This window comes from Streptomyces sp. NPDC127190, from assembly GCF_042672505.1.
In the GTDB taxonomy this organism is placed as follows: domain Bacteria; phylum Actinomycetota; class Actinomycetes; order Streptomycetales; family Streptomycetaceae; genus Streptomyces.
Map to the genome: position 1 here is coordinate 1 of NZ_JBHXVE010000042.1, position 51,964 is coordinate 51,964.

Annotated in this window: 42 protein-coding genes; 23 read left to right on the forward strand and 19 right to left on the reverse strand. The window is 72.8% G+C overall.

The genetic code is table 11. From position 1 onward, the window contains the following. A partial coding sequence (locus ACFVIU_RS36835) for a CaiB/BaiF CoA transferase family protein (RefSeq protein ID WP_385847993.1) occupies positions 1-1,129 on the reverse strand: 1,129 nt, incomplete at its 3' end. A 215-nt stretch (positions 1,130-1,344) separates the two neighbouring features. Between ACFVIU_RS36835 and ACFVIU_RS36840 the strand changes: the two genes are divergently transcribed. Further along, positions 1,345-2,544, forward strand: a complete 1,200-nt coding sequence (locus tag ACFVIU_RS36840) for a saccharopine dehydrogenase family protein (RefSeq protein WP_385847995.1) — start codon at positions 1,345-1,347, stop codon at positions 2,542-2,544. Between the two features lie 13 nt (positions 2,545-2,557). Here ACFVIU_RS36840 and ACFVIU_RS36845 read toward each other — a convergent pair whose 3' ends face one another. Together ACFVIU_RS36845 and ACFVIU_RS36850 are read right to left on the reverse strand one after the other, a co-directional pair. Next, on the reverse strand, positions 2,558-3,265 hold the full coding sequence (locus tag ACFVIU_RS36845; RefSeq protein ID WP_385847997.1) for an endonuclease V: 708 nt from the start codon (positions 3,263-3,265) through the stop codon (positions 2,558-2,560). 58 nt (positions 3,266-3,323) lie between these two features. Further along, positions 3,324-3,665: a plasmid stabilization protein gene (locus tag ACFVIU_RS36850; RefSeq protein ID WP_385847998.1), complete on the reverse strand. Its 342-nt coding sequence runs from the start codon at positions 3,663-3,665 to the stop codon at positions 3,324-3,326. Between the two features lie 196 nt (positions 3,666-3,861). On the opposite strand from ACFVIU_RS36850, the gene ACFVIU_RS36855 reads away from it, so the two are divergent. The 4 genes from ACFVIU_RS36855 (at position 3,862) to ACFVIU_RS36870 (ending at position 8,313) form a co-directional block, all read left to right on the forward strand. Beyond that, positions 3,862-4,278 (forward strand): SsgA family sporulation/cell division regulator, encoded by a 417-nt coding sequence (locus ACFVIU_RS36855; RefSeq protein ID WP_385848000.1) that lies wholly within the window; start codon positions 3,862-3,864, stop codon positions 4,276-4,278. Positions 4,279-4,582: 304 nt separating this feature from the next. Next, positions 4,583-6,211 (forward strand): ABC-F family ATP-binding cassette domain-containing protein, encoded by a 1,629-nt coding sequence (locus tag ACFVIU_RS36860; protein WP_385848001.1) that lies wholly within the window; start codon positions 4,583-4,585, stop codon positions 6,209-6,211. A gap of 122 nt (positions 6,212-6,333) precedes the next feature. Continuing rightward, positions 6,334-7,110 (forward strand): dimethylargininase, encoded by a 777-nt coding sequence (ddaH, locus tag ACFVIU_RS36865; protein ID WP_385848003.1) that lies wholly within the window; start codon positions 6,334-6,336, stop codon positions 7,108-7,110. 228 nt (positions 7,111-7,338) lie between these two features. Further along, complete coding sequence (locus ACFVIU_RS36870) at positions 7,339-8,313, forward strand: acyl-ACP desaturase (RefSeq protein WP_385848005.1); 975 nt, start codon at positions 7,339-7,341, stop codon at positions 8,311-8,313. 290 nt (positions 8,314-8,603) lie between these two features. Here ACFVIU_RS36870 and ACFVIU_RS36875 read toward each other — a convergent pair whose 3' ends face one another. Further along, positions 8,604-8,849 carry a WhiB family transcriptional regulator gene (locus ACFVIU_RS36875; RefSeq protein WP_385848006.1) on the reverse strand — a complete coding sequence of 82 codons (246 nt, stop codon included), beginning with the start codon at positions 8,847-8,849 and terminating at the stop codon, positions 8,604-8,606. A gap of 243 nt (positions 8,850-9,092) precedes the next feature. On the opposite strand from ACFVIU_RS36875, the gene ACFVIU_RS36880 reads away from it, so the two are divergent. Continuing rightward, complete coding sequence (locus ACFVIU_RS36880) at positions 9,093-9,884, forward strand: VOC family protein (protein ID WP_385848008.1); 792 nt, start codon at positions 9,093-9,095, stop codon at positions 9,882-9,884. A 22-nt stretch (positions 9,885-9,906) separates the two neighbouring features. On the opposite strand, the gene ACFVIU_RS36885 is transcribed toward ACFVIU_RS36880, so the two are convergent. Both ACFVIU_RS36885 and ligD read right to left on the reverse strand, forming a co-directional pair. Next, positions 9,907-10,971 (reverse strand): LacI family DNA-binding transcriptional regulator, encoded by a 1,065-nt coding sequence (locus ACFVIU_RS36885; protein ID WP_385848009.1) that lies wholly within the window; start codon positions 10,969-10,971, stop codon positions 9,907-9,909. Between the two features lie 85 nt (positions 10,972-11,056). Beyond that, positions 11,057-12,076 (reverse strand): non-homologous end-joining DNA ligase, encoded by a 1,020-nt coding sequence (ligD, locus tag ACFVIU_RS36890; protein ID WP_385848011.1) that lies wholly within the window; start codon positions 12,074-12,076, stop codon positions 11,057-11,059. A gap of 74 nt (positions 12,077-12,150) precedes the next feature. Between ligD and ACFVIU_RS36895 the strand changes: the two genes are divergently transcribed. Next, positions 12,151-13,224, forward strand: coding sequence for an ATP-dependent DNA ligase (locus tag ACFVIU_RS36895; protein WP_385848012.1), 1,074 nt, complete (start codon positions 12,151-12,153; stop codon positions 13,222-13,224). Between the two features lie 58 nt (positions 13,225-13,282). Here the strand turns inward: ACFVIU_RS36895 and ACFVIU_RS36900 are convergent, their stop codons facing one another. Further along, positions 13,283-14,473: a zinc-dependent alcohol dehydrogenase gene (locus ACFVIU_RS36900; protein WP_385848013.1), complete on the reverse strand. Its 1,191-nt coding sequence runs from the start codon at positions 14,471-14,473 to the stop codon at positions 13,283-13,285. A 284-nt stretch (positions 14,474-14,757) separates the two neighbouring features. Between ACFVIU_RS36900 and ACFVIU_RS36905 the strand changes: the two genes are divergently transcribed. Beyond that, positions 14,758-15,729: a DUF3048 domain-containing protein gene (locus tag ACFVIU_RS36905; protein ID WP_385848014.1), complete on the forward strand. Its 972-nt coding sequence runs from the start codon at positions 14,758-14,760 to the stop codon at positions 15,727-15,729. 46 nt (positions 15,730-15,775) lie between these two features. Here ACFVIU_RS36905 and ACFVIU_RS36910 read toward each other — a convergent pair whose 3' ends face one another. Then, the gene (locus ACFVIU_RS36910; RefSeq protein WP_385848016.1) at positions 15,776-18,466 is read right to left on the reverse strand and encodes an ATP-binding protein; all 2,691 of its coding nucleotides are present in this window, start codon (positions 18,464-18,466) and stop codon (positions 15,776-15,778) included. A 331-nt stretch (positions 18,467-18,797) separates the two neighbouring features. Between ACFVIU_RS36910 and ACFVIU_RS36915 the strand changes: the two genes are divergently transcribed. Then, entirely contained in the window at positions 18,798-19,868 is a 1,071-nt protein-coding gene (locus ACFVIU_RS36915) for a DUF2510 domain-containing protein (protein WP_385848018.1), read from the forward strand. 156 nt (positions 19,869-20,024) lie between these two features. Here ACFVIU_RS36915 and ACFVIU_RS36920 read toward each other — a convergent pair whose 3' ends face one another. Continuing rightward, on the reverse strand, positions 20,025-20,639 hold the full coding sequence (locus ACFVIU_RS36920; protein ID WP_385848019.1) for a TetR/AcrR family transcriptional regulator C-terminal ligand-binding domain-containing protein: 615 nt from the start codon (positions 20,637-20,639) through the stop codon (positions 20,025-20,027). Positions 20,640-20,896: 257 nt separating this feature from the next. On the opposite strand from ACFVIU_RS36920, the gene ACFVIU_RS36925 reads away from it, so the two are divergent. Then, positions 20,897-21,748 carry a phosphatase PAP2 family protein gene (locus ACFVIU_RS36925; protein ID WP_385848021.1) on the forward strand — a complete coding sequence of 284 codons (852 nt, stop codon included), beginning with the start codon at positions 20,897-20,899 and terminating at the stop codon, positions 21,746-21,748. Next, the gene (locus ACFVIU_RS36930; protein ID WP_385848022.1) at positions 21,745-22,728 is read left to right on the forward strand and encodes a hypothetical protein; all 984 of its coding nucleotides are present in this window, start codon (positions 21,745-21,747) and stop codon (positions 22,726-22,728) included. Before ACFVIU_RS36925 ends, ACFVIU_RS36930 begins: the two co-directional genes overlap by 4 nt. 112 nt (positions 22,729-22,840) lie before the next feature. On the opposite strand, the gene ACFVIU_RS36935 is transcribed toward ACFVIU_RS36930, so the two are convergent. The 3 genes from ACFVIU_RS36935 to ACFVIU_RS36945 all read right to left on the reverse strand — a co-directional run bounded on the left by ACFVIU_RS36935 (position 22,841) and on the right by ACFVIU_RS36945 (position 26,660). Then, entirely contained in the window at positions 22,841-23,674 is an 834-nt protein-coding gene (locus tag ACFVIU_RS36935) for a phospholipid scramblase-related protein (protein ID WP_385848024.1), read from the reverse strand. 66 nt (positions 23,675-23,740) lie between these two features. Continuing rightward, the gene (locus ACFVIU_RS36940; protein ID WP_385848025.1) at positions 23,741-25,789 is read right to left on the reverse strand and encodes a phosphocholine-specific phospholipase C; all 2,049 of its coding nucleotides are present in this window, start codon (positions 25,787-25,789) and stop codon (positions 23,741-23,743) included. Between the two features lie 190 nt (positions 25,790-25,979). Then, positions 25,980-26,660, reverse strand: coding sequence for a hypothetical protein (locus tag ACFVIU_RS36945; RefSeq protein WP_385848027.1), 681 nt, complete (start codon positions 26,658-26,660; stop codon positions 25,980-25,982). A gap of 240 nt (positions 26,661-26,900) precedes the next feature. Here ACFVIU_RS36945 and ACFVIU_RS36950 point away from each other — a divergent pair, with 240 nt between their 5' ends. Both ACFVIU_RS36950 and ACFVIU_RS36955 read left to right on the forward strand, forming a co-directional pair. Then, positions 26,901-27,557, forward strand: coding sequence for a helix-turn-helix domain-containing protein (locus ACFVIU_RS36950; protein ID WP_385848029.1), 657 nt, complete (start codon positions 26,901-26,903; stop codon positions 27,555-27,557). A gap of 197 nt (positions 27,558-27,754) precedes the next feature. Beyond that, entirely contained in the window at positions 27,755-27,982 is a 228-nt protein-coding gene (locus ACFVIU_RS36955) for a hypothetical protein (RefSeq protein ID WP_385848030.1), read from the forward strand. Positions 27,983-27,997: 15 nt separating this feature from the next. On the opposite strand, the gene ACFVIU_RS36960 is transcribed toward ACFVIU_RS36955, so the two are convergent. Next, on the reverse strand, positions 27,998-28,678 hold the full coding sequence (locus ACFVIU_RS36960; protein ID WP_385848032.1) for a 4'-phosphopantetheinyl transferase: 681 nt from the start codon (positions 28,676-28,678) through the stop codon (positions 27,998-28,000). Further along, the gene (locus tag ACFVIU_RS36965) at positions 28,626-29,531 is read right to left on the reverse strand and encodes a metallophosphoesterase family protein (protein WP_385848033.1); all 906 of its coding nucleotides are present in this window, start codon (positions 29,529-29,531) and stop codon (positions 28,626-28,628) included. The genes ACFVIU_RS36960 and ACFVIU_RS36965 overlap by 53 nt, the downstream gene beginning before the upstream one ends. A gap of 410 nt (positions 29,532-29,941) precedes the next feature. On the opposite strand from ACFVIU_RS36965, the gene ACFVIU_RS36970 reads away from it, so the two are divergent. Then, a complete protein-coding gene (locus tag ACFVIU_RS36970) occupies positions 29,942-31,072 on the forward strand; it encodes an ATP-grasp domain-containing protein (protein WP_385848034.1) in 1,131 nt (376 codons plus the stop codon). A 40-nt stretch (positions 31,073-31,112) separates the two neighbouring features. Here the strand turns inward: ACFVIU_RS36970 and ACFVIU_RS36975 are convergent, their stop codons facing one another. From ACFVIU_RS36975 to ACFVIU_RS36985, 3 genes are all read right to left on the reverse strand, one after another. Then, positions 31,113-34,157 (reverse strand): alpha-mannosidase, encoded by a 3,045-nt coding sequence (locus tag ACFVIU_RS36975; protein ID WP_385848035.1) that lies wholly within the window; start codon positions 34,155-34,157, stop codon positions 31,113-31,115. Between the two features lie 163 nt (positions 34,158-34,320). Continuing rightward, a complete protein-coding gene (locus ACFVIU_RS36980) occupies positions 34,321-35,658 on the reverse strand; it encodes a 6-phospho-beta-glucosidase (protein WP_385848037.1) in 1,338 nt (445 codons plus the stop codon). A gap of 92 nt (positions 35,659-35,750) precedes the next feature. After that, positions 35,751-36,185: a VOC family protein gene (locus tag ACFVIU_RS36985; protein ID WP_385848039.1), complete on the reverse strand. Its 435-nt coding sequence runs from the start codon at positions 36,183-36,185 to the stop codon at positions 35,751-35,753. Positions 36,186-36,435: 250 nt separating this feature from the next. On the opposite strand from ACFVIU_RS36985, the gene ACFVIU_RS36990 reads away from it, so the two are divergent. Beyond that, positions 36,436-37,833: a glycoside hydrolase family 16 protein gene (locus ACFVIU_RS36990; RefSeq protein ID WP_385848040.1), complete on the forward strand. Its 1,398-nt coding sequence runs from the start codon at positions 36,436-36,438 to the stop codon at positions 37,831-37,833. A gap of 78 nt (positions 37,834-37,911) precedes the next feature. Here the strand turns inward: ACFVIU_RS36990 and ACFVIU_RS36995 are convergent, their stop codons facing one another. Continuing rightward, positions 37,912-38,835: a helix-turn-helix domain-containing protein gene (locus ACFVIU_RS36995; protein ID WP_385848041.1), complete on the reverse strand. Its 924-nt coding sequence runs from the start codon at positions 38,833-38,835 to the stop codon at positions 37,912-37,914. A gap of 146 nt (positions 38,836-38,981) precedes the next feature. Between ACFVIU_RS36995 and tkt the strand changes: the two genes are divergently transcribed. From tkt to ACFVIU_RS37030, 7 genes are read left to right on the forward strand one after another with little or no spacing between them, the layout of a single operon-like run. Beyond that, positions 38,982-41,057, forward strand: coding sequence for a transketolase (tkt, locus tag ACFVIU_RS37000; protein WP_385848043.1), 2,076 nt, complete (start codon positions 38,982-38,984; stop codon positions 41,055-41,057). A 44-nt stretch (positions 41,058-41,101) separates the two neighbouring features. Continuing rightward, a complete protein-coding gene (tal, locus tag ACFVIU_RS37005; protein ID WP_385848044.1) occupies positions 41,102-42,238 on the forward strand; it encodes a transaldolase in 1,137 nt (378 codons plus the stop codon). Next, complete coding sequence (gene zwf / locus ACFVIU_RS37010; protein ID WP_385848045.1) at positions 42,235-43,824, forward strand: glucose-6-phosphate dehydrogenase; 1,590 nt, start codon at positions 42,235-42,237, stop codon at positions 43,822-43,824. Before tal ends, zwf begins: the two co-directional genes overlap by 4 nt. Continuing rightward, complete coding sequence (gene opcA / locus ACFVIU_RS37015; protein ID WP_385848046.1) at positions 43,821-44,747, forward strand: glucose-6-phosphate dehydrogenase assembly protein OpcA; 927 nt, start codon at positions 43,821-43,823, stop codon at positions 44,745-44,747. The genes zwf and opcA overlap by 4 nt, the downstream gene beginning before the upstream one ends. Position 44,748: 1 nt before the next feature. After that, a complete protein-coding gene (pgi, locus tag ACFVIU_RS37020; protein ID WP_385848048.1) occupies positions 44,749-46,407 on the forward strand; it encodes a glucose-6-phosphate isomerase in 1,659 nt (552 codons plus the stop codon). 2 nt (positions 46,408-46,409) lie between these two features. Continuing rightward, positions 46,410-47,288 carry a phosphogluconate dehydrogenase (NAD(+)-dependent, decarboxylating) gene (gnd, locus tag ACFVIU_RS37025; protein WP_385848049.1) on the forward strand — a complete coding sequence of 293 codons (879 nt, stop codon included), beginning with the start codon at positions 46,410-46,412 and terminating at the stop codon, positions 47,286-47,288. Position 47,289: 1 nt separating this feature from the next. Beyond that, positions 47,290-47,883: a histidine phosphatase family protein gene (locus ACFVIU_RS37030; protein ID WP_385848050.1), complete on the forward strand. Its 594-nt coding sequence runs from the start codon at positions 47,290-47,292 to the stop codon at positions 47,881-47,883. 30 nt (positions 47,884-47,913) lie between these two features. Here ACFVIU_RS37030 and ACFVIU_RS37035 read toward each other — a convergent pair whose 3' ends face one another. Next, complete coding sequence (locus tag ACFVIU_RS37035) at positions 47,914-49,677, reverse strand: ArnT family glycosyltransferase (protein WP_385848052.1); 1,764 nt, start codon at positions 49,675-49,677, stop codon at positions 47,914-47,916. A 1,496-nt stretch (positions 49,678-51,173) separates the two neighbouring features. Between ACFVIU_RS37035 and ACFVIU_RS37040 the strand changes: the two genes are divergently transcribed. Further along, positions 51,174-51,821 carry a TetR/AcrR family transcriptional regulator gene (locus ACFVIU_RS37040; protein ID WP_385848051.1) on the forward strand — a complete coding sequence of 216 codons (648 nt, stop codon included), beginning with the start codon at positions 51,174-51,176 and terminating at the stop codon, positions 51,819-51,821. Positions 51,822-51,964: the final 143 nt, after the last annotated feature.

The following is a 51,964-nucleotide window of genomic DNA, read 5'->3' on the forward strand; positions in this document are numbered from 1 at the left end:
CCGCGCGGGGGGGGCCGGGGGGGCGCGCGGCGGGGGCCGGCGGGGGGGGGGCGGGGCGTGGGGGGGCGGGGCGGGGGGGGGGGGGGGGGGGGGGGGGCGGGGGGGGGGGGGGGGGGGGGGGGGTGATGCCGGAGTGGCTGACGAAGGTGCCGCGCGCGGCCAGGTGCGGGTGGTGCGGGGCCTCGCGCAGGGACAGCACCGGGGCCACACAGGCGTCGGACCCCTCGAAGAGGGCCGTCCACTCGTCCCGGGTGCGGGCCTTGAAGCGGGCGGCGATCTTTTCGCGCAGCTCGCCCCAGCGGGTCCAGTCCGTGCGCGCGCCGTCCTCCTCGGCCAGGCCGAGCAGGCGCAGGAACTCGTCGTAGAACTGCTCCTCCAGGGCGCCGACCGCGATGTACCGGCCGTCGGCGGTCTCGTAGGTGCCGTAGTAGGGGCAGCCGCCGTCGAGGAGGTTGGCGGCGCGCCGGTCCTGCCAGCCGCCGGCCGCCAGCATGCCGTGGATCATCGCGGACAGGTGGGCCGCGCCGTCCACGATGGCGGCGTCGACCACCTGTCCGGTGCCGGTCGCGCGCGCGTGGTGCAGCGCGGCGAGCACGCCGACCACCAGGTAGAGCGAACCGCCCGCGTAGTCGCCGAGCAGGTTGGCGGGGACGGGCGGGGGCTCGTCCGGCCGGCCGATCATGCCGAGGGCGCCCGTGACGGCGATGTAGGCCACGTCGTGGCCGGCGCGGGGGGCGAGGGGGCCGTCCTGGCCCCAGCCGGTCATGCGGCCGTAGACCAGACGGGGGTTGCGGGCGTGGCAGTGCTCGGGGCCGACGCCGAGCCGCTCGGCGACGCCCGGGCGGTAGCCCTCGATCAGGATGTCGGCCCGCTCGGCGAGATCGAGGACGCGCGCGGGTCCGTCCGCCGCCTTGAGGTCGACGACGACCGAGCGCTTGTTGCGGTTGGTGAGGTCGCGGGCCGGGTCGATGCCGATGCCGGGGCCGCCCGGGCGGTCCACCCTGACCACGTCGGCGCCGAGGTCGCCCAGGAGCATGGCGGCGAACGGGCCCGGCCCGATGCCGGCCAGCTCCACCACGCGCACGCCGGTGAGCGGGCCGTCCTGCCCCGGCTTCACTGCCGTCGTCATCGAGCCCCCAAGCGAGTGTGACACTACCGATGTAACACCGGTGATGCTAAGAACACGTTCCACCGGACACAAGACCTGAACGAGCAAGCGCTTAGCCAAGTGCCCGGAGCGTCCGGGATCACCCGGACGGATGAAAGGCCGGTCGTCGGAGCGCGCACACCTCACGCTAGCCTCAGCGACCGACGGCGGCGCGGGCTGCGGGACGAAGGGGTGTCATGGCCAGGCTGAAAAGGACGGACCGTCCGTACGACCTCGTGCTCTTCGGAGCGACGGGCTTCGTCGGAACGCTGATAGCGGAGTACCTCGCCGCGCACGCGCCGCGGGACCTGCGCTGGGCGATAGCGGGCCGCGACGCACGCAAGCTGGAGCGGCTGCGCGAAGCGCTGCCCGGCGGCGCGGAGATCGGCGTACTGCGCGCCGACGTCGCCGAACCGGACACCGTGCGGGCCCTCGCCGACCACGCGCGCGTGGTGGCCACGACCGTGGGGCCGTACATCCTGCACGGCGAGGCGCTGGTCGCCGCCTGCGCGCAGGCCGGCACCGACTACCTGGACCTCACCGGTGAGCCGGAGTTCGTGGACCTGATGTACGTCCGGTACGACGCACGCGCGCGGGAGACCGGCGCCCGACTGGTGCACGCCTGCGGCTTCGACTCCGTGCCGCACGACCTGGGGGTGTACTTCACCGTCCGGCAGCTGCCGGAGGGGGTGCCGCTGACCGTGGACGGGTTCGTGAGCACCGACGCGGCGTTCTCCGGGGGCACGCTGGCCTCGGTGCTGAACCAGATCGCCCGCGGCCGGCAGATGCTGTCCGCCGCGCGCGAGCGGGCCCGGCACGAGCCCCGGCTGCTCGGGCGCCGGGTGGCGACCCCGGCGGGCGCGCCGCGGTTCGCCGGGGAGGTCGGCGCGTGGGCGGTGCCGCTGCCGACGATCGATCCGCAGATCGTGCGCCGCTCGGCGAAGGCGCTGGAGCGGTACGGCCCCGACTTCCGCTACCGGCACTTCGCCGCGGTCCGGCATCTGCCGGTCGCGCTCGGCGGGGTCGCCGCCGTCGGTGCCGTCGCGGCGGCCGCCCAGCTGCCGCCCGCCCGGCGCTGGCTGTCGGACCGGCTCAAGCCGGGTGACGGGCCGAGCCCGGAGAAGCGGGCGCGGAGCTGGTTCACCGTGCGGTTCGTCGGCGAGGGCGGCGGGCGGCGGGTGTTCACCGAGGTGGCGGGCGGCGACCCGGGGTACGACGAGACGGCCAGGATGTTCGCCGAGGCCGCGCTGTGCCTGGCCTTCGACGAACTGCCGCCGACGGCCGGGCAGGTCACCACCGCGCAGGCGATGGGCGACGCGCTGACCGAGCGGCTGCGCGCCGCCGGGATCACCTTCCGGGTGGCCGCCGAGACCGCGAGCGCCTCCACGCGCGCGTGAGGCACCGCCCGGTTCAGGAGGCCGGCGCCCGGCGCGCCGTCGCCTCCTGGAGCGCCCTGCGGCACAGGGCGTCCGCCCGGCGCGTGGTCTCCGGCAGCCGGTAGGCCGGGGCCAGCGCCAGGGTGTGCGCCACGGCGTTGTCCAGGCTCACCCGGTGGCCGACCGAGACGAAGACCGGCTTGACGCCGTCCCTGGTGCGCACCGCGCGGCCGACCTCCTCGGTTCCGGCGAGCAGCGGCGCGCACGCGCCGCGCGCGGGGGCGGGGTCGTCGTAGGTGAAGGTGAACGGGTTCTTGGCGACGCCGATGGTCGGCAGGTCCAGGAGCACACCCAGGTGGCTGGCGAGGCCGAAGCGACGGGGATGGGCGAGGCCGTAGCCGTCGCACACGACCAGACCGGGCGGGCACGGCAGCCGCTCCAGGGCGGCCCTGACCGTGGGGATCTCACGGAAGGCGAGCAGCCCGGGCACATAGGGGAAGGAGATGCGGCCGACGGCGGTCGCCTCGGCCACCACCTCCAGGGTGGCCGCGTCCAGGACGACTGCCGCCGCGGCGACGAGGTCGAGGTCGTCGTCGTAGGCGACGTCCACGCCGGTGACCCGGCCGCTGCCGGGCGGCGGCCCGGGTTCGTCGAGCACCACCCGCCCGCGCAGTTCGTCCTGGACCGCGCGGGCCTCGTCCTCGGTCGCGGGCCAGCCCGCGGGTACGCCTACGGTCGTCATGGTGGGCACGACTGTACGGCTTCCCGGCCGGCCCCCGGACGCCAGGGGGTCCCCGGGCTCAGCCCTTCTTGGCGTTCAGCGCACGCTGGAGCTCGTCCTTGTTCATATGGGAGCGGCCCTCGATGCCGCGCTGCCTGGCCTCGTTGTAGAGCTGGTCGCGGGTGGGGCCGTGGGACCCGACGCGGTTGCCCGACCGCTGGCCGCCGCGCTCGGAGGACGACTTGCTGTCCTGCGTGGAGCTGCGGCTGGCGGTCTTGGACTCGCCGGAGCGGGCACGTTCCTTGTTCACGGTCCGCGCGGCGATCTCCTTGGCGCGTCCGGCACTCTCGCCCCGGTCCTGCGCGCTCTCCTTGATGTGCTCGTACTGACGCTCGCGCTTCGGGCTGGAACCGGCTGGCATGATCGCTCCCTTCCTCGCGCCGATGCCTTGCTGCACGCCGCCGAGTACCCGCCCTCGGGGCTTCTACCGGCCAGGCATGAACGCGGTGACCGAGGTCACTCGTTCCCCGCGTGCACGCAACGGCCGGATCCGTCGTCTCTCTCAGTGCCGGGCGTCGCACCCGGACGTAGCCCAGCCGTCACGAGGGAGCAAGGCGTTGTCAACCGTCATCGAGCAGCCCGTAGAGGCCCGTCTCGTCGCCGCCGCACCGCGCATGCCGAGCATTCCCGCCACGCTGCGCTACGACCGCAGTGATCCGTTCGCCGTCCGCATGACCTTCCCGGCCCCGGCCACCCTGGAGGGCGTGGAGGTGTGCTGGACCTTCTCCCGTGAGCTGCTCGCGGCCGGGCTGGAGGGGCCCGAGGGCCTGGGCGACGTCCGGGTCCGGCCGTACGGGTACGACCGCACCGTGCTGGAGTTCCACGCCCCGGAGGGCACCGCGCTGGTGCATGTGCGCTCGGGTGAGATACGGCGGTTCCTGGCCGCGACGGACGAGCTGGTGCCGGCCGGCCTCGAACACCTCCAGCTGGACCTGGACCACGGTCTGGCCGAGCTGATGCGCGACGCCTGCTGAGCCCTCCGCGCCCGGCGCCCAGGCGGATTCAATTCCGTTGACAGCGCTGCGCGCCCTTCCTACCGTGTAATCGGTCCTGTTGCCGTCGATTGGAGAAGGACGTTGCTCGTCTGAGGTCCTGAGACACCGCGTTCACCCCCCTGAGGTGTGCGTGGCGTACGACCTCGGCGTCCGAGCCGTCCTTTGGCGCACAGGCCCTTTTTCCGTTCTCGGGCCTCCTCGTGCCCCGGGTCCTTCGGTGTCCGCCTCGCGGTGTCTCCCACGCGCTCGCCCCGACCGCACCCACCCACACCGCGAGGCCCTTGTGTCAACGAACCTCACCTGCACCGCCCTCTCCTTCGCCTGGCCCGACGGCACCACCGTCCTCGACGGCCTCGATCTCGCCTTCGGCCCCGGCAGAACCGGTCTCATCGGCGTCAACGGCTCCGGCAAGTCCACCCTGCTGAGGCTGCTGGCCGGCGAACTCGTCCCGGCCGCCGGTGCCGTCAAGGCCACCGGCGAGATCGGCTATCTCCCGCAGAACATCACCCTGGACACCACCCTCCGCGTCGACGAGGCCCTCGGAATCGCCGGCCGGCGGGCCGCGCTGCACGCCATCGAGTCGGGCGACACGGCCGAGGAGCACTTCGAGGCGGTCGGCGACGACTGGGACGTCGAGGAGCGCGCCCTCGCCACGCTCGGCGAACTCGGCCTCGGCCACCTCGGCCTGGACCGCACCGTCGGAGAGGTGTCCGGCGGCGAGTCGGTGCTGCTGCGGCTGGCCGCGCTGCTGCTGCGCCGCCCGGACGTGCTGCTGCTGGACGAACCCACCAACAACCTCGACCTGTACGCGCGCCGCCGGCTCTACCAGGCCGTCGGCTCCTGGCCGGGCATCCTGGTCGTGGTCAGCCACGACCGGGAACTGCTCGACCTGGTCGACCAGATCGCCGAGCTGCGCTCCGGCGAGGTCACCTGGTACGGCGGCGGCTTCTCGGCCTACGAGGAGGCCCTCGCGGTGGAGCAGGAGGCCGCCGAGCGGATGCTCCGGGTCGCCGAGGCGGATCTGCGCAAGCAGAAACGGGAACTCGTCGACGCCCAGGTCAAACTGGCCCGCCGCAAGCGGTACGGGCAGAAGATGTGGGACAGCAAGCGAGAGCCCAAGATCGTCATGGGAGCGCGCCGACGCGCCGCCCAGGAGTCCGCCGGCAAACACCGCATCCTGCACGAGGAGCGGCTCGCCGAGGCTAAGGAGCGCCTGGACGTGGCGGTGGAGGCCGTACGGGACGACGACGAGATCCGCGTCGAGCTGCCGTACACGGCCGTACCGCCCGGCCGGCAGGTCCTCACCCTGGAGAACCTGGAACTCGCCCACGGGGCACGCGTCCCGGGGATCCTCGACCTGCGCGGCCCGGAGCGGATCGCGCTGGTCGGGCGGAACGGCTCCGGCAAGACGACCCTGCTGCGGACCGTCGCCGGACAACTGGCCCCGGTGGCCGGCGTGGCCACGGCGCATGTCCCGCTGCGGTTCCTGCCCCAGCGGCTGGACGTGCTGGACGACGAGCGGACGGTCGCCGAGAACGTGGCCCGGTTCGCGCCGGCCGCCACCAACAACCGGGTCCGGGCGCGGCTCGCCCGCTTCCTGTTCCGGGGGGCGCGGGCGGACCAGAAGGCGGCCACCCTCTCGGGCGGCGAGCGGTTCCGGGCGGCCCTGGCCGCGCTGATGCTCGCCGAACCGGCACCGCAGCTGCTGCTGCTCGACGAGCCGACCAACAACCTCGACATGGCGAGCGTACGGCAGCTCGTCTCGGCCCTGGAGTCGTACGAGGGCGCACTGCTCGTGGCCAGCCACGACCTGCCCTTCCTGGAGTCGGTCGGCATCACCCGGTGGCTGCTGATGGAAGGGGGCGAACTGAGGGAGATCGCACCGGAGGATGTCGGGCTGGGCACAGCCTGACAACGAGGGTTTTGCCCAGGCCGGAGCGGGCTGCATGATGGCGGACCGGTGCCGGACCTCGTCCGGCGCCGGTCCGCGCCACTGCCGCGACCGAACCGTCCGACCGATACGAAAGGCTTCTCGTGCCCAGCAAGAAGGCCCTCGTCCGCCGCCCCAGCCCCCGTCTCGCCGAAGGCCTGGTGACGCACATCGAGCGGGAGAAGGTCGATGTGGAGCTCGCCGTGCGGCAGTGGGAGGCGTATGTCGAGGCGCTGCGCGCCCACGGCTGGGAGACGGTCGAGGTCGAACCGGCCGACGACTGCCCGGACTCGGTGTTCGTCGAGGACACCGTCGTGATGTTCCGGAACGTGGCGTTGATCACCCGGCCCGGTGCCGGTCCCCGCCGGGCGGAGACCGCCGGTGTCGAGGAGGCGGTGGCGAGCCTCGGCTGCTCGGTGAACTGGATATGGGAGCCGGGCACCCTGGACGGCGGCGATGTGCTGAAGGTCGGCGACACGGTCTACGTCGGCCGGGGCGGGCGCACCAACGTGGCCGGTGTCCAGCAGCTGCGGGCCGCCTTCGAGCCGCTGGGCGCGCGCGTGGTGGCCGTGCCGGTGAGCAAGGTGCTGCATCTGAAGTCGGCGGTGACCGCGCTGCCCGACGGCACGGTGATCGGGCACATCCCCAAGGTGGACCGGCCCGCGCTCTTCCCGCGCTTCCTGTCGGTGCCGGAGGAGTCCGGCGCCCATGTGGTGCTGCTCGGCGGGCACAAGCTGCTGATGGCGGCGAGCGCCCCGAAGACGGCGGAGCTGCTGACCGATCTCGGCCACGAGGTGATCACGGTGGACATCAGCGAGTTCGAGAAGCTGGAGGGCTGTGTGACCTGTCTTTCGGTGCGACTGCGGGAGCTGTACGCCTGATCGGGTGATTCTGTCAGCCCGACAGCCCCGGGACCTGGTGGGTCCCGGGGCTGTTCCGTATGCCGTCAACCCGGGTCCGACCTCGCTGATCAGCAGCCTTTACGGCGAACTTAACCTACGGGTTCGTAACCTACGGATTCGTAGCCTACGATCACGTACGTTCCGGCGCCGCTCGCCGGCACTTCCCCCACCCTCACCCCCTTAGCTCGGCGTCCCCCTGGAGTTTCCATGACGATCACTTCCCCTCACCTCGGCAGCCCGTCCGTCTGGACCGACGCGCGGCTGCTGTACGCACTGGAGGAAGTGGTCGAGACCGAGCTGAACCGGCATCTGAAGGTCGCCAAGGACTGGATGCCGCACGAGTACGTGCCCTGGAGCGACGGCCGTAACTTCCCCGGTGTGTTCGAGGACGGGCAGGCCTGGGAGCAGGACCAGTCCAAGGTGACGGACATCGGGCGGATCGCCCTCGTGGTCAACCTGCTCACCGAGGACAACCTGCCGAGCTACCACCACGAGATCGCCTCGCTCTTCGGCCGCGACGGCGCGTGGGGCACGTGGGTGCACCGCTGGACGGCCGAGGAGGGCCGGCACGGCATCGTGATGCGGGACTACCTGCTCACCTCGCGGGCGGTGGACCCGGACAAGCTCGAGCGTTTCCGCATGGCCCACATGAGCGAGGGCTTCGAGTCCGACAACCGGCACTCGATGCTGCACTCGATCGCCTATGTCGCGTTCCAGGAGCTGGCCACCCGGATCTCGCACCGCAACACCGGGCACCAGTCCGGCGACCCGGTCTGCGACCGCATGCTGGCGCGCATCGCGACCGACGAGAACCTGCACATGGTCTTCTACCGCAACCTGCTGAAGGCCGCCTTCGAGCTGGCCCCCGACCTGACCATGCAGGCGGTGCGGGACGTGGTCGTCAACTTCCGGATGCCCGGCCACGGCATCCCGGGCTTCGAGCGGGCAGCCGCGCAGATGGCCATCGGCGAGGTGTACAACCTGCGCATCCACCACGACGACGTGCTCCAGCCGGTGCTGCGCTTCCTGAAGGTCCTGGAGATCGACGGGCTCGGCCCCGAGGGGCGGCAGGCGCAGGAGGAGCTGGGCCTGTTCATGGGCGGCCTGGACGCGGAGGCCGCGAAGTTCGACGAGCGCCTCGCCGCCCGCAAGGCCCGCCTGGCAGCCCGCCACACCGGCTGACCGCGACAGGGGTGGGCCCGGCGAAGTCGCGCTGGGCTCACTGGACGAGGTACGACGACGGGGGCGCGGACTTCTTCAGGGACGTCAGGCCCAGCCGAAGGTGCACGGGATCGGCCACGGCCGCGCAGGCTCGTCACAGGTAGCGCAGGCTCAGCAGAAGACGCAGGCTCGGCCATCACTCCGCAGGTGCTGCCACAGGTGGCGCAGGCCAATGGGACGACGCACGCGGCTCGGCCGTCACTGCGCGGGCTCGCCGGCAGGTGGCCGACGCTTGGCAGAGGGCATGTGGGTCAGGGGGAGGTGCGGCGGAGGGCGAGGCGTTCTTTCTCGGAGAGGCCGCCCCAGACGCCGAAGCGCTCGTCGTTGGCGAGTGCGTACTCCAGGCAGGCGGGACGCAGCTCGCACAGGCCGCAGATGCGCTTCGCCTCGCGCACGGAGCTGCCCGGCTCGGGGAAGAAGAAGTCCGGCCCGGTCTGCGCGCACAGGGCCTGCGCCCGCCAGGTCTCGTCGGCCGGGGTGATGGTGTCGAAGTACATGCCCAGGATGGTGCCGGGCCGTGAAAAACGTTCGATCAACAGCGCGTCAACGGCGCCGCTGGGAGCTCCCGCCGCCTCGATGATGCGCCGCCGGTCCCCCGCCGCGCACGGCGGCGCGCGGGACGGGGCGAAATCCAGGGGGCAGCAGCGGTCACCGTGAGTGAGCGGGGTTCCGGCGGCGGTTGTCAGTGGGCGGTGCCAGACTCGGCAGTGCACAGGACGGGACCCCTTCGAGGAGGGCACATGCTCACCACCCGTTTCGTCAACGGCGCTCCGAACTGGGTCGATGTCGCCACCCCGGACATCGACGGCGCCGTCTCCTTCTACGGCGGTCTCTTCGGCTGGCGGTTCGAGTCGGCCGGGCCGGACGCCGGCGGCTACGGCTTCTTCCAGCAGGACGGCCGGACCGTCGCCGGCGGAATGCAGACCGGCCCCGAGCAGGGTCCGCCGGCCTGGACGGTGTATTTCCAGAGCGAGGACGCGCAGGCCACCGCCAAGGCGGCCGAGCAGGCCCACGGCACCGTGCTGCACCAGCCCGTCGATGTGATGGGCCAGGGCCATGTGGCGATCCTCGCGGACGAGGCCGGGGTGCCGTTCGGGATCTGGCAGCCCGGGCGCAGAAAGGGCCTGGACGTGGCGGGCGATCCCGGCTCGCTGTGCTGGGTCGAGCTGTACACCCCGGACATCGCGGCGGCCGCCCACTTCTACCACCAGGTGCTCGGCCTGGAGACCTCGGCGGTGCCGTTCCCGGGCGGGACGTACACCTGCGTCAACCCGGCCGAGGGCGGGGAGGACGCGATGTTCGGCGGTTTCGTGCCGCAGGCCGCCGCCGGCGCCGAGGGAGAGGGCCGCCCGTACTGGCTGCCGTATTTCGAGGTCGAGGACACCGACGCCGTCGTCGCCCGCGCGGAGGAACTCGGCGGCACGGTCGCCGTCCCCGCGACGACGATGGAGGGCGTGGGCCGCATGGCCAGACTCACCGACCCCTACGGCGCCCGCTTCGCGGTGATCCGCAGCGAGCAGCGGCAGGGCTGAGCCCCGCACGGCGCCGGTGACCTCACGCGGAGGCGCGACGTACCAGGGTGGTCGGGACGATGACGGGGGACGGCGCGTCGGCCGGGGTGTGGTCGGCGCGCCGGTCGCCGGACAGCCTGCGCAGCAGCAGCCGGGCCATCAGCCGGCCCATCTCCTCGATCTCCTGACGGACCGTCGTCAGCGGCGGCTCGGTCTGTTCGGCGACGGGCAGTACGTCGTCGAAGCCGATCACGGCCACGTCCTCGGGCACCCGCCGGCCGGAGCCGCGCAGGACGCGCAGGGCGCCGAGCGCGGTGAGGTCGTTCGCGGCGAAGACGGCGTCCAGGTCCGGGCAGCGGACGAGGAGTTCACGCATGGCCCGTTCTCCGCCGGCCGGGGTGAAGTCGCTCTCCACGACCAGCCGGGCCTGGTCCGCGCCGGGCAGGGCGCCGACGACGTCCCGGTAGCCGTCGAGCCGGTCCACCGCCGAGGTCTGGTCCAGCGGGCCCGTGATGTGCGCGATACGACGGCGGCCGAGGTCCACGAGATGGCGTACGGCGGCGCGGGCCCCGCCCCGGTTGTCGCAGTCGACGTACACCACGCCCGGGTCCTGCGCCGGGGCGCTCTCGCTCCAGCCGGGCCGTCCGCCGAACACGGTGGGGACACCGGCGTCGTGGATCAGTGCGGGCAGCGGGTCGTCCAGGTGCAGGGAGAAGACGAGCGCTCCGTCGACATGGCCGCCGGCGAGATAGCGGGCCACGCGTGCGTGGTCGGCGCGGCCCTCGGTGAGCAGCAGTACCAGCTGGTTGTCGTGGGCGGTCAGTTCCTTGCTGATGCCGCGCAGTTGCAGGGCGAAGAAGGGGTCGGCGAAGACCCGGGTCTCGGGTTCCGCGATGACGACCGCGACGGCGTCGTGCCGCCGGGTGACGAGGGTGCGGGCCGCCTGGTTGGGCACATAGCCGAGTTCCTCCACGGCCTGGCGGACCCGGGCGGCCAGCGGCTCGCGGACACGGTCCCCGCCGTTGACGACCCGGGACGCGGTGGCCCGGGACACGCCGGCCCGCGCGGCCACGGCCTCCAGCGTGGGGCGCGACACTGCCTCGGTCACTTCGGGACTCCTCCTCGCGCGGCTGGCGCTCAGGATAGCCGCGCCGGCCTCGGGTGATCCGGGGCCGGGAGAGGCACTCGACCGCTCAGGGGGTCTGTTCGCGGCGGGCGCGGCTCGGCTGGACCCGCTTCGGTTCGCCGGGCATCTTCGGGTACTCCGGCGGATACGGCAGATCGCCCAGGCCGTGGTCGTGTTCGTCGCGGCGGGCCAGCTCCAGCAGGGCGTCCAGGGAGTAGGCGTGGTCGTCCATGTCGGCGTGCACATCGCCGAGTTCGGCGAAGCGGCCCGGCATGGTGGCGAGGTCGAAGTCACGGGGGTGGGCGGCTTCCACCTCGTCCCAGCGCAGCGGCGCGGAGACGGGGGCGTGCGGGCGCGGCCGTACCGAGTAGGCGGAGGCGATGGTGCGGTCCCGAGCGGTCTGGTTGTAGTCGAGGAAGATGCGGCGACCCCGTTCCTCCTTCCACCACTTGATCGTCACCTGCTCGGGCATCCGGCGTTCCATCTCCCGCCCGACGGCGATCGCGGCGCGCCGTACCTGGGTGAAGGTCCAGCGGGGTTCGATGGGCACGAAGACATGCAGGCCACGGCCGCCGGAGGTCTTGGGCCAGCCGCGCAGCCCGCCGAACTCGTCCAGTACGGCGCGCAGTTCGTGGGCGGCGCGGACGGCGTCGGCGTACTCGGTGCCGGGCTGCGGGTCGAGGTCGATGCGCAGTTCGTCGGGGCGGTCGACATCGGTGGCGCGTACCGGCCAGGGGTGGAAGGTGAGCGTGCCGTACTGAGCGGCCCACACCACGGCGGCCTCTTCGGTGGGGCACATCTCGTCCGCGCTGCGGCCGCTGGGGAAGGTGATGTGGGCGGTCGGGATCCAGTCGGGCATGCCCTTGGGAGCCCGTTTCTGGAAGAACCACTCGCCGCCGACGCCGTCCGGGTAGCGCTCCAGGGTGGTCGGGCGGTTGCGCAGGGCACGCAGGATGCCGGGACCGACGGCGGTGTAGTACCGCGCGAGGTCCAGCTTGGTGAAACCACGCTCGGGGAAGAACACCTTGTCCGGGCTGGACAGCCGTACCGTCCGGCCGCCCACCTCCAGTTCCACCGCATCGCCCATGCGGCCACGGTAGGCGCACCCCACGGCGGGCGCATACCGGGCGACACATGAGGTATGCGAGCAGAATCGGGGGCATGGATCTGCCGGTGATGCCGCCCGTGAAGCCGATGCTCGCCAAGTCCGTGGCGAAGATCCCGCCGGGCATGCACTACGAGGCGAAGTGGGACGGCTTCCGTGCGATCGTGTTCCGGGACGGGGCCGAGGTCGAGCTGGGCAGCCGTACCGGAAAGCCGCTGACCAGGTATTTTCCCGAGCTGGTCGGGGCGCTGAGAGAGCGGGTGCCCAGGCGCTGCGTGCTCGACGGGGAGATCGTGATCGCGCGCGGCGGCCGGCTGGACTTCGACGCGCTGACCGAGCGGATCCACCCGGCGGACTCGCGGGTGCGGATGCTGGCCGAGCGGACCCCGGCGTCCTTCGTCGCCTTCGACCTGCTCGCGCTGGACGACACCTCGCTGCTCGACGTGGAGCTGACCGACCGCCGGGCGCTGCTCGACCGGGCCCTCGCCGAGGCCACCCCGCCCGTGCATCTGGCGCCGGCGACGACCGACCTCGGTGTGGCGCAGGGGTGGTTCGAGCAGTTCGAGGGCGCCGGTCTCGACGGGATCGTCGCCAAGCCGCTGACGCTGCGCTACCTCCAGGACCAGCGCGCCATGTTCAAGATCAAGCACGAGCGGACCGCCGATGTCGTCGTCGCCGGCTACCGCTTCCACAAGAGCGGCCCGGTCGTGGGCTCGCTGCTGCTGGGACTGTACGACGAGGAGGGCCGGTTGCAGCATGTGGGCGTGTCGGCCGCGTTCGCGATGAAGCGGCGGGCCGAGCTGGTCGAGGAGCTGGAGCCGCTCCGGATGGACGACGTGGCCGGGCATCCGTGGGCGGCCTGGTCCGACGAGACCGCCCATGAGACGGCCCGGCTGCCGGGCGCGCCGAGCCGCTGGTCGGGCAAGAAGGACCTGTCCTGGGTGCCGCTGCGGCCGGAGCGGGTCGCCGAGGTGGCCTACGACCACATGGAGAACGGTCAGCGCTTCCGGCACACGGCCCGCTTCCGCCGCTGGCGCCCGGACCGCACCCCGGAGAGCTGCACCTATGCGCAGCTGGAGGAGCCGGTGCGGTACGACCTCGCGGAGATCCTCGGGGAGCGGCACCACTGAGCCACCCCTGCGACCGCCGAGGCCACAGCCACGGCTACGGCTACGGCTACGGCTACGGCTACGGCTGCATGAGGATCTTGACGGCGCCGTCCTGCTTGCGCTGGAACATCTCGTAGGCGTGCGGCGCGTCCGTCAGCGGCAGCCGGTGCGTGGCGAAGTCCTCGACGCCGAGCGGGTCCTCCTCGGTCAGATACGGCATGATCACGTCGGTCCAGCGCCGGACGTTGGCCTGGCCCATGCGCAGCTGGATCTGCTTGTCGAACAGGGTGAGCAGGGGCATCGGGTCGGCCGTCCCGCCGTACACACCGCTGAGCGAGATCGTGCCGCCGCGCCGTACCAGGTCGATGGCCATGTACAGGGCGCCGAGCCGGTCGACGCTGAAGCGTTCCGCGAGCGGTCCGCTCAGTTTGCGGGGCAGCATCCCGGTGGCCGTCTGGGCGAGCTTGGCGGCGGCGCTGCCGTGCGCCTCGGTGCCGACGGCGTCGATCACCGCGTCCGGGCCGCGCCCGCCGGTCTCGTCCCAGATCGCGTGCACCAGCGACTTCTCGTCGTCGAAGGCGCGCAGGTCGTAGGTGGTCACACCCCGGCGCTGCGCCCGGGCGAGCCGCTCCGGCACCAGGTCGACGCCGAAGACCCGCTCGGCGCCACGGGCGAGTGCCACCCGGCAGGCCATGTCGCCGATCGGGCCCAGACCGAGGACGGCCACGGTGCCGCCGGGCGGGACGGCGGCGTACTCGACGGCCTGCCAGGCGGTGGGCAGCACGTCGGAGAGATAGACGAACCGGTCGTCCGGCGGGCCCTCGGGCACCTTGATCGGTCCGAACTGCGCCTGCGGCACCCGCAGATACTCGGCCTGACCGCCCGGGACCGCGCCGTACAGGCGGGTGTAGCCGAACAGGGCGGCGCCCATGCCCTCGCCGGTGACCTGGGTGGTCTCGCACTGGGTCGGCAGCCCGGTGAGGCACATCCAGCAGTTTCCGCAGGCGATCTGGAACGGCACCACGACCCGGTCGCCCGCCTTGAGATCGGGTACCCCGGGGCCGACCTCCTCGACGATGCCCATGGGCTCGTGCCCGAGGATGTCGCCGGGGGTCATGAACGGGGTGAGCACCTCGTACAGGTGCAGGTCCGAGCCGCACAGCCCGGTGGAGGTGATACGGACGACGGCGTCCGTGGGTTCCTCGATCCTCGGGTCGGGCACGTCCTCGACGCGGACGTCCCGCCGGCCCTGCCAGGTGACTGCCTTCATGGGGTCGCGCTCCCTCGGTCGCGGGCGCGCCGCCTCGCTCCGGCGCAGCCGGGGCTGCCGATGGCTGCGTCCGGTCGGCGGCGGCGCCGTCCTGTTCGCGGCGGCGCCCGGGTACCCGTACGACCGCGCGCCGAACCCCCTCCCCCGGCCCCGACCGCGCACCCGGGTCGGCCCGTGGGCCCGTTCGACCCGCCGGACGGGCGGGACCGTACCCAGCGCGCTATGGCCGACACGACTCTGCGGGCGCAGAATCAGACCACACGGACGGGGTGACAAGCGTGGGCATGGGACACAGGGCGCGCCCCCGGCGCGCCGCGCTGACGGTGGCACTGCTGGCCGCCACGCTGACGGCGTCGCTCATGGCCGGCTGCACCGGCCCGCAGCACGGCGCAAACGACCGTGCCCCGCACCGCACCCCGGCACCGACCGCGCCCGCCGCGGCCGGGTCGCCGCTCGCCGTGAAGATCGACAATGTGCCCGCGGCGCGTCCGCAGACCGGGCTGGACACGGCCGACGTGGTGTACGCCGAGCAGGTGGAGGGCGGACTGAGCCGGCTGATGGCGGTGTACGCGACCAGGCTGCCGAAGACGGTCGGCCCGGTGCGCAGCGCCCGCGAGTCCGATCTGGAGCTGCTGCGCCAGTTCGACCGGCCGTTCCTGGCGTTCTCGGGGGCCCAGCGCAAGCTGCTGCCGCTGATCGGCCGGGCGCCGCTGCGTGAGGAGTCCCCCGACCAGGCCCCGGCCGCCTATGTCCGGAGCAACGGCAGGGCCGCGCCGCACAACCTCTATCTGCACCCGGCCCGGCTGCTGCCCGCCGCCCCGGGCCGGGCCGCGCTGAGCACCGGCTTCCGCTACGGCCCGGCGCCCGCCGGGGGCACGCCCACGGCCGCCCGCACCGTGCGCTATCCCGCGGCCCGCTTCACCTTCACCTGGTCCGCCGGGCGGGGCGGCTGGCTGGTCGCGATGGACGGCACCCCGGCGGTCACCCCGGGCGGCGCACGGATCGCCCCGCCGACGGTCGTCGTGCAGTATGTGCGGGTGCATATGTCCCGCTATCACGATGTGCTCGGCAACCCGACGCCGTACACCGAGACGGTGGGATCGGGCCGGGCGGAGGTGCTGCGCGACGGACGGTCCTTCGCCGCCGGCTGGTCACGGCGGGCCGCCACGGACGGTACGGCGTTCACGGCGGCCGACGGCAGCCCGCTGGACTTTGCCGACGGCCAGGTGTGGGTGGTGTTCGCGGCGGCGCCGTGAGGTGCCTCCCCGGGAGACCGGCGGGGTCTCTCGGGGTTCGGCTCCCCTAGGGAATCCGTCCCTCCTCCAGCCCCTCCAGCGCCTGTCGGGCCTGTGCCACCAGTCCCTCGGCTCCGCAGGACCGGGCCAGGTCCAGGCCCCGGTGGAGTTCCGTGGCCGAGCCGGCGGCGATGCCGTACTCGATGCGGGCCGCGGCGTGTTCGAACTGGCAGGGTGAGGCCTCCAGATAGGCGACGGCCCGGCCCGCCAGCTGGACCGCGCGCGGCCCGGTCTCCAGGGCGGCGGCGCAGCGCAGGGCCTCGCCGATCGCGGTGTCGGTGCCGAAGCGTTCGGCCTGGCGGCGGGCGTCGGTGACGAGCTGGGCCGCGCGGGACGGGTCCTGGCCGGCGAGGGCCTTGGCGAGGTCGATCGCCCAAGGGGCCAGCACGGGGTTGTGGCCGCCGCGGGTCACGGCGGTCTTCTCGGCGGCCTCGAGTTCGTTGATGCCTTCCTCGGTGCGGCCGACGGCGAGCAGCAGCCGCCCGCGCACGGACCGGATGTCGGGCAGCACGATGGTGGACGGGTAGGGCGGTGCGAAGCCGTACTGCTCCGCGACCGACCAGGCCTCCTCGACCCGGCCGCGGGCCAGCAGGGTGTCGACCAGTCCGCAGCTGGCCGACCAGTACAGCGGCAGGCGGCGGCCGACGCGTTCGGCGAGGGCGAGTGCCTCGCGCAGGGTGGTCTCGGCGTCCTTGAGGCGGCCCTGTCTGCGGTAGGCGAGGCCGAGGAAGGCGTTGGCCAGGGAGAGATGGCCACCGCGCCAGCCGGCGCCGGTGTAGACGCGCAGGGCCTCGGCGAAGAGGCTCTCGGCCCGGTCGAGCCGGTCGGCGTAGGCGTACGCGCTGCCGAGCATCATCAGCAGTTCGATGCCCCACTCGCGGTCGGTCCAGCCGAGGCCGGGTGCGAGCCGGCCGTTGACCAGGGCGCGGTCGCACAGCTCGATCACCTCCTCGGCGTTCTCGCCGTGGGTCATGGCGTCGAAGCCGCGCAGGATCAGCAGGGCGCGTTCGGAGTTGTCGCGGCCGGTGCAGGTGCGGGCGAGTTCGGCGAGGCGCCGGGAGCGGGCCGGGGAGACGGTCTCGCCGTGGATGCCCTCCCACATGAACTGGAAGGCCTGGAGCCGCATCCGGACGGGGCCCGCGTCGTGCCGGGCGGCCTCGGCCTCGATGGTGCGGACGGCCTCCTCGAGTTCGTCGTTGTGCAGCAGGGCCTGGGAGAGGCGGACGACGGCGTCGACGCGGTCGCGTCCGGTGAGGCCGGGCATGCCGAGCGCGCTCTGGAGGTGGCCGATGGTGACGGCGGGCGCGGTCAGCAGGGTGGCGCAGCCCAGTTCGTACAGGACGTGGGCGTGCACCTCGGGGAGCGGCGGCTCCTCCAGGGCGCGTTCCAGACAGCGGCGGGCCGCGTCGGGCGCGCCGACGGCGAGGTTCTCGCGGGCGGCCTCGCGCAGCTGCTCGACGAGTTGCTCGTCGCCCTCGGGGTGCACCTTCAGCAGGTGCCGGGCGGCCTGGGCGGCGCCGCGGCCGTGTTCGGTGATGATCTGGGCGGCGACCCCGTGCATGGCGGTGCACATGGCGGGCGGGATCGAGTGGTAGACGGCGGTGGCGATCAGCGGGTGGACGAACTCCAGCTCGCCCGGGGCGGGTTCGGCGTGCACAGCCGGGTCGGGTGCGGTGAGGATGCGGGCGGCGCAGAGGAGTTCCGCGCAGTGCCGGGCGACGCCCTCGTCCATCGTGGCGAGGCGGGCGACCATGTCGACGGTGATGCCGGTGCCGAGGATGGCCGCAGCCCAGGCGAACTGGGTGGCCTCCAGGCCGAGTTCCATCAGCCGGTCGACCAGTCCGCCGCCGCGGGCGGCGCGGTTGAGGGCGCGCAGTTCGCCGGCCCGGGCCTCGACCGGCGTCACCTCGCTGTCCTGCACCTTGGCGAGGAGTTCGACGGTGTCGTAGGGGTTGCCGGCGGTGACGGCCCAGACCTCGCGGCAGAACGCGTCGTCGGCGTGCCGGCCGAGGGCGGCGCGGGTGATGCCCGCGGTGGCGGTGGGGGTGAGGGCGTTGAGGTTGCTGACGGCGTGGCCCGCGGCCGCGGCCACCGCGTCGAGGTGGCGGGCGCTCTCGCCGCCGGCCTCGCCGGGGCGGCGGCCGACCACGACCAGGACGGAGAGGTCCTCCAGGCGTTCGGCGAACGCGGCGAGCCAGCGCAGGGTCTCCTGGTCGGCCCAGTGGGCGTCGTCGATCAGCAGCACGAGCGGCCACTCGCGGCGGGCGAGCCGGCGTACGGCGGCGACGAGTCCGTCGCAGACGTACTGCGGGTCGGGGTTGTCCTCGCCGGGGTCGACTATCCCGAGGGCGGGGCCCGCGATGTCGTACCAGTCGCCGAGGTACTCGCGGGCCTCCTCGGGGAGCAGGGACAGCAGCGCGGGCTGGAGCAGCTGCCGCACCACGTTGAAGGGGACGGATCGCAGTGTCTCGGCGCCGCGGGCGGACCACACGGCGCAGCCGCGGCGTTCGGCCATGCGGCGGGTCTCGGCCAGCAGTGCGGTCTTGCCGATCCCGGCCTCGCCCCGGAACACCAGCAGACTGCCCGCCGACGACTGGTCGGCGCACAGGACGTCGAGCGCCTGTGCGACGGCGGCGATCTCGGCATCCCGCTCCCACAGGGAACCCGAGGCGGCTGCCGGCGGCCGTCCCTCCGTCATCCCGTTACCTCCCCAGGTCGCCCGAATGACGTACAGACCACGAGCCTAGCCGTCCGGGATGAGGTGTGGTGGCCGGTCGGGGCGACTGTTGACCCGCCGAGTGAACGCGGGGGCGGACAGGCGACGCGGAAGCCCACCCGACCAGCCGGTGAGCGGCTGACGGTCCGTCAACACGCGGCGTCGCCCCCAGGCGTTCCGCCGGACGCGGTCTTGCGCGGCTTCGCCCGGATGCGCGCCGGGGCCTCCCCGGCCGGCAGCCGTGCAAGGGCCGCGCGCAATCCGCGGCGCATCCTCTCATCACACTTTCACCGTTGCCTCATACGGTGGGGGCATGACGCAGGTGACTCCTCCCGGGTGGTACCCCGATCCCGGGCAGACGAATGACGGTCCGCCCACCGAGCGCTGGTGGGACGGCACGGCCTGGACGGACCGGACCCGCCCCGCCGGGACGGGCGCCCCCTGGGGTCCCCCGGCGGGCCCGCAGCCGTCGGCCGCCCCGGGGTACGGCGTGTATCCGGAGTCTCCGGGGACTCCCGGAGATCCGGGGAGCGCGGGGTATCCGGGGGCTGCGGGATACCCGGGGTATCCCGTGCAGCCGGCGGTCCGGTCCCGGACGGGACTGCGGACGGGCATAGCCGTCGCGGCCGCGGCCGCGGTCCTGGCCTGTATAGGGATCGGCGTGTACGCCCTGTCCAAGGACGACGGCGGCAGCGGCACCCGGGCTGGTGCGCAGCGGGGGCCGGGAGGTGTCCCGGACCGGGGCCGGGGCGGTGGGCCGGGCGGGTCCGGAGGTTCGGACGGGTCCGGTGAGTCGGGTGGGTCCGGGGGCGGTGCCTCGCCGTCGCCGCGGGCGTCCGGCGCGCCCAAGATCAAGGGCGGCGGCACGGTGCCGGATCCGGTCGACGGCATCAGCCTGCCGGTGCCGAAGGGCTGGACCGGGCAGACGATCAGCGTCGGCGCCCAGGTGACCTCGGACGACTCCTACACCTGCCCGGGCAACGGCAAGCAGACGTGCACGGCGGGCGGCGCCTACTCGGCTCCCGCGGTGGCGCTGGGCACCGAGGGCGAGACCGCGGAACAGGTCGCCAAGGCGGACATCGCGGCCAACGCCAAGCAGTCGTACGGCGGCACGACCTACGGCAGCATCACCTCGCACCAGGTGCTCGCGTCCCGGGCCGTGACGGTGGCCGGGCAGAAGGGCTATCTGGTGCGCTGGAAGGCGGTCACCAGCAAGGGCGCCGACGGCTATGTGGAGTCGGTCGCCTTCCCCTCGCCCAACGACGCCAAGCAGATGGTCGTGGTGCGCTTCGGCGTGGACGTCGGGCAGGACGTGTCCGTCATCGACACCATCGTGAAGGGGATCAGGATCTCGTCCGGCGGCGGCGACGGCCAGAACGTCTGAGGCACCCGGCGGGTCCGCCACGTGATGCGGCCGGGTGGGGCTCCCCTCCGCTCAAGGAGGAACCCCACCCGGCCGGTGGTGCGCGCCGCCCCCGTCCCCACGGTGCGGCGCGAGCAGGTCACCGTCCGGTCATCCCGGTGAACGGCGGCCTGGGTCTCAGGTCAGCCCGAGTGCGGGCAGCACGGCGGCCTCCACGAACCGCAGGAGGTAGCCCGCGTCGGCGTACTGGCCGTTGAGGACCGGCCGGACGCGCAGTACGCCGAACATCATCGCGGGGACGAACTCCAGCGCCGGGTGCCCCTCGGGCACCTCGCCCCGGGCCACGCCCCGGGCGAGCATCCCCTCCAGCGCGGCGATCTCCGGGTGGACCAGCGCCTCGCGCAGCGCCTCGGCCAGCTCCTTGTCCGCCGTCACCGCGTGCCCCAGCGCCTGGAGCAGCTTGGTGTCCTTGCCGGACCAGTCGCCCGCGGCCCGCGCTGCCTGGCGCAGGTCCTCGGCGAGCGAGCCGGTGTCGATCCCGGCGAACCGGACCCGGCGGCTGGCCCGCAGGGCGGCCGCGACGAACTGGGGTTTGGTCTTCCACTGCCGGTAGAGCGTGGACTTGCTGCACCGGGTGCTGGCGGCGACGCCCTCCATGGTGACGGACTCGTACCCGCACTCGCGTATCTGCTCCAGCACCGCGTCGAAGAACTCCCGCTCACGCTCCGGCGTGATCTTGGAGCGGCGCGAGGCGACGACCGACTCCGGTCCCTCCGCGGCCTGCGACGTCATGCCGTGCTTCCCCTCACTCGTGTACGGCCGGTGCCCTCCTTCGGCACCGGAGTCCGGTCAGGCGCTTCTCGAGCGCCGTCCGAAACATGTCTCCAGTGTGTCGCACATCAATCGATACGCCAGTGTACCGGTACCCAAGCGTATCGGTACACTGGCGTATCGGAACGACAACGTATCGATGAGTGCTCCACGCACCACCGGCACACCGTCCACGCACCACCGTCACGCACCACCACGTCAGCGAAGGGGGCCGGGGGATGAACGCCCGCACCGAGCCTGCGGAGGCAGAAGCGGAGCCATACGCTCCGAGCGCTCCGGACGCGACATCGCGCCCGCCGCTGCTGCGCGAGTTCCTGCTCGTCGCCGGGCTGTTCCTCGTCTACAAGCTCGGCCGCCAGCTGGCGACCGGCCACACCGCGAACGCCTTCCACAACGCCCACCGCGTCTGGGACCTGGAGCGGGCCGTACACCTGCCGCACGAGACCGCCGTACAGTCGGCGCTGCTGCACGGCGACACCCTCGTCCGCCTGGCGAACACCTACTACGCGACCGTCCACTTCCCGGCCACGCTCGCCTTCCTGGTCTGGCTCTATCTGCGCCGGCCGCTGCACTACATATGGGCGCGGCGGGTCCTCGCGGTCGTCACCACGGCGGCCCTCGTGCTGCCGTTCACGTTCCCGCTGGCCCCGCCGCGCATGCTGACCGGCACCGGCCTGGTCGACACCGCCCGGATCTACGGCCCCTCGGTGTACGGCCCGCCGTCCAGCGACCATCTGTCCAACCAGTTCGCGGCGATGCCCTCGCTGCACTTCGGCTGGGCGCTGATGGTGGCGATCGGGCTGATCGCGGCCACCCGGTCCCGCTGGCGCCCGCTGTGGCTGCTGCACCCGCTGATCACCCTGCTGGTCATCGTGGGCACGGCCAACCACTACTGGCTGGACGCGCTCGTCGCGACCGCCATGCTGGGTCTCACCCTCGCCGTCATCCGCCCGCCGCGCCGGACGCCCGGCACCGCCGGCCCCGACACCCGTGACCAGGGCACCCGTGATCAGGGCACCCGTGGCCAGGACATCCCCCGCCGCCAGGTCCTGGTCGGAGCGGGCCGATGAACGCCCCCGCCCTGATCGCCGTCGCGCTGTCGCTGGTCTCGGCCGTCGCCTACGCCCTCGCCGCCGTCGCCCAGGAGCGCCTGGCCTCGCGCAGCGCGGGCACCGGCCTGCTGCGCCTGCTCGGCACGGGTGCCTGGTGGTCGTCGGTCGGTCTGAACGCGGCCGCCGCGCTGCTGCACGTCGTGGCTCTCCGGTACGGCCCGCTCACCGTCGTCCAGCCGCTGGGCGCGCTCACCCTGGTCGCGGCCGTCCCGCTGGGCGCCCGGGCGGCCGGGCGGCGGGTCAGCACGGCGGAGTGGCGCGGCACGGCGCTGACGCTGCTGGGGCTCGGCGCGCTGCTGGTCACCGCGTCGGGTCCGGCACCCGAGCGGGTGCTGAGCCTGCCCGAGGCGGTGGCGGTGGCCGGTACGACCGCGGCGCTGATCGGGCTGCTGTCCCGGCCCGGCGCCCGGCCGGGCCTCCGGCACGCGACCGCCTCCGGTATCGCCTCCGGGGTCGCTTCCGCGCTCACCCAGACGGTGACGGTGGCGGCCACCGACCGGTCCGGCCCGGTCCTGGGCGTCGAGGTCATCGTGGTCGCGGTGCTCGTCGCCGCCTTCGCGGTCGGCGGACTGCTGCTGTCCCAGACCGCGTACCGCGGCGGCCTCGGCGCCCCGCTGGCCCTGGTCACCCTCACCAACCCGACGGCGGCCGCGGTGATCGGGCTCACCCTGCTCGGACAGGGCCTGCGGGGCGGCGCCGCCGGTGTGCTGCTGGCGCTGGCCGGGGCGGGCCTGGCCGCGTGGGGCGTGCTGCTGCTCACCCGGGTGTCGCCGCAGGCCGGGTACCCCGGCGACGAGACGGACGCGATGTACGACGGCCACGACGACGCCGACCACCCGGTGGCCGCGGTGCTGGCGCTGGAGCCGGAGACGGCCACGGCCGAGCCGGCGCTGGTGCCGCGCCAGCCGGAACAGCCGGGACACCTCACGGCGCTGTGAACGGTGCCGCGAGCGGCACGGTGGGCGAACAACGGCGGCGGCCGGTCCGCGCGCGTCTCGCGTGGACCGGCCGCCGTTGCCGTACTCCCCGTCCGCCCCAGTGCGGCGCCGCTCAGTTCCAGCCGCGCTGGTCCTGCTTGAGGGCGGTGTCGACGGTCAGGGCCGTCGCGACCACCAGGCTCAGCAGCGGCTCGGGCAGCTGGTAGTGGATCTGAAGGACGTAGTTGTCGGCGGTGGTGAACAGCGTCTTGGCGAGGCCTTCCCAGGTCTTGGTGATCCGGGCGACCTCGTTGTCCGCGTGGTCCACGATGGCGAAGTTCCAGGCCCGCCAGTTCTCCGCCTTGATCGCGCCGACCTGTTGGCCGCCCGCGTTCATGGCGAAGTTGATCTTTCCGATCATGTTCTGCTGGACGATCTCACCGACCTCGGAGCCGTCCGGGCGGGTCACCACGACCCGGGACTTGAAGATCTTCGCGGGCCGGGTCAGCAGCAGCTGCGGCCGGCCGTGGGCGTCGCGGATCTCCAGCTTGTGGGTCATGAACTGGTCCCAGCTGGAGACGAAGCGCAGGATCTTCTTCAGTACGCCCTGGCCGACCTCGGTGACCGAGCCGATCTCCCGGCCGTGCTGATCCATGACCTTGTACTCGTTGGTCACCTCGATCAGCTTGGCCTTCTGGTTCACCACCAGCACGGGCTCGGTGAACAGGGTGCCCCCGCCGGGACCGGCGGCCGCGATCCCGGCCTGCTGCTGCACCTGACGCTGCACCCTGGGGTCGGCGGCCTGCTGCTGCGGGATGTGAGCGGCGGCCTGCTGCGGCGCCTGGCCCTGCTGCGGCTGCTGGTTGGTGTGCTCGGTCCACTGGGCCCCGTCCCAGTAGCGAAGCGTCTGCGGAGCCCCGTGCGGATCGGGATACCAGCCTGCGGGGGTGTTCGATTGCGTGGTCACCGGGGCACACTACCCTGCCCTGACCGGTACCTGACCAGTCCGCACGGAGCCCTGTTCATCGCCCGTTCACCGGGTGGCGATGGCCGGGTCGCTGACGCCGGGCAGCCCGTTCTCGACATGGCCGGCGAAGCCGCGCAGATAGCCGGGGTCGGCCTCCGAGGTGACGGTCAGGTCGTACCAGCGCCGGCTCGCCGTGAGGTCGACGGTGTGCCGCACGGTGGCGCCGGAGCGCACGGACACCGTGCAGGACGGGCCGCCGTAGCCGTCGGCCACCTTCAGCCGCACCGTCCCGGACGTCCGGTTGGTGAAGGTGAGTTCCAGGTCGTCACCGCTGTGCCGGGCGGTGACCTCCGGGCCCGCGACCTTGTTCCGGCCCTTGAACAGGCGCAGGAAGCCGTTGGGGCCGTGCACCGCGAGGTCGTAGGAGCCGCCGGACCAGGCCGAGTTCCAGGTGTCGGAGAGGGTCTTGCCGGCCTCGGTGGTGTAGGTCCAGGGGCCGTCGGTGCGGTTGCCCGAGGTGACGAGGAAGGCCGCGCCCGCCTCCGCCCCGGAGGCGAAGGTGAGCGTGAACGTCCCGGCCCCGGTGTCCGCCGCACCGTCCACCAACGGGGCGTACTTCAGCGGGCGGGTGGGGCGGCTGCCGCGCTCCTGCCGGGGCAGCGAGGGGTTGGCGGGCGGCTTGGGCACGTAGTCGGGGTGGCGGTCGCGGTCCGGCGGCGCGTAGCCGGCCGTGGACGGCAGCAGGGCCGGCCGGGTGTCCTTGCGGGAGAAGTCGAAGGCGCTGGTCAGGTCGCCGCAGATGGCCCGCCGCCAGGGCGAGATGTTCGGCTCGTGCACCCCGAAGCGGCGCTCGATGAACCGGATGACCGAGGTGTGGTCCAGGGTCTCGGAGCAGACGTAACCGCCCTTGCTCCACGGCGAGACGACCAGCATCGGCACGCGCTGGCCGAGTCCGTAGGGGCCGGCGACATGGCTCGCGTCCCCCTTGAACAGGTCGAGGGAGACGTCCACCGTCGACTTGCCCCGCGCGGCGGAGGCCGGCGGGAACGGCGGCAGGACGTGGTCGAAGAAGCCGTCGTTCTCGTCGTAGGTGAGGAACAGCGCGGTCTTGCCCCACACCTCGGGGTTGGTGGTCAGCGCGTCCAGGACCTGGGAGACGTACCAGGCGCCGTAGTTGGCGGGCCAGTTGGGGTGCTCGGTGAAGGCCTCGGGGGCGACGATCCAGGAGACCTGCGGCAGGGTGCCGGCCGTCACGTCCGCCTTCAGCCGGTCGAAGAAGCCCTCGCCCTTGGCGGCGTCGGTGCCGGTGCGGGCCTTGTCGTACAGCGGGTCGCCGGGCTTCGCGTCCCGGTACTGGTTGAAGTAGAGCAGCGAGTTGTCGCCGTAGTTGCCGCGGTAGGCGTCCTGGATCCAGCCCCAGCCGCCGTTCGCGTCGAGGCCGTCGCCGATGTCCTGGTAGATCTTCCAGGAGACGCCCGCCCGCTCCAGCCGCTCGGGGTACGTCGTCCAGCCGTACCCCTTCTCGTCGTTGCCGAGGACCGGACCGCCGCCCGTGCCGTCGTTGCCGACGTAGCCCGACCAGAGGTAGTAGCGGTTGGGGTCGGTGGAGCCCATGAAGGAGCAGTGGTAGGCGTCGCAGATGGTGAAGGCGTCCGCGAGCGCGTAGTGGAACGGGATGTCGTTCCGGGTCAGGTAGGCCATCGTCGTCGTCGACTTGGCCGGCACCCACTTGTCGTACGTGCCGTTGTCGAAGGCTGCGTGGGTGTCGTTCCAGCCGTGCGGCAGGTCCTGGATGAAGGCGAGGCCCAGGTCGTCGGCGTCCGGGTGGAAGGGCAGGATGTCCTTCGTGCCGTCGGACTGCTGCCAGACGGAGCGGCCGTTCTGTGTCACCGCACGCGGGTCGCCGAAGCCCCGGACCCCGTTGAGCGAGCCGAAGTAGTGGTCGAAGGAACGGTTCTCCTGCATCAGGACGACGATGTGCTCGACGTCTTCGAGCGTCCCGGTGCGGTAGTGGGCGGGCAGCGCGGCCGCGCGCTGGATGCTGCCGGACAGCGCCGTGAAGGCGCCGGTCGCCCCCGCTATCTGGAGGAAACGCCGCCGGTTGACTTCGGGCATGAGTGAGGGTCCTCTCGTCCTGACGTCGGTGGTGCCGCACGCCGTCGTGTGCCCGTCGCACGACGGGCGCATGACGGATTCTGCGCGGAGCGAGTGTTCCAAGAGCAACAAACGTCAGGGAAGGGGGTGGTGGCGCTCATGTGAAATCTCGGCGCGGGTCCGCGTGGCGCGGTGAAGGTGCCGGTGCGGCTCAGTCCTGGGCGGTGGGTACGACCGCCAGGTGCGCGGCGCCGCCCCGTGGCCGGCGCGGGCGGCGCACCGGCGCGGCGGTCCGGCGCGGGTCGCGCAGGACCATCGTCAGCCGCCGGTGGCCCAGCTCCCGCAGGGTCTGCGGGGTCTCCTCCACGATGCGGCACTCGGTGGGGCCCCGGCGCGGGTCCGGGTGGAGCAGCAGCCGGACGGCACCGTCGAGCCGGGTGCCGGACTCGCCGACGGCCCGGATCCAGTGCGGCAGCCCCTGCCGGTAGGCGGCCTCCATGATCGGGTCTTCGGCGATGTCGCGGCGGACCGACTGGAGTTCGTGGTCGTGGCCGTGGCTGTCCAGGGCCGACTTGAGGTGGGCCAGCATCGGCAGGCACCAGCCGGACTCGTGCTCGCCGAGGACGTCCGCCGCGTCCGGGTGGAAGAGCACGAACCGCAGGAAGTTCTCCGTCGGCATGGCCGTCGGATGCGGGCGCACGCCGTGGAAGAGCGTCCCGAAGGCGCCGTTGGCCAGTGCGACGTTCCAGCGGTGGTCGACGACCAGCGACGGGAACGGCAAAGAGTCCAGCAGCAGGGCGTAGTCCCTCAGGTACGCCTGGGTCCCGAAGGTGTCGGAGGTCTCGGGGACGGGCCGCGGTACCGGCCGCTGCCCTCCTGCCTGATGTGCCATCGGGAGGTCACCCCTCTTGCCTCTGCGGCCTTCACGCGGCGATGCGATCCTGCTGCCCCGCCGCGATCCATGTCAACTATCGTGGCATTTCATGCCGGTTGACGGCTGAAATTCGCCACAGTTGTGGCGAGACCTGGATGCGGGTTCTCGGCACCGGCTACTCTCCGGGAAGTTCACGGCGAGCGCTTGCAAAGAACACGCACGCGTCCGAAGCCCTCGAGAAACGTAGGAGTTCTGTCGGTGACCGATGGCTACGAGGATCCGGGCGCCGCGGCGACCGCTCAGCTGCCGGCCGTCGTCGCCCGCGTCACCGCCCTCGCCGACCGGCTCGGCGTGCCGCAGGCCGAGGTCTTCGACACCGGCCGGCTCTCCCTCGCCTGCGGGGTGCCGGAGCCGGTGGTCAAGGCTCTGCTCAGCGGCCGGCCGGCGGGCGAACCGGATGTCCAGTCCCGCTTCCTGCAACGCCTGGACCTGCTGCGCCGTACCCGCATGAAGCCCAACGGCCGCAAGTACACCCAGCAGGAGATCGCCGACGGCGCGGGCATGTCCCGGCAGCAGGCCGGGGCCCTCATCAACGGCGACCGGCGGCCCACCATGGAGCACTGCGACGCGCTCCAGCGCTTCTTCCGGGTGCACGCCGGCTTCCTCACCGCGGAGGACCCCGAGGCGCTGGCGGGCGCGCTCCAGCGCACCGAGCAGGAACTGCTCCAGAAGCTCGCCGACCGCGAGCGGGCCGCCGCCGTGACCGCCGAGGACCCGCTGGAGCGGCTGCTCCAGGACCACGGGGTGCGCGGAATCGCCTGGCGGGCCGCGCAGTTGCCCACCGACCAGCACCGGGACAAGGTCGCCGAGTGGCTGGACATGCTCCTGGAGAGCGTCAAGCGGCCCGAGGCGTGAGCCGGGGGCGGAAGACCGACCTCGACCTCGTCCTCGCGCTCCCGGCGCGTTTTCACCTCCGCTGAGCGGGCGAACCGGCGTGGGCCCGGGCGGCGTTGTCAGTGGCGGGCGGCAAGCTGGACCTGTGCGCCGTACGACACGGCGCGCGGCGCCAGCAGGGCGCGTGACCATGACGTCCACTCGGGGAGAGCCGACCGATGCCGACCGTCGTACTGACCGACCGTGAACGCACCGCTGTCCAGGCCTATCTGCGGCTGCTGCACACGGTGCGCGCCGCCCTCGACGGGCCACCGGGGAGCGAGGGGCCCGTCGTCGTGCCGCCCGCGGTGCTCGCCGAGGCGGACAGGGCCCTCGCCCGGGCGGGCCTCACGGGCACCGAGGAGGAGTTCTTCCGCCTGCTGCGCGCCTGGTGCCCGCCGGTGTGACCGCCGGGCACCGCGTCAGGAGTGCGGTACGACGACGGTGGTCATCACCACCTCGCCCCGCACCGCCCACCGGCCCTCGAAGGTCTGAAGACGCCGTCCGCCGACCAGCGGACCGGGGACGAGGAGTTCCGCGCGCAGCGTGCCGCTGGACTCGCCGCCGGGGCCGGAGTGCAGGGTGATGTCGGCCTCGGAGAAGTCGAGCCACTGCTGGGTGAGGGGGTACCAGGCCTTGTAGACGGACTCCTTGGCGCTGAACAGGATCCGGTCCCAGTGCACGGCGGGCCGCCGGCCGGCGAGCCGGGCGAGCCGCTCGCTCTCGGCGCGCAGGAACACGGAGGGGCCGACGCCGTCCGGGAGCGGCCCGTGCGGCTCGGCGTCGATGCCGAGGGAGGCCAGGTCGGTGGCGCGGACCAGTGCGGCGGCGCAGTAGCCGTCGCAGTGGGTCATGCTGCCGATGAGGCCGTCCGGCCAGCGCGGCGCGCCCCGCTCACCGCTGAGGACCGGCTGGGCGGGCACTCCGAGCTTCTCCATGGCCTCGCGGGCGCAGCCCCGTACGGCGGCGAACTCGCGGCGGCGCTTGTCCACCGCGCGGGCGACCAGCTGCGCCTCCTGCGGGTAGAGCGGGGACTCCCACAGCGGGTCGTCACGGTGTGCCTCCACGGCCACGACCGACTCCGGGAGCAGCTCCTCGATCACCTGCTTCGACCTCCAGCGGCAGGACGCGGCGCAGCCTTCCCGGGGGTTCCGGACGCTTGCGCCATTCACGGGGGTATCCCACCGAGACCTCCAGGAAGCGGACTCCGTCGTGCCAGGTGGTGCGGGGGATGTGGAGATGGCCGTAGACCATGGTCGCGACCCGGAACCGGCGGTGCCAGTCGGCGGTCAGCGTGGTGCCGCACCACATGGCGAACTCGGGGTGCCACAGGACCTCGGTGGGGTGCCGGTCCAGCGGATAGTGGGCCGCCAGCACGGTCGGCATGTCCGGGGGCAGCTCGGCGAGCCTGCGCTCGGTCTCGGCGACCCGGGCCCGGCACCACGCCTCGCGGCTCGGGTAGGGGTCGGGGTGCAGCAGGTACTCGTCGCTGCACACGATGCCGGTGCTCTCCGCGTAGGCCAGGCCCTGTTCCTTGGTGGTGCAGCCGGCGGGCAGGAAGGAGTAGTCGTACAGCAGGAAGAGCGGGGCGACGACGACCGGGCCGCCGGGGCCGTGCCACACCGGGTAGGGGTCCTCCGGGGTGACCACGCCGAGGTCGCGGCACATCTCGACCAGGAGTTCGTAGCGGGCGACGCCGCGCAGCGTGACGGTGTCCTTCGGGTGGGTCCACAGGTCGTGGTTGCCGGGGGCCCACAGCACCTTGCGGAAGCGGCCGGCGAGCGTGCTGAGGGTCCAGCGGATGTCGGCGACGGTCTCCGCGATGTCACCGGCGACGATCAGCCAGTCCTCGTCGCTGGTGGGGTGCATCTCCTCGACCAGGGTCCGGTTCTCCGGATAGGAGATGTGCAGATCGCTGATGGCCAGCAGCTGTCCGGCCCCGGCCGTCGACTCCACCCCGCGCCCCTTCCGATCACCAGCACGCCGAGTCCACAAGAACACATATCCGGACAGGGGACAAGGGGCCACCTGGCGGCCTGTCAGCTTCCTGCCCCGCCGAGCGGTGCCGCCCCGCCGAGGGGTACGGGACCGGCCCGTACGGCGCCGTGCGGAGCGCCCCGCGCACCTCCCCGGCGCGGTGTGCCGAGCGCGCGCGGCCGGCGTGCGACGAGCGCCGGCGGGCTTTGCGGGGCATCCGGGAAATCCGTAACACCCGCGTTGCACGCGGGGCCTCCGGCACGCCGTATGATCGCCCCGACACCGAAGCCCTCACTTCCCTTCTTGCAAGGGCTGTTTGGTGACCCTTCCTTCCTCCTGCCCGGGCACGGGCCGCCGAGCCCTGCCCGCACACCCGAAAGGCGGCCCGTATGTTCTCTCGCGTACGCGTATGGCTCAACCGCACGTACGCGGAGAACGTCTTCTTCATGGATCAGCTGCGGAGAAATCCCAGCGATCGCGCGGTGGAGATCCATGCGACGCACGGCGACCCCGACTCCCCCGTGCTGGCCGCCGCCGACACCGCCGACCTGGAGCCGGAGGGCCTGTCCCCGGCCGGCTATGTCGAGTACGCCCTCGACCAGTGCGCGCGCCGTGGCATCGACGTCTTCGTGCCGCGCCTGCACCAGGACGCGATCGTGGCACACCGCGCGGAGTTCGAGGCGGCGGGTACGGCGCTGCTGGCACCGACGCCCCAGGCGGTGGCGGTGTTCGAGGACAAGGCGACCGCGTACGAGGCGGTCGGCGCGATCGGGGTGCCGGCGCCGCCGTGGTGGCGGGTCCGGTCGGCGGAGCAACTCCTCGCCGCGGTGGAGGAGTTGGAGGCCGCCGGGCACAAGGCGTGCTTCAAGCCGGCGGCCGGTGCGGGCGGGGTCGGCTTCCGGGTGATCACCCGCGCGCCCTTCTCGCTCGCCCACCTCGACGGCTTCCCGGGGCCGTATGTGCAGCTGGACCTGGTTCTGGAGGCGCTGCGGCGGGCCGAGGGGCCCGTGGACTGGCTGGTGATGCCGCGCCTGGAGCAGCCGGAGGTGTCCGTGGACTGCCTGACCGGGCCCGACAACCGGGTGCGGATGGCGATCGGCCGTACCAAGAACGGCCGCCGCCGGGGCTTCACCCTGGACGAGCGGTGGCTGGAGCCGGCCCGGACGATCGCGGAGGGCTTCGGGCTGCACTACCTGTCCAACATCCAGTTCCGGATGTTCGGCGACCGCCCGGTGCTGCTCGACGTCAACACCCGGGCCGCCGGCGGCCTGCACCAGCTGTCGCTCTGCGGGGTGAACGCGCCCTGGGCCGCGGTGCAGCTGGCGCTGGGCGAGGACCCCGGTCCGGTCGAACCGCCGTTCCTCGGTGCGGACTACACGGTGGTGTCGGGACCGCGCCCGCTGCTGCCCACGCCGCTGCCGCGGCAGCGGACCGAGGAGGCCGGCCCGGCGGTACCGGCGGCCCCCGTCGCGCTGCCCGCGCAGCCGGCCGGAGCGGCGGCCCAGGCGCTGCCGCTCTAGACCCCCGGCCGGGCAGCGGGAATGACGGCGGCCGGCCGGGTCAGCGGGCCACGGCCAGCCGCAGCGTCCGCACCTCGAACGGGCGCAGGGTCACCGGTACGGCGTTCCCCTCGGATGGTGCCGGGCCGAGCGGCCGTTCCAGCAGGTCGGTGGTCTCGGCCCCGGCCAGCGGGAACCCGGTGTGCAGCACTCCGCTCGCGCGGCCGCCCCGGGACTCGTAGAGCCGGACCACCACGTCCCCGGAGCCGTCGTCGGCGAGCTTGACCGCCTCCACGGTCACGCCCTCCCCCACGACGGAGACGACGGGTGCGGGCGCGCCCGCGGCGTCCGCCGTGCGCAGCGGGAGGTTGAGGGCGTAGCCCTCGGCGACCGCGTCCTCGATGCTCGCGCCGGGCAGCAGCGCGTAGCTGAGGCGGTGCCGGCCCTGGTCGGCCTCGGGGTCGGGGATGCGCGGGGCACGGACCAGGCTGAGCCGGACCGTGGTGGTCGTACCCCCGTCCTCGCGGACGGTGCGGGTGACGTCGTGGCCGTAGGTGGAGTCGTTGACGACGGCGACGCCGTAGCCGGGCTCGGCGATGTGCACCCAGCGGTGGCAGGGGACCTCGAAGCGCGCCGCCTCCCAGCTGGTGTTGGTGTGGGTGGGGCGCTGGACATGCCCGAACTGGATCTCGGCGCTGGAGTGCGCGGCCCGGACGTCCACCGGGAAACCGGCCTTGAGGATCTTCTCGGTCTCGTGCCAGTCGATGTCCGTCTCGAAGTCGATGCGCGCGCTGCCCGCCCGGACGGTGATCGTCTGGGTGATCCGGGAGCCCTTGCCGAAGGCGCGGACGACCCGGACGGCGCCCACCAGCGGGGTGTCCTCGACGACGGTGACCGGCTCCGTCTCCAGCAGGTCGGTGTAGCGGTTGCGGTAGTGCTGGTCGATGTCCCAGGCGTCCCAGTGGTTGGGCAGATCGGTGTGCAGGCGCAGGAGGTTGCCGGGGCCGGCCAGGACCTCGCGGCCGGCCCGCAGGTCGTACACGGACGACAGGGTGCCGTCGGCCGCCACCCGCACCCGGACGATCCCGTTGTCGAGGACGTTCCCGCGCACCGTCACCGGGTGCGGGGGCTCGGCGGCGGTGAGGGGCGCGGAGCCGTTCGCGGGCACCCGTACGTACACCGGTGCGCCGTCGGCCGTACGGATCACCTCGGCGCGGTCCCGGGGGCTCGTGTTGAAGACGTGCGGGGCGCCGGGGCCGAGGGCGGCGATCGCCTCGGCCGTCAGCGTCTCGAGCTCCGCGGCCACCCGGGCGTACTCGGCCTCCGCCTCACGGTGCACCCAGGCGATGGAGGAGCCCGGCAGGATGTCGTGGAACTGGTGCAGCAGGACCGTCTTCCACAGCCGGTCCAGCCGCTCGTGGGGGTAGCTGTAGCCGGGGGCGTGCAGGGCGGCCGTGGTGGCCCACAACTCGGTCTCGCGCAGCAGGTGTTCGCAGCGCCGGTTGCCCTGCTTGGTGCGGGCCTGGGTGGTGTAGGTGGCGCGGTGCAGCTCCAGGTACAGCTCGCCGGCCCAGACCGGCGCGTTCGGGTACTCGGCGCGGGCCTTGGCGAAGAAGGCGTCGGGGTGCTCGATCTCGACCCTGGGCGAGCCTTCCAGGTCGCGCAGCCGCCGGGCCCGTTCCATGATCTCCCGGGTGGGTCCGCCGCCGCCGTCGCCCCAGCCGAAGGGGGCGAGGGAGCGGGTGGCGCCGCCCTTCTCGGCGTAGTTGCGCACGGCCCGGGACATCTCCTCGCCGCTGAAGCGGGCGTTGTAGGTGTCGATGGGCGGGAAGTGGGTGAAGATCCGGGTGCCGTCGATCCCCTCCCACCAGAAGGTGTGGTGCGGGAAGCGGTTCGTCTGGTTCCAGGAGATCTTCTGGGTGAGGAACCACTCGTTGCCGGCGAGCTTGGCGAGCTGCGGGTAGGCGGCGTTGTAGCCGAAGGAGTCCGGCAGCCACACGCCCTTGGTCTCGATGCCGAAGTGCTCGATGAAGAACCGCTTGCCGTGCACGAACTGGCGGGCGAGCGCCTCACCGCCGGGCAGATTGCCGTCGGCCTCCACCCACATGCCGCCGACCGGTGCCCACTGGCCCCTGGCCACCGCCTTCTTGATCCGCTCCCACACCGGCGGGCAGGTGTCCCGCACCCAGGCGTACTGCTGGGCCTGGGAGCAGGCGAAGACGAAGTCCTCGTACTCGTCGGCCAGGGCGGTGACGTTGGCGAAGGTCCGGGCGGTCTTGCGCTTGGTCTCCCGGACCGGCCACAGCCAGGCGGAGTCGATGTGCGCGTGGCCGACGCCGGACAGGATGTGCGCGCTGGCGTGGGCGGGCCGGGCCAGCGCCGGGCGCAGGGCCTCGCGTACGGCGGCTGCGGAGCCGGAGACGTCGTCCAGGTCGAGCAGGTCCATGGCCCGGTCCAGGGCGTGCATGATCTCGTGCCGGCGCGGGTCGTGCTCGCCCAGCTCCCGCATCAGTTCGCGCAGCACCTGGAGGTCCAGGTCGAGATGGAACACCTGCTCGTCGAGCACGGCCAGGTCGGCGCGGCGGAAGGTGTACAGGGGCCGGTCGCCGGCCGTCCGGATGTCGCCGAGCGGGGTCGGGCGGGCGAAGCCGTCGGCCAGGATGTCCGGGTTGGACGCGGCCTCCACCAGGTAGTCGACCGTCTCCCGGCCCACCGCCGGACGCGCCACCGGCACGTACTGGTTGAGCGGGTTGACCGCCTTCAGCGGGGTGCCGTCGGCGCGGTGCACCAGGGCCTCGGCCTGGTTGCCGGGCCAGTCGGTGGTGAACCCGAGGTCGATGACCGCCTCGACGCGCAGACCGGCCCAGTCGGCGGGGACCCGGCCGCGCATCCGGAACCAGGTCGTGCCCCAGGGCGGTCCCCACGGGGTGCCCATGGCGAACGGCCGGTACCCGGCGGCCGCGGCCTCGGCGAACGGCACCGGCTCGCCCGGCGCCTGCCAGGCCTGGACCTCCAGGGGGACGGTGGCGGCGTGGATCGCGGGCTTGATGCGCTGGGTGTGCAGGCGTTCCACGCGCCCTTCGATCCGGGGGCGTTCGTCGTGCATGGGGTCTCCAGGGGGAAACGGAGGCGGGGAGGCGGGGAGGCGGGGAGGCGGGGACGGAAAGCGCTTACATCATGCCTGTGTCCGAGGGGCGCCCGGGGTGAGGGGGCGCGTATCGGAGCGGGGTGTCTGCCGGCGGGGCTCTTACGTGAGGGAGCGGAGGCTCTTACTTGAGGTAGGCGAGTCCAGGATGGACCTCGATGTAGTCCTCCACCAGCCTGCGGGCGACGGTGACGGAGTCCACCAGCGGATGCAGTGCGAACGCCTTGACGGCGGTGGCCCGGGAACCGGACTCGGCGGCGGCGAGCACCTCGCGCTCGACGGCCTTGACCGCGCACACCAGCCCGGTGGCGTGGCCGGGCAGCGGTGCGGCGGCGAGCGGCTGGGCACCGCTCGCGTCGACCAGGCAGGGCACTTCGATGACCGCGTCGGCGTCGAGGGCGGCCAGGGTGGAGCGGTTGCGCACATTGAGGATCAGGGTGGCGCGTTCGTTCCGGGCGATGGCCCGCATCAGGGCGAGGGCGACCTTCTCGTAGCCGCCGGAGAGGTCGTCGGCCTCGCGCTCGCCGGCCCCGGCGCTCTCCCGGTTCTCGGCCATGTAGGTCGCCTCGCGCTCGGCGCGGGTGCGGTCCCAGGCGCGCAGCGCGGAGCCGCCGGGGGTGCCGGCCTCGGTGTAGAAGCGGGCCTGCTGGTGGTGCAGGAAGGCACCGCGGGTCTGCTCGGCCTCCTGGTAGGCGCGGACGGTGTCCCGGGTGAAGTAGTAGTAGTGCAAGTACTCGTTGGGGATCGCGCCGAGCGACTGGAGCCAGTCGGCGCCGAAGAGCCTGCCCTCCTCGAAGGAGCCGAGCAGTGCCGGGTCGGCGAGCAGACGCGGCAGCTCGTCACGGCCGGCGACACGCAGCCCGCGGACCCAGCCGAGGTGGTTGAGGCCGACGTAGTCGACATAGGCCGCCGCCGGGTCGGCGCCGAGCACCCGGGCGATACGGCGGCCGAGGCCGACCGGCGAGTCGCAGATGCCGATGACCCGGTCGCCGAGGTAGCGGGACATGGCCTCGGTGACCAGGCCGGACGGGTTGGTGAAGTTGATGACCCAGGCGTCGGGGGCGAGCCGGGCCACGCGCCGGGCGATGTCGACGGCGACGGGTACGGTGCGCAGGCCGTAGGCGATGCCGCCGGCGCCCACGGTCTCCTGGCCGAGGACGCCGTGCGCGAGCGCGACCCGCTCGTCGTTCGCCCTGCCCTCCAGGCCGCCGACGCGGATCGCGGAGAAGACGAAGTCGGCGCCGGCGAGGGCCTCGTCGAGATCGGTGGTGGCGGTCACCCGCGGGGCGTCGGGGAGGCCGGCAGCCTGTTCGTCCAGCACCCGGCTCACCGCGTACAGCCGGCGGTCGTCCAGGTCGTGCAGGACGACCTCGGTGATCCGGCCCTCGCCGCGGTCGGTGAGCAGCGCGCCGTACACCAGCGGCACCCGGAATCCGCCGCCTCCCAGAATTGTCAGCCTCACCTCAGCACCCTTCCCGAGTCCCCGGCCGGGAACGCTACCCGCCGTTTCCGATCATTCCACGCTCGGATCACCGGCCCGGCTCGGCGGGGCGCTCAGTCGAGGCAGAACTCGTTGCCCTCGACGTCCTGCATCACGATGCACGACTCGTTCTCCTCGTCGGCGGGCAGCAGGCGCACGCGGGTGGCGCCGAGCGCGACCAGCCGGGCGCACTCGGCCTCGAGCGTGGCGAGGCGCTCCGCGCCCACGAGCCCGGTGCCGGCGCGCACATCGAGATGCACCCGGTTCTTGACGACCTTGCCCTCGGGCACGCGCTGGAAGAACAGCCGCGGACCCACGCCGGTGGGGTCACTGCACGCGAACCAGGCACCCTGCTGCTCGGGCGGCAGGGAACGGTTGTAGTCGTCCCAGGTCGCGAACCCGTCCGGGACCGGCGGGGCGACGTACCCCAGCACCTCGCACCAGAAGCGGGCGACGCGCTCGGGTTCGGCGCAGTCGAAGGTGACCTGGAACTGCTTGACCGATGCCATCCGGCCACCGTAGCAGGGGGCTCGGAGCGGGCTCGGCGCCAACTGCCGCGCAGGCGGCGCGGTCTGCGCGGGTACGGGTGGCTTCATCCGGTGAACTTCCGTGGCTCGTACGGAGTTTGGTTGCTTCAAGGCTTGACGGCCGGGGGCCCGGGGAGCACATTGGCGGCACCGTGAGAGCGCTCTCAGGGAAATGCCGGGAGCGCTCTCAGCAACCCCCCGCACAGTCCCCCGTACCCGAGAGGCCTCCCCCATGAGCGCATCCTCCGGCACACCCAGACCCCGCCCGCTGCGGCGCACGCTCCTCGCCGTCGTCGCGACGCTCGGCCTGGCCGCGGCCGCCGCGACGGCCGCCACCGCACCCGCCGACGCCTCCGCCCCCGCGCCCCCGTCCGGCTGGAACCAGGTCTTCCTGGACGACTTCAACGGCGCGGCCGGCTCCGGCGTCAACACCTCCAACTGGCAGTACGACACCGGGACGTCGTACCCGGGCGGAGCCGGCAACTGGGGCACCGGCGAGGTCGAGTCGATGACCTCCAGCACCAGCAACGTCTCCCTGGACGGCAACGGCAACCTGCTCATCACCCCGCGCCGGGACGCCTCCGGCAACTGGACCTCCGGCCGGATCGAGACCACCCGCACCGACTTCCAGCCCCCGGCGGGCGGCAAGCTGCGGGTCGAGGCCCGCATCCAGATGCCGAACGTGACCGGTGACGCGGCCGCCGGCTACTGGCCCGCCTTCTGGATGCTGGGCGCGCCGTTCCGGGGCAACTACCAGAACTGGCCGAGCGTCGGCGAGCTGGACATCATGGAGAACGTCCAGGGCCTGAACAAGACCTGGGCCACCATGCACTGCGGCACCAACCCGGGCGGCCCGTGCAACGAGACGTCCGGACTGGGCAATTCCACCGCCTGTCCGGGCAGCACCTGCCAGTCGGGATTCCACACGTACACCATGGAGTGGGACCGATCGGTGAGCCCCGAGGCGATCCGCTTCTACGTCGACGGGGTGAACTACCAGACCGTCACCGCGGCCCAGATGGACGCGACCACCTGGGCCAACGCCACGAACCACGGCTTCTTCGTCATCCTGAACGTGGCGATGGGCGGCGGCTTCCCGGGGGCGTTCGGCGGTGGCCCGACCGGCGCGACGGAATCCGGCCACCCGATGGTCGTGGACTATGTGCAGGTGCTGTCGTCCGGCGGGAGCGGCGGCACCACTCCCCCGCCCTCCGGCGGCCGGGACGCCTACAGCCCCATCCAGGCCGAGTCGTACGACGGCCAGTCCGGCCTCGGCACCGAGACCACGACCGACACCGGCGGCGGCCAGGACGTCGCCTACGTCTCGAACAGTGACTGGGCGCTGTACAAGGGCGTGAAATTCGGCTCCACGGCGGCCACCCAGTTCTACGCGCGGGTCGCCAGCGGTGCCGCGTCCGGGGTCAGCGGCCTGGTCCAGGTGCGCCTGGACAGCGCCACCAGCACCCCGGTCGGCAGCTTCGCCGTCGCCAACACGGGCGGCTGGCAGTCCTGGCGGACGGTCCCGGCCAACATCGGCGCGGTGACCGGCACCCACGATGTGTACCTGACCTTCTCCAGCGGCCAGCCGTCCGACTTCGTGAACGTCAACTGGTTCGACTTCGGCCACTGACGAGGCCACTGACGATCCGGCACCGAGGGCCGGCCGCGCGATCGCGGCCGGCCTTCGGCGTGCCCCTCGCCGGGCGTCTCAGCGCAGTTCCGCGCGGAATGCCACCGGGGTCTGTCCGGTGTGCAGGTGGAAGTACTTGGAGAAGTTGGCCGCGTCGGGGAAGCCGACGGCCGCTCCGACGCGGCCGATCGGCAGGTCCGTGTGGGCGAGCAGGCGCTTGGCCTCCAGGACGACGCGCTTGTCGATGAAGCCCTTGGGGGTCTCGCCGGTGGCGGCGCGGACCGCGCGGACCAGGGTGCGACGGGAGTAGCCGAGGGCGTCGGCGTAGGCGCTGACGCTGTGGTTGGCGGCGAAGCCCTGCTCGACGGCGTCGCGGAACCGGGTGAAGGTGCTGTCGGGGTGCTGCCGCGAGGCCTCCGGGGAGCTGGCCGCGAGATGGGCGAGCCGCAGCAGGAACGCGGTCAGGGTGTGCCGCAGCACGGCCGTGTGCAGGCTGAGCGGGAGCGTGCTGGTGTCCTCGTACTCCCGGCACAGCTGGCCGAGGGCCGCCTGGAGCGCGGTGAGCTGGGCGGGGTCGGGGTGCAGCAGCGGCGGGAGGTCGTAGCGGTACAGGCCGGTGGCCTCGACGGTGGCGCGGGGCAGGAAGCCGGGCTGCATGGTGAGGACCGTTCCGCGGTACACGCTCTCCCGGGAGAAGCGGTGGACCTGTCCGGGGCGGATCCACAGCAGGTCGCCGGCGTCCGCCTCGTACTCGGCGAAGTCGACCATGTGCCGCACCGGCCCGTCGGTGAAGAGCATGACGACGTGGAAGTCGATGCGGTGGACGCGGTCGAGGGGGGCGTCGGCGTGCCAGGTGCGACCGGTCCCCATCGGTCCGATCTGCATGCCGACACCGCCGACGGCCAGCTCGGCGGGGAAGGGGAAGGTCCTGATGACGTCGCCGTCCCCGGCGCTGTCACCGCCCGTCGCACTGCCGTCGGCTTGTGGCGTTCTGTCAGCCATGTCCTGTTCGCGCCGTCCCTGTTCCCTGATCGCTGTCCCAGATTCACCACAGACTGACACACCCCGACCTTCCCTCGAAAAAGTCAGACTTTTAAGTTTGAACGCGTCCGAGCAGCCTTCCCGCACTGAACGAGGACTTCTTGAAGATGAGCACGCAGACTTCCGACGGTTTCGAGTGGACCGACCTGGACCGGCGTGCCGTGGACACGGCCCGTCTGCTGGCCGCCGACGCGGTGCAGAAGGTCGGCAACGGCCACCCGGGCACCGCGATGAGCCTGGCGCCTGCCACGTACACGATCTTTCAGAAGGTGATGCGTCATGATCCGGCCGACCCGGAGTGGGCCGGCCGTGACCGCTTCGTGCTGTCCCCCGGCCACACCTCGCTGACCCTCTACACGCAGCTGTTCCTGGCCGGGTACGAGCTGGAGCTGGACGACCTGAAGGCCTTCCGGACGCAGGGCTCGAAGACGCCGGGCCACCCGGAGTACGGGCACACCGCCGGGGTCGAGACCACGACGGGTCCGCTCGGCCAGGGTGTCGCCAACGCGGTCGGCATGGCGATGGCGGCCCGCTACGAGCGCGGCCTGTTCGATCCGGAGGCCCCCGCGGGCACCTCCCCCTTCGACCACACCGTCTGGGCGATCGTCTCGGACGGCGACCTGGAGGAGGGCGTCTCCGCCGAGGCCTCCTCGCTGGCCGGCCATCAGAAGCTCGGCAACCTGGTCTTCCTCTACGACGACAACCACATCTCCATCGAGGGCGACACGGCGACCGCCTTCTCGGAGGACGTGCTGAAGCGGTACGAGGCCTACGGCTGGCACACCCAGCGCATCGAGCCCACCCCCGAGGGCGACGTGGACGTCCGGGCCCTGCACGCGGCGCTGAAGGCCGCGCAGGCGGAGACCGAGCGGCCGTCGATCATCGCGATGCGCACGATCATCGCCTGGCCGGCCCCGAACGCGCAGAACACCGAGGCCTCCCACGGCTCGGCGCTCGGCGCGGAGGAGATCGCCGCCACCAAGCGCGTGCTCGGCTTCGACCCCGAGCAGACCTTCCAGGTCGAGGACGAGGTCATCGCCCACACCCGGCGGGCCCTGGACCGGGGTGCCGAGGCGCACGCGGCCTGGGAGAAGCGGATCGCCGAGTGGCGCACGGCCCAGCCGGCGCGGGCCGAGCTGTTCGACCGCGTCAGCAAGGGCGAGCTGCCCGCCGGCTGGGAGGACGCGCTGCCCGTCTTCGAGGAGGGCCGGTCCGTCGCCACCCGTGCCGCCTCCGGCAAGGTGCTCCAGGCGCTCGGCCCGGTGATCCCCGAGCTGTGGGGCGGCTCCGCCGACCTCGCCGGGTCGAACAACACCACCATCGACAAGGACAGCTCCTTCCTGCCGAAGGGCAACCCGCTGCCGGAGGCCGACCCGTACGGCCGTACCGTCCACTTCGGCATCCGCGAGTTCTCCATGGCCGCGGAGATGAACGGCATCGCCCTGCACGGCAACACCCGGATCTACGGCGGCACCTTCCTGGTGTTCTCCGACTACATGCGCAACGCGGTGCGGATGGCGGCGCTGATGCAGCTGCCGGTGACGTACGTGTGGACGCACGACTCCATCGGTCTGGGCGAGGACGGCCCGACCCACCAGCCGGTGGAGCACCTGGCCTCGCTGCGCGCCATCCCGGGCCTGAACGTCGTCCGCCCGGCCGACGCCAACGAGACCGCGATCGCCTGGGCCGAGATCCTGAAGAGGCACGCCACCGACCCCGCCCCGCACGGGCTCGCGCTCACCCGCCAGGGCGTGCCGGTCTACGCGCCGAACGCCGACGCGGCCAAGGGCGGCTATGTGCTGCGCGAGTCCTCGACGGAGGTCCCGGAGGTGATCATCATCGCGACGGGCTCCGAGGTGCAGCTGGCCGTGGCCGCCCGCGAGCTGCTGGAGGCCGAGGGCACGGGCACCCGCGTGGTGTCGATGCCGTCGGTGGAGTGGTTCGAGGAGCAGCCCCGCGCGTACCGCGAGAGCGTGCTGCCGCCCGCCGTGAAGGCCCGGGTCGCGGTGGAGGCCGGGATCGGCCTGACCTGGTACCGGTACGTGGGTGACGCGGGGCGGATCGTCTCGCTCGAACACTTCGGTGCCTCCGCCGACGCCACGACCCTCTTCACCGAGTTCGGCTTCACCCCCGAGAACGTCGCCGCCACGGCCCGCGAGTCGCTCGCCGCCGCGCGCGCCTGACCCCGACGCCCGACTCCTTCCCGAGAGAAAGAAAGACGATCACTGTGACCGAAGCAATCGCGACCCCGGGAGCCCTCAAGCGCCTCGCCGACGAGGGCGTGTCGATCTGGCTCGACGACCTGTCGCGCAAGCGGATCACCTCGGGCGGCCTCGCCGAGCTGGTGGCGAACGGAAGCGCCGTCGGCGTCACCACCAACCCCTCGATCTTCCAGGCCGCCATTGGCTCCGGCGAGGGGTACGAGGAGCAGCTCACCGACCTCGCCGTACGCGGTGTGACGGTGGACGAGGCCGTGCGGATGATGACGACCGCCGACGTGCGCGCCGCCGCGGACATCCTGCGCCCGGTGTACGACCGCACGGACGGCCGCGACGGCCGGGTCTCCATCGAGGTCGACCCGCGTCTCGCCCACGACACCCGGGCGACCGTCGCCGAGGCCAAGCAGCTGGCCTGGCTGGTCGACCGCCCCAACGTGATGATCAAGATCCCGGCGACCGAGGCGGGCCTGCCGGCGATCACCGAGGTCATCGGCCTCGGCATCAGCGTCAACGTCACGCTGATCTTCTCCCTGGAGCGCTACCGCGCGGTCATGGACGCCTACCTGGCCGGTCTGGAGAAGGCCCGGGAGCGCGGCCTGGACCTGTCGCTGATCCACTCCGTGGCGTCCTTCTTCGTCTCCCGGGTCGACTCCGAGATCGACAAGCGTCTGGACGGCATCGGCACCGACGAGGCCCTCGCCCTCAAGGGCCGCGCGGCCCTCGCCAACGCCCGGCTCGCCTACGAGGCCTACGAGGAGGTCTTCGGCTCCGCGCGGTGGCTGGCGCTGGCCGGGGCGAAGGCGAACAAGCAGCGTCCGCTGTGGGCGTCCACCGGGGTGAAGGATCCCGCGTACAAGGACACTCTGTACGTGGACGAACTGGTCGCGCCGGGCACCGTCAACACCATGCCGGAGGCCACGCTGAACGCCGTCGCCGACCACGGCGAGATCACCGGTGACACGGTCACCGGCGGCTATGCGCAGGCCCGCGCCGACCTGGCCGCCGTCGAGCGGCTCGGCATCTCCTACGACGAGGTCGTCCAGCAGCTGGAGGACGAGGGCGTCGCCAAGTTCGAGGTGGCCTGGCAGGACCTGCTGGACGCCGTCACGACGTCCCTGAAGAGCAAGGGAGCTGACGCCCGATGACCGACAACGCATCCGCAGCCCAGGCGGCGCCCGAGGAGGTGCGCGTACCGGTTCTCCCGGCCGCCGACTGGGTCAACCCGCTCCGGGACGCCCGCGACCGCCGGCTGCCGCGCATCGCCGGCCCGTCCGGGCTGGTCATCTTCGGTGTGACCGGTGACCTGTCCCGCAAGAAGCTGATGCCGGCCGTGTACGACCTGGCCAACCGCGGTCTGCTGCCGCCGGGCTTCTCCCTGGTCGGCTTCGCCCGCCGGGAGTGGGAGGACCAGGACTTCGCGCAGGTCGTCCACGACTCCGTGCGCGAGCACTCCCGCACCCCCTTCCGCGAGGAGGTGTGGCAGCAGCTCGCCGAGGGCATGCGGTTCATCCCCGGCGACTTCGACGACGACACCGCGTTCAAGCAGCTCAAGGACGCCGTCGAGGAGCTGGACGCCTCCCGCGGCACCGGCGGCAACTTCGCGTTCTACCTCTCGGTGCCGCCGAAGTTCTTCCCGAAGGTCGTGCAGCAGCTGAAGAAGCACGGCCTGGCCACTCCGCCCGAGGGCTCCTGGCGGCGCGCGGTCATCGAGAAGCCCTTCGGCCACGACCTCGCCAGCGCCCGCGAGCTGAACGCGATCGTGCACGACGTGTTCGAGCCGGACCAGGTGTTCCGGATCGACCACTACCTGGGCAAGGAGACCGTCCAGAACATCCTGGCGCTGCGCTTCGCCAACCAGATGTACGAGCCGATCTGGAACCGGTCGTACGTCGACCATGTGCAGATCACCATGGCCGAGGACATCGGCATCGGCGGCCGCGCCGGCTACTACGACGGCATCGGCGCCGCCCGTGACGTCATCCAGAACCACCTGCTCCAGCTGCTCGCGCTGACCGCGATGGAGGAGCCCATCGCGTTCGACGCGGAGGCGCTGCTCACCGAGAAGCTGAAGGTGCTGAAGTCGGTGCGGCTGCCCGAGGACCTGGGCGGGCACACCGTGCGCGGGCAGTACGCGGGCGGCTGGCAGGGCGGCGAGAAGGTCCTCGGCTACCTCGAGGAGGACGGCATCGACCCGAAGTCGAAGACCGACACCTTCGCGGCGATCAAGCTGGGCATCGACAACCGCCGCTGGGCGGGCGTCCCCTTCTATCTGCGCACCGGCAAGCGGCTCGGCCGCCGCGTGACGGAGATCGCGGTGGTCTTCAAGCGCGCCCCGCACTCCCCCTTCGACTCCACGGCGACCGAGGAGCTGGGGCAGAACGCGATCGTGATCCGGGTCCAGCCGGACGAGGGCATGACCGTGCGGTTCGGCTCCAAGGTGCCGGGCACTTCGATGGAGATCCGGGACGTGTCCATGGACTTCGCGTACGGCGAGTCGTTCACGGAGTCCAGCCCGGAGGCGTACGAGCGGCTCATCCTGGACGTGCTGCTCGGCGACGCCAACCTCTTCCCGCGCACGGAGGAGGTCGAGGAGTCCTGGAAGATCCTCGATCCGATCGAGGAGTACTGGGCGGCGCACGGCCGGCCGGCGCAGTACGCGTCGGGCAGCTGGGGACCGAGGGAAGCCGACGAGATGCTCGCACGAGACGGACGGAGCTGGCGCAGGCCATGAAGATCGACCTGACCGACACCACGGCAAGCAAGATCAACAAGGCGCTGGTGGAGGGCCGCCGCGCGATCGGCACACCCGCCGTGGGCATGGTCCTGACGATGGTCATCGTCACGGACGAGGAGAACGCCTACGACTCGCTGAAGGCCGCCGAGGACGCCTCCCGCGAGCACCCCTCGCGCACCCTGGTGGTGATCAAGCGGCAGGCCCGCACCCTGCGCGACCGCACCCACTCCCGGCTGGACGCCGAGGTCCGGGTCGGCTCCGAGGCCGGCACCGGCGAGACCGTCGTGCTGCGCACCTACGGCGAGGCCTCCGACCACGCCGACTCGGTGGTGCTGCCGCTGCTGCTGCCGGACGCCCCGGTGGTCGTGTGGTGGCCGGTGGACGCGCCCGACGCCCCCTCCAAGGACCCGCTGGGGGTGCTGGCCCAGCGCCGGATCACCGACCTGTACGCGGTCGAGCGGCCGCTGGAGGTGCTGGAGACCCGGATGCGCAACTACGCGCCCGGCGACACCGACCTCGCCTGGACCCGGCTCACCCCGTGGCGCTCGATGCTGGCCGCCGCGCTGGACCAGGCGCGGGCGCGGATCACCTCGGCCGCCGTCGAGGCGGAGGCCGACAACCCCAGCGCCGAGCTGCTCGCCCGCTGGCTGGAGGCCCGCCTCGGCGTCGCTGTGGAGCGCGTGGTCACCACCGGGCCGGTCGTCACCGCCGTACGCCTGGGTACCGCCGACGGCGAGATCGTCATCGACCGCCCCGAGGGCCCGCTCGCCACGCTGTCCCTGCCGGGCCAGCCGCCGCGCACCCTCGCCCTGAAGGTCCGCGCCACCTCCGAACTCATCGCCGAGGAGCTGCGCCGCCTCGACGCCGACGAGATGTACGCCATCGCCCTCCAGGGCGTGGCCGCCAAGGAGACCGCCTGAGATGGCCCAGTCAGATTTCCCCAAGCTCACCCAGCGGCCCGAGTGGACCGCGCTCGCCGACCACCGCGCCCAGGGACAGCCGCAGCTGCGCGAGCTGTTCGCCGCGGACCCGGGCCGCGCCGAGCGGTACGTCGTCCGGGTCGGCGACCTCCACATCGACTACAGCAAGCACCTGATCACCGACGAGACCCTGGCCCTGCTCCAGGAACTCGCCACGGCCACCGACGTGTTCGGGCTGCGGGACGCCATGTTCCGCGGCGAGCGGATCAACCTCACCGAGGACCGGGCGGTGCTGCACACCGCGCTGCGCGCCCCGCGGGACGCGGTGATCGAGGTCGACGGCGAGAACGTCGTACCCAAGGTGCACGCGGTGCTGGACAGGATGGCCCGCTTCGCCGACCGGGTCCGCTCCGGCGAGTGGACCGGCCACACCGGCAAGCGCATCAGGAACGTCGTCAACATCGGCATCGGCGGCTCCGACCTCGGCCCCGCGATGGCCTACGAGGCGCTGCGCCCGTTCACCGCGCGGGAGTTGACGTTCCGGTTCGTGTCCAACGTGGACGGCGCCGACCTGCACGAGGCCACCCGCGACCTGGACCCGGCGGAGACCCTGTTCATCGTCGCGTCCAAGACGTTCACCACGATCGAGACGATCACCAACGCGACCTCCGCCCGGACGTGGCTGCTCGACGGCCTGGACGGCGAGGAGAAGGCGGTCGCCAAGCACTTCGTGGCACTGTCGACCAACGCCGAGAAGGTCACCGGGTTCGGGATCGACCCCGAGAACATGTTCGAGTTCTGGGACTGGGTCGGCGGCCGCTACTCGTACGACTCCGCGATCGGCCTGTCCCTGATGATCGCCATCGGGCCGGACCGCTTCCGGGAGATGCTCGACGGCTTCCGGATCGTCGACGACCACTTCCGCACCGCCCCGGCCGAGGCCAACGCCCCGCTGCTGCTGGGCCTGCTGGGCATCTGGTACGGCAACTTCCACGACGCCCAGTCGCACGCGGTGCTGCCGTACAGCCACTACCTGTCCAAGTTCACCGCCTACCTCCAGCAGCTGGACATGGAGTCCAACGGCAAGTCGGTGCAGCGGGACGGGGAGCCCGTGGACTGGCAGACCGGGCCGGTCGTCTGGGGCACCCCCGGCACCAACGGCCAGCACGCCTACTACCAGTTGATCCACCAGGGCACCAAGCTGATCCCGGCCGACTTCATCGGCTTCGCCCGCCCGGTCGCCGAGCTGAGCCCCGAACTCGCGGCCCAGCACGACCTGCTGATGGCCAACTTCTTCGCCCAGACCCAGGCGCTCGCCTTCGGCAAGACCGCCGACGAGGTCCGCGCGGAGGGCGTCGCCGAGGAGCAGGTGGCCCACCGCACCTTCCGCGGCAACCACCCGACCACGACCGTCCTCGCCACCGAGCTGACCCCGTCGGTACTCGGCCAGCTAATCGCCCTCTACGAGCACAAGGTGTTCGTGCAGGGCGCGGTGTGGAACATCGACTCCTTCGACCAGTGGGGCGTCGAGCTCGGCAAGGTGTTGGCCAAGCGGGTGGAACCGGCCCTGACCGAGGGCGCCCACGTGCCCGGTCTCGACCCGTCCACCACGGCCCTCGTCGCCGCCTACCGCACTCTCAAGAACGCATCGGAGAACTGATCATGCAGCTCGGCCTCATCGGTCTCGGCAAGATGGGCGGCAACATGCGCGAGCGCATCCGCCGCGCCGGCCACACCGTCATCGGCTACGACCGCAACCCCGACGTCACCGACGTCAAGAGCCTCGAGGAACTGGTCGCCAAGCTGGACGCGCCCCGCCATGTGTGGGTGATGGTGCCCGCGGGCACCGCCACCCAGACCGTCATCGACGAGCTGGGCGACCTGCTGGAGCCCGGCGACACGGTGATCGACGGCGGCAACTCCCGCTGGACCGACGACGAGAAGCACGCCGCCGCGCTCGGCATCAAGGGCATCGGCTTCGTCGACGCCGGTGTCTCCGGCGGTGTGTGGGGCTTGCAGAACGGCTACGCGCTCATGGTCGGCGGCGACCGGCAGCACGTGGAACCGCTCCAGCCGATCTTCGACGCGCTCAAGCCGGAGGGCCCGTACGGCTATGTCCACGCGGGCCGGGTCGGCGCCGGGCACTTCTCCAAGATGGTCCACAACGGCATCGAGTACGCCATGATGCAGGCCTACGCCGAGGGCTGGGAGCTGCTGGAGAAGGTCCACTCCGTGGAGAACGTCCGCGAGGTGTTCCGCTCCTGGCAGGAGGGCACCGTCATCCGCTCCTGGCTGCTGGACCTCGCGGTCAACGCCCTCGACGAGGACGAGCACCTGGAGCAGCTGCGCGGCTACGCGGAGGACTCCGGCGAGGGCCGCTGGACCGTCGAGGCGGCCATCGACAACGCGGTACCGCTCCCGGCGATCACCGCCTCGCTGTTCGCCCGGTTCGCCTCCCGGCAGGACGACTCCCCCCAGATGAAGATGATCGCGGCGCTGCGCAACCAGTTCGGCGGACACGCGGTGGAGAAGAAGGACTGACGTGGGCGATCTGCTGCTGGTCCGGCACGGCGAGACCGAGTGGAGCCTGACGGGCCGGCACACCAGCTTCACCGACCTGCCCCTGACCCGGCACGGTGAGGAGCAGGCCAAGTCGCTGGCCCCGCTGCTGTCCGGGCGGACCTTCGCACTCGCGCTGACCAGCCCGCTCCAGCGGGCGGTCCGCACCGCGGAACTCGCGGGCGTGACCGGGGCCGTACCCGACCCCGAGCTGCACGAGTGGCACTACGGCGGCTACGAGGGAATCACCACCGTGGACATCCACCGCGGCCGCCCGGACTGGGACCTGTGGCTGCACGGCGTTCCGGCGGGAGCGGAGGGCCAGCCGGGCGAGTCCCCGGCCGAGGTCGGCGACCGCGCCGACCGGGTGCTCGCCCGGGTGGACGCGGCCCTCGCCGGCGGGGGCGGCGATGTGGTGCTCGTCGCGCACGCCCACTTCCTGCGGGTGCTCACCGCGCGCAGGCTGGGCCTGCCGCCCGCCGAGGGCCGGCTCTTCCAGCTGGCGACCGGCACGCTCAGCCGGCTGTCCACCGAGCACGGCCGCCCGGTGATCGCCGAGTGGAACGTGCGGCCGTAGCACGGGAGTTGTGCTGCTCTCCGGCCCGGGTCACCGCGTGTGGCCCGGGCCGCAGTCGTACAGCAGCCGGGACCGGTCGGCGGGGTCGTAGGCGGCCGCGGGGACCGGCGTGCAGTGGGCGGCGGTCCAGCGGAGCAGCGCCGCGGCCGGGGTGCGCTCGGTGAGGGAGCGGGCGGTGAGCACGACATAGCGGAGCCGTCCGGTGTCCAGGAGGCGGTGGAAGCCGGCCGGGGCCGGGTACGGGACACGGCCGGTGTAGCCGCCCAGCGGCAGGACGGGGGCGTCGGCGGCGATGACGTACGGCGCGGCCGCCTGCCAGCCGGGCAGCGCGGCCAGATAGCGGGCACCGCCGCGGTGCGTGGTCAGCCAGCCGAGCAGCCGCCGGTGCTGGGGGCCCAGCGTGGCCAGGGTGGTGTCGCCGCGGACGCTGGTGGGTCCGACCCGGCCGAAGCTGCCGGGCTGGTTGTAGCGGGGGGACAGCGCGGACGCCGACCACACCGCCGGGACCAGCAGCACGGCCGCGAGCCCCACGGCGAACGCGGCCGGGCGGCGGGCGCCGGCCAGCGCGAGGGCGAGCAGGCACAGGCCGGCCGCGAAGAACGCGGACCAGCCGGCGAAGTGCGGGTAGTGCAGCGCGAGCGCCACGCACCAGCCGACGTTGACGGCGAGCACCGCGGGCAGTGCCCGGGAGCGGCGGGCCCGTACGGCTCCGACGGCGGCCCACGCGGACAGGGCGGCCGCCACGACCCCCATGTAGTAGGTGTGGCCGGTCACGCTGCCGAAGGTGAACACGGTGAAGAACGTCGCCAGCCAGCCGCCCCACAGCACCTGGCCGGCGAGCAGCGGGTCGGTGCGCGGCACCCGGCGGCGCACCGCCAGTACCGCGGCGGCCAGCCCGAACGCGGCCAGCGGATACAGCCACCCGGTCTGGCTGGCCAGGCCGGGGCTGAACATCTTGCCGACACCGTCGCCCATGCCCGGCGGCACCCGGCCGGCCGCGTGCGCCGCCCGGCTCGCGACGATGCTTCCGGTGCCGGCCGCGTCGACCCCGACGGCGTGGAAGCGGGTGAGGAAGTTGTAGCCGACGACCAGCGCGAACGGCGAGTCGTCCGTGGTGCCGTCGAGATACGGCCGGGCTCCGGCCGGGGTCAGCGCGGCCACCAGCATCCAGGACAGCGACACCGCCACGGTCACCGCACCGGCCAGGGCCGTATGGGCGAGACGGCGGCGCCGGGTGGCGGGCGCGGCGACGAGATAGGTCGCGGCCAGCGCGGGCAGCACCGCCCAGGCCTCCAGCATCTTGCACTGGAAGGCGAGGCCGACCCAGACCCCGGCGAGCAGCAGGGTCCGCGGGCGGGCCCGGACGGTGGCGCGCCAGGTGGCCTCGGCGGCCAGCAGCAGAAGCAGCAGGAACGGGGCGTCCTCGGTGACCGAGCGGCCGAGGCCCACGGTGACCGGGGTCAGCGCCAGGAACAGGGCGGCCAGCAGCCCGGCCGGGACACCGGCCCAGCGGCGCACCAGCAGATGGAGCAGCAGCACACAGCCGGTCATCTCCAGCGCCTGCGGCACCACCAGCGCCCACGGGTGAAAGCCGAACAGCAGCGCGGAGAGGGCCTGCGGCCACAGGAACCCGGGCAGTTTGTCCAGGGTGATGGAGGACGCCGGGTCGAAGGAGCCGTAGAAAAAAGCGGCCGGGCTCCCGGTCATGCTGCGCACGGCGCTCGCGTAGAACGGGTGGTAGGTGCTGTGATCCAGCCCCCACAGGCACAGTACGGCGGTGAGCGCGACGATCACCGCGAGCAACGCCCGCTCATGGCGTGCGACGCGCGTGCGCCCGCCTGCGGCAGGCTCCGGCGATGGTCGGCCGGGGGCCAGACCTGGGGCCGCAGCAGGCTCCGGCGATCGTCGGCCGGGGTCCGCTCCCACGGCGGCAGCCGACTCCGGCGCTCGTCGGCTGGGATCCGGCCCCAGGGCCGCAGCCGCCTTCGGCGATGGTCGGCCGGGGTGCGGGCCCAGGGCCGCAGCAGGCTCCGCGAGCCCGCGATCAGAGTCCGGGCCCACGGCCGCAGCCGACTCCGGCGCTCGGTGGCCGGGGACCGGCCCCAGGGCCGCAGCCGCCTCCGGCGATGGTCGGCCGGGGTGCGGACCCAAGGTCGCAGCCGACTCCGGCGATGGTCGGCCGGGGTGCGGACCCAAGGTCGCAGCCGACTCCGGCGGCCGTCGGCCGGGGACCGGCCCCAAGGCCGCAGCAGGCTCCGCGAGCCCCCGACCGGAGTCCGGACCCGCGCCCGCGGCGGCCTCCGACGACCGCAGGTCCGGGCGCGAACCCACACCCACACCAAGCTCCGACAACCTTCGGCCAGGGCCCGCCCCCACGGCCGCAGCCGACTCCGGCGCTCGGCGGCCGGGGACCGGCCCCAGGGCCGCAGCGGATGCCCGGAGCTGTCGACCGGAGTCCGGCTCCACGGTGGCAGCGGGCTCCGGACGCCCCCGACCGGAGTCCCGGTCCAGGGCCGCAGCAGGCTCCGGTAGCTGGCGGCCGGAATCTTGCTCCACAGCCGCAGCGGGCTCAGACGGCCTTCGCCCGGAGTCCGCAGCCGCAGCCGCAGCCGCAGCCGCAGCATGCTCCGGCGGCCGGCGGTCGGAGTGGGGGCGTGCGGCCTCGGTGGGTTCCGCGGGGTGTCGGTCGGGGGGCGGCATGAGTGGCCTTCCGGGCGCTTCGGGGATCTCCTGGCCCGGACGCTGGGCAGGCCCCGGCCGCGGCTGAGTATCGGCCGCCGCGCCCCCCGGGACCGGCCCGCCGGGCCGCGTCTCACCGAGGTCTCACCAGGGGTTCACCGGGCCCTTCTCCGGGTCCGGTGCCGTTCACCGCGCGGGCCGCCGGACGTCCCGAAGCGTTCACTACGCGGGTCACTGGGGTCCCGGACCCTTCACCACGCTGGCCACTGGGTCCCGGCCCCTTCACCACCCGGGCCACCAGGGTCCCGGCCCCTTCACCACGCGGGCCACTGGGGTCCCGGCCCCCTCATCACGCAGGCCACCGGCTCCCGAACCCCTCACCACGCGGGCCACCAGGGCCCCGAACCCCTCACCACGCCGGCCGCCAAACGTCCCGAACTCCTCACCGCGTGGGCCGTCGGGGGCCCGGGCCGGGAGGCGGGCTGCTTGGGCGGGGGCTGGAGGGGGGCCGGGGGGCTGCTTCTAGAATCACCGGCACGCGTGTGCGTGTGCCCCGGAATCACCGGCACGCGTGTGCGTGCCCCGGCAGCCCGCCGCCCCGAAGGAATCCGATGACGAGCGTCGAAGAACCGGTACGACCCGCCGGGCGGCTGCGTGATGCCGCCCGGACCCGGGGCGAGATCCTCGACGTGGCCACGGAGGAGTTCGCCCGGGCCGGCTACGACGGTGCCCGCGTCGACGAGATTGCGGCCCGTACCCGCACCACCAAGCGGATGATCTACTACTACTTCGGCGGCAAGGAACAGCTGTTCGCGGCCGTGCTGGAGCGGGCGTACGGGGTGATCCGCGAGGCCGGGCAGCGGCTGGACGTGGAGCACCTGGACCCGGTCGCGGCGATCCGGCGCCTCGCCGAGCTGGTCTTCGACCACCATGAGCGGCATCCCGACTTCGTCCGCCTGGTCGGCACCGGGAACATCGCGGCCGCCGGGAAGCCCGGCCGGACCGAGTGCCCCGCGCTGGAGGCGATCCGCCGGGCCCTGGCCGACGGACAGGCGTCGGGGCTGTTCAGGGCCGGTATCGACGCGGTCGATCTGTACGCGATGATCAGCTCGTTCTGCGTCTTCCGGGTCGCCGGCCGGCACACCTTCGGCGCCCTGTTCGGCCGGGACCTGCTGGACCCGGCGCGACGGGAGCAGCAACGGGCCATGCTGGGCGACATGGTGATCGCCTATCTGACGGCGGAGCGCCCCGGCGGCTGACGCCGGGGCCGACCGTGCCCGGCCGGTCAGGCGCTCTGCCGCACCACGTCGCGGACGGCTCCGGCGACGGCGCCCGCGACCTTGTCGTTGAAGACGCTGGGGATGATGTAGTTCGGGTTCAGCTCGTCCTCGCCGACCACGTC

Excerpts from the sequence above, each read along its gene's own strand:
- ACFVIU_RS36840 (WP_385847995.1), top strand. The coding sequence starts at position 1,345 with ATGGCCAGGCTGAAAAGGACGGACCGTCCGTACGACCTCGTGCTCTTC.
- ACFVIU_RS36845 (WP_385847997.1), bottom strand. The coding sequence starts at position 3,265 with ATGACGACCGTAGGCGTACCCGCGGGCTGGCCCGCGACCGAGGACGAG.
- ACFVIU_RS36850 (WP_385847998.1), bottom strand. The coding sequence starts at position 3,665 with ATGCCAGCCGGTTCCAGCCCGAAGCGCGAGCGTCAGTACGAGCACATC.
- ACFVIU_RS36870 (WP_385848005.1), top strand. The coding sequence starts at position 7,339 with ATGACGATCACTTCCCCTCACCTCGGCAGCCCGTCCGTCTGGACCGAC.
- ACFVIU_RS36875 (WP_385848006.1), bottom strand. The coding sequence starts at position 8,849 with ATGTACTTCGACACCATCACCCCGGCCGACGAGACCTGGCGGGCGCAG.
- ACFVIU_RS36880 (WP_385848008.1), top strand. The coding sequence starts at position 9,093 with ATGCTCACCACCCGTTTCGTCAACGGCGCTCCGAACTGGGTCGATGTC.
- ligD (WP_385848011.1), bottom strand. The coding sequence starts at position 12,076 with ATGGGCGATGCGGTGGAACTGGAGGTGGGCGGCCGGACGGTACGGCTG.
- ACFVIU_RS36895 (WP_385848012.1), top strand. The coding sequence starts at position 12,151 with ATGGATCTGCCGGTGATGCCGCCCGTGAAGCCGATGCTCGCCAAGTCC.
- ACFVIU_RS36900 (WP_385848013.1), bottom strand. The coding sequence starts at position 14,473 with ATGAAGGCAGTCACCTGGCAGGGCCGGCGGGACGTCCGCGTCGAGGAC.
- ACFVIU_RS36905 (WP_385848014.1), top strand. The coding sequence starts at position 14,758 with ATGGGACACAGGGCGCGCCCCCGGCGCGCCGCGCTGACGGTGGCACTG.
- ACFVIU_RS36910 (WP_385848016.1), bottom strand. The coding sequence starts at position 18,466 with ATGACGGAGGGACGGCCGCCGGCAGCCGCCTCGGGTTCCCTGTGGGAG.
- ACFVIU_RS36915 (WP_385848018.1), top strand. The coding sequence starts at position 18,798 with ATGACGCAGGTGACTCCTCCCGGGTGGTACCCCGATCCCGGGCAGACG.
- ACFVIU_RS36920 (WP_385848019.1), bottom strand. The coding sequence starts at position 20,639 with ATGACGTCGCAGGCCGCGGAGGGACCGGAGTCGGTCGTCGCCTCGCGC.
- ACFVIU_RS36925 (WP_385848021.1), top strand. The coding sequence starts at position 20,897 with ATGAACGCCCGCACCGAGCCTGCGGAGGCAGAAGCGGAGCCATACGCT.
- ACFVIU_RS36930 (WP_385848022.1), top strand. The coding sequence starts at position 21,745 with ATGAACGCCCCCGCCCTGATCGCCGTCGCGCTGTCGCTGGTCTCGGCC.
- ACFVIU_RS36940 (WP_385848025.1), bottom strand. The coding sequence starts at position 25,789 with ATGCCCGAAGTCAACCGGCGGCGTTTCCTCCAGATAGCGGGGGCGACC.
- ACFVIU_RS36945 (WP_385848027.1), bottom strand. The coding sequence starts at position 26,660 with ATGGCACATCAGGCAGGAGGGCAGCGGCCGGTACCGCGGCCCGTCCCC.
- ACFVIU_RS36955 (WP_385848030.1), top strand. The coding sequence starts at position 27,755 with ATGCCGACCGTCGTACTGACCGACCGTGAACGCACCGCTGTCCAGGCC.
- ACFVIU_RS36970 (WP_385848034.1), top strand. The coding sequence starts at position 29,942 with ATGTTCTCTCGCGTACGCGTATGGCTCAACCGCACGTACGCGGAGAAC.
- ACFVIU_RS36975 (WP_385848035.1), bottom strand. The coding sequence starts at position 34,157 with ATGCACGACGAACGCCCCCGGATCGAAGGGCGCGTGGAACGCCTGCAC.
- ACFVIU_RS36985 (WP_385848039.1), bottom strand. The coding sequence starts at position 36,185 with ATGGCATCGGTCAAGCAGTTCCAGGTCACCTTCGACTGCGCCGAACCC.
- ACFVIU_RS36990 (WP_385848040.1), top strand. The coding sequence starts at position 36,436 with ATGAGCGCATCCTCCGGCACACCCAGACCCCGCCCGCTGCGGCGCACG.
- ACFVIU_RS36995 (WP_385848041.1), bottom strand. The coding sequence starts at position 38,835 with ATGGCTGACAGAACGCCACAAGCCGACGGCAGTGCGACGGGCGGTGAC.
- tkt (WP_385848043.1), top strand. The coding sequence starts at position 38,982 with ATGAGCACGCAGACTTCCGACGGTTTCGAGTGGACCGACCTGGACCGG.
- zwf (WP_385848045.1), top strand. The coding sequence starts at position 42,235 with ATGACCGACAACGCATCCGCAGCCCAGGCGGCGCCCGAGGAGGTGCGC.
- opcA (WP_385848046.1), top strand. The coding sequence starts at position 43,821 with ATGAAGATCGACCTGACCGACACCACGGCAAGCAAGATCAACAAGGCG.
- pgi (WP_385848048.1), top strand. The coding sequence starts at position 44,749 with ATGGCCCAGTCAGATTTCCCCAAGCTCACCCAGCGGCCCGAGTGGACC.
- gnd (WP_385848049.1), top strand. The coding sequence starts at position 46,410 with ATGCAGCTCGGCCTCATCGGTCTCGGCAAGATGGGCGGCAACATGCGC.
- ACFVIU_RS37040 (WP_385848051.1), top strand. The coding sequence starts at position 51,174 with ATGACGAGCGTCGAAGAACCGGTACGACCCGCCGGGCGGCTGCGTGAT.